This is a genomic window from Pseudomonas sp. Ant30-3 (assembly GCF_000690905.1).
GTDB lineage: Bacteria > Pseudomonadota > Gammaproteobacteria > Pseudomonadales > Pseudomonadaceae > Aquipseudomonas.
The window spans coordinates 114,388-171,382 of sequence record NZ_JMCL01000059.1; the positions used below are offsets into that span (position 1 = coordinate 114,388).

Below are 56,995 nucleotides of genomic sequence, written 5' to 3' on the forward strand. Positions count from 1 at the left end.
CCATAGAACCCCTGTGGGAGCTGGCCTGCCAGCGATGCAGACGCTACGGTTTGTTAGATACACGGAGGTGATGCAATCGCTGGCAGGCCAGCTCCCACAGGAAATTCAGCCGTACTGAAATGGACCCGCGATTAACCGGCGCCAGGCAGGTACAATGCTCACCCCTTTTTTGTTACGGCCCTGTCATGACTGACCCGATTCGTCTCTCCAAACGCCTCATCGAACTCGTCGGCTGTTCCCGTCGGGAGGCTGAGCTGTTCATCGAGGGCGGCTGGGTCACCGTGGACGGTGAAGTCATCGACGAGCCGCAATTCAAGGTCGATACGCAAAAAGTCGAGCTCGACCCTGAAGCCAAGGCCACGGCACCGGAGCCAGTGACCATCCTGTTCAACGTCCCCGCAGACATGGATGCGGAAACGGCCATGGCGTCCATCAGCGCTGAAACCCTGAGCGAGGAACACCGCTTCAGCAAACGTCCGCTCAAGGGCCACTTCCTGCGCCTGACCGCCAGCACCGACTTGCAGGCCAATGCCAGCGGCTTGCTGGTGTTCACTCAGGACTGGAAGATCCTGCGCAAGCTCACCGCCGATGCCGCGAAAATCGAGCAGGAATACGTGGTCGAAGTTGAAGGCGAGATGGTGGCTCACGGCCTCAACCGCCTGAATCACGGTCTGACGTACAAGGGCAAGGAGCTGCCGGCGGTGAAAGCCAGCTGGCAGAACGAAAACCGTCTGCGCTTTGCGATGAAGAACCCGCAACCGGGGGTCATCGCCCTGTTCTGCCAGGCCGTAGGCCTGAAGGTCGTTGCCATCCGTCGCATCCGCATCGGTGGCGTGTCCATTGGCAAAGTACCACTGGGCCAATGGCGCTACCTGTCCGGCAAAGAGAAGTTCTAAGACTTGTCACGCCGCCCCACTTTTTCGGCGTCGCTGTGTAAGCGGCGCCCACTGCTGAATATCAGGATTGCACAACATGATTCATAACGACGTACTGCGCAGCGTGCGCTACATGCTCGACATCAGCGACAAGAAAGTCATTGAGATCATCAAGCTCGGCGGCATGGACGTGAGCCTCGAAGATCTGCAGACGTACCTCGACAAGAAAGAGGAAGACGAAGAAGGCTTCGTACGTTGCCCCGACGAAGTCATGGCGCATTTCCTCGATGGTCTGGTGACCTTCAAACGCGGCAAGGACGAAAGCCGTCCGCCGCAGCCGATCGAAACGCCGGTAACCAACAACATCATCCTGAAGAAACTGCGCGTCGCCTTTGAACTCAAGGAAGACGACATGCACGCCATTCTCAAAGCTTCCGAGTTCCCGGTGTCCAAGCCAGAACTGAGCGCACTGTTCCGCAAGTTCGGCCACACCAACTATCGTCCGTGCGGCGATCAGTTGCTGCGTAACTTCCTTAAGGGCCTCACTCTGCGCGTTCGCCCGCAATAATCGCCGCAGGAGCGAGGTTGCCGACGACGGCGACTTCCAAGCGCGGTGGGAGCAAAGCTTGCTCGCGATGACATTCGTGAGATCGCTATCGCGAGCAAGCTTTGCTCCCACGAGTCGGCATTGATGGAACGCTGTATGCCCCCCCATTCCCCGCAAAAATAATGGCTCCGCTTCACGCGGCTGACGACTAGGGTGTAATTATCTTCAGCTCTCAGGATTCGCCATGCACTCATACTTTTCCCTGCAAGGCCGGACCGCACTGGTGACCGGCGGCACCCGTGGTATCGGCAAGATGATCGCCAAGGCTTATGTCGAAGCAGGTGCCACCGTCTACGTCTGTTCGCGCGATGCCGAAGCCTGCCAGCAAACGGCTGACGAACTCACTGCGCTTGGCCGATGCCACGGTGTCGCAGCCAACCTCGCTACCGAAGAAGGCGTTCAGCAACTCGCCACGCGGTTGAGCCAACAGATCACGCATCTCGACATCCTGGTCAACAACGCCGGTACCACATGGGGTGCACCCCTGGAAAGTTATCCGGTGAAGGGCTGGGAGAAGGTCATGCAGCTCAACGTGACCTCGGTGTTCAACTGCATCCAGCAGTTCCTGCCGCTGCTGCGCAAGGCCGGCTCGGCCGCGAATCCGGCGCGGATCATCAACATCGGCTCGGTGGCGGCGATCTCGTCCTTCGGCGAACAGGCTTACGCGTATGGGCCGAGCAAGGCAGCGCTGCATCAATTGTCGCGAATTCTGGCGCGGGAGCTGGTCGGTCAGCACATCAACGTCAACGTGATCGCACCGGGACGTTTCCCGAGCAAGATGACTCAGCACATTGGCAACGATGAGCAGGCGCTCGCGGAGGATTCCGCGCTGATCCCGATGAAGCGCTGGGGGCGCGAGGAAGAGATGGCGGCGCTGGCGATCAGTCTGGCGAGCACGGCCGGAGCGTATATGACCGGGAATATTATTCCGCTGGATGGTGGGTTCAGTCTGTAATCCGCGTTGCGGCCATCGCGAGCAGGCTCGCTCCCACACTGGATCTCCTTTGCACCATAGATCACCTGTGGGAGCGAGCCTGCTCGCGAAGGGGCCGGCACCGGCAGCACTGAATTCAAGTTGATCGGGTTATCATCCCCGCCCTGATTCCCGCCTCGACTCCAGACCATGACCTACAGCGTTTCCCCGATCGGCTTCGTGCGCTCCTGCTTCAAGGAGAAGTTCGCCATCCCGCGCCAGCCACAACTGGCCCCGGCCGCTCGCGGTGTCCTGGAACTGGTCGCGCCTTTCGATCAGGGCGATGCCGTGCAAGGGCTCGAGCAGGTCAGCCATGTCTGGCTGCTGTTCCTGTTTCATCAGGCGCTGGAGGAAAAGCCGCGCCTGAAAGTCCGCCCTCCTCGCCTCGGCGGCAACAAATCCATGGGCGTCTTCGCCACCCGTGCGACCCATCGGCCCAATGGTATTGGCCAATCCGTGGTCAAACTGGACAAGGTGGCTGCTGATCGGCTGTGGATATCAGGAATCGACCTGCTCGACGGCACGCCGATTCTCGACATCAAGCCGTACGTGCCCTACGCCGACATCATCGAATCGGCCACCAACACCATCGCCAGCGCAGCGCCGCAGCTGATTCCTGTGCAGTGGACGGACGCGGCGCTGATCCAGGCTCACGAGCATGCTCAGCGCCTTGACGAGCCCTTGGTAGCCCTGATTGAGCAATGCCTGGCGCAAGATCCGCGCCCTGCGTATCAAACGCCGGTGCCGGAGCGCGAATACGGCGCACAATTGTGGAATGTGGATGTGCGTTGGCATTACCCCGAGGCGGGTCTGATCCGGGTCCTGGAAGTTATTCCCGCAAAAGTCTGAACGCCGAAAACGCAAAAGCCCACGCAGCCTAATGAGGTGCGCGGGCTTTTTGTTCGTGTAGGAGCAAGCTTGCTCGCGATGGTCGTTCACGATACCGCGTGTGTATTGATTAAACGCGGCGCCTTGAAATCCATCGCTGGCAAGCCAGCTCCTACAAGTGACCTGCGGTCACTTCTCGACGAACGCTCGCTCGATCAGGTAATCACCCGGCTCGCGCATACGGGGCGAAACTTTCAGGCCGAAGCTGTTCAACACTTCGCTGGTCTCGTCGAGCATGCTCGGGCTGCCGCACAGCATGGCGCGGTCGTCCTGCGGGTTGATCGGTGGCAGACCGATGTCGCTGAACAGTTTGCCGCTGCGCATCAGGTCGGTCAGACGCCCTTCGTTCTCGAACGGCTCACGGGTCACCGTCGGGTAGTAGATCAATTTGTCACGCAGGGACTCGCCGAAGAACTCGTTCTGCGGCAGGTGCTCGGTGATGAACTCGCGGTAAGCGACTTCGTTGACGTAACGCACGCCGTGGCACAGGATCACTTTCTCGAAACGCTCGTAGGTCTCCGGGTCCTGGATGACGCTCATGAACGGCGCCAGACCGGTACCAGTGCTGAGCAGGTACAAATGTTTGCCAGGCTTCAAGTCATCCAGAACCAGCGTACCGGTAGGCTTCTTGCTGATAATGATCTCGTCGCCTTCCTTAAGATGCTGCAACTGGGAAGTCAGCGGGCCATCAGGGACCTTGATGCTGAAAAACTCGAGATGCTCTTCCCAGTTGGGGCTGGCAATCGAGTAGGCGCGCATGAGCGGCCGGCCGTTGGGCTGTTGCAGGCCGATCATCACGAACTGACCGTTCTCGAAGCGCAGGCCCGGATCGCGGGTGCACTTGAAGCTGAACAGAGTGTCGTTCCAGTGATGAACACTGAGGACACGCTCGTGGTTCATGTTGCTCATGTACGTGGGACTCCTGGGAATTTGGTCTGCGCGTGCTGGGCGCCTGCTGCTTGAAAAACAGTTGCGCGCAATTGCATCGCATTCTAATAGCAGTAACAATATCTGTTAAATGGATTATTAAGATAAGGGTTATCGGTTATATAGATATGCGATTTACTCTCCGTCAACTTCAAGTATTCGTCGCCGTCGCTCAGCAGGAAAGCGTATCCCGTGCTGCGGGCTTTCTCAACCTCTCACAATCGGCGGCGAGCACCTCGATCACCGAACTGGAGCGCCAGTCCAGCTGCCAGCTGTTTGATCGCGCCGGTAAACGGCTTAGCCTCAACGCCCTCGGTAAACAGCTGTTGCCACAAGCTGTGGCGTTACTCGATCAGGCCAAGGAGATCGAAGACCTGCTCGCCGGCAAGTCCGGTTTCGGCTCGCTGGCGGTAGGCGCCACCCTGACCATCGGCAATTACCTGGCGACCTTGTTGATTGGCAGTTTCATGCAGCGCCACCCGGAAAGCCAGGTGAAGCTGCACGTTCAGAACACGGCCAACATCGTGCAACAAGTCGCCCACTACGAAATTGATCTGGGTCTGATTGAGGGCGATTGCAGCCACCCGGACATCGAAGTGCAGAGCTGGGTCGAAGATGAGCTGGTGGTGTTCTGCGCGCCGCAACATCCGCTGGCCAAGCGCGGCGCAGCGACGATGGACGAACTTAGCCAGGAAGCGTGGATCTTGCGCGAACAGGGCTCAGGCACGCGACTGACCTTCGACCAGGCCATGCGTCATCACCGCAGCGGGTTGAATATTCGTCTCGAGCTGGAGCACACCGAAGCGATCAAACGCGCGGTGGAATCAGGCTTGGGGATTGGTTGCATATCACGACTGGCGCTACGCGACGCATTTCGCCGTGGCAGCTTGGTGCCGGTGGAAACGCCGGATCTGGACCTCGCCCGGCAGTTCTACTTCATCTGGCACAAACAGAAATACCAGACCTCGGCAATGCGCGAATTCCTCGACCTCTGCCGCGCCTTCACCGCCGGGGTGCAGCGCAGCGACGAGATCGTATTGCCTAATATTGCTTAAAGCAGAATCAATGCCCACACCAGACCGATCATGGTCAGTGCCACAAACTGCGCGGCGCTGCCCATGTCCTTGGCGTTTTTCGACAGTGGGTGTAATTCCAGCGAGATACGGTCGATCGCCGCTTCGACCGCAGAGTTGAGCAACTCCACGATCAAGGCCAGAAGACACACGGCGATCAGCAGCGCCTGCTCGACGCGGCTGACATTCAAAAAAAACGACAGCGGAATCAAAACGACGTTGAGCAACACCAATTGTCGAAAAGCAGCTTCACCGGTGAAGGCGGCGCGCAGCCCATCCAGTGAATAACCGGAGGCATTGAGGATGCGTTTCAGGCCGGTCTGGCCTTTGAAAGGAGACATAGAGTGGGCAACTGACCAAAAGAGAGTGGGAAAGCTAGATGAACCAAAGTCAAAAAAGCGTGAAGACGCCCAGCCCTAATGGCTGGAAATTGACTCAAGCTGTTGCAGCAGTAAAGCAGCCTGAGTGCGGGTCCGCACATTGAGCTTGCGAAATATCGCCGTGACGTGAGCTTTGATGGTTGCTTCGGAAACGCTCAGCTCATAAGCGATCTGCTTGTTCAGCAAGCCTTCACACACCATGGTCAGTACTCGAAACTGTTGCGGCGTCAGACTGGCAAGGCCTTCACTGGCGGCTTTTGCTTCGGCGGAAACACTGACAGCTTCAAAGGCTTGCGGTGGCCAGAACACGTCGCCATCGAGCACTGCACGCACGGCTTTTTGAATGACACTCAGGTCGCTCGACTTGGGAATGAAACCGCTGGCCCCGAACTCACGGGACTTCACCATGATCGTCGCCTCTTCCTGGGCAGAAATCATGACGACCGGAATCTGCGGATACTGCCCGCGTAACAGCACCAGCCCGGAAAAACCGTAGGCGCCGGGCATGTTCAAATCCAGCAAGACCAGATCCCAGTCGGCCTTTTCGTCCAGACGGGTCTCCAGCTCGGCAATGCTCGCCACTTCCACCAAACGAACTTCAGGGCCAAGGCCCAGGGTTAATGCCTGATGCAACGCGGAACGAAAAAGCGGATGGTCATCGGCAATCAGGATTTCGTATGTGGCCATTGTTCTAATGATCCTGTTTTTCAAACAACTGGAGGTGCAGCCACGCAACTGCACCAACAGAGCACGATCAACGCCAATCACGTCAAAAAACGGCGTTTCAAACTGCGGCCGCGCCCTAATCGGCGCCAAGCATGCCCAGCGAAGACAGGGTGGTCAAGCGACGTGCTCGGTACACACTTTTGCAGTATGGGCGACAATCAGCAGATGACGGCGCCCGAGTTTTGTACAAAGGGCTTAAGCTCGGCATGTGCCGGGGTAGACACGTCCATTTCGAGCTGATGCTTGGCATCAAGGTAATGCTGGCTGAACACATCGAAATACGCGTCCAGTGCCGATGCCGCCGCGTTGTCGCCGGCCAGATCGAGGCATAACGCGGCCACTTCCGCGGTGCACAGATGCTCGCTGCGGGTCGACCGGCGTAAACGATAGCGGGACAGTTTTTCCGGTAGCAGGCTGAGAATCGGCAATTTGTCGAAATAAGGACTCTTGCGGAAAATCTTGCGTGCTTCGGTCCAGGTCGCGTCCAGCAAAATGAACAGCGGCCGCTTGGTGTTGCACGTGTCAACACTGTGCGTCACTCGCTCCGGCTCAACGTATTCGCCGGGAAATACCAGATACGGTTGCCACTGAGGGTCGGCAAGCAACGCCAACAGCTGTGGATCGACTTCTGTCCGCGACCAGATGAACGCGTGGTTATCGCGCACCACATCGGCAATCAACCAGCCAGTGTTGCTGGGTTTGAACACTTCCTTGTTGGTCATGATCAGGCACACGCCGGCGTGGGTCTCGACCTGCGGACGCCAGGCACACAGGCAATGACTCTCGATCACACGACAGGCGCGGCATCGCGGCGCACGCCAACCACGGGCCTGAATCGGCTTGATGCCCTCTTCCTCGCGGTGGTCGCGCAGGCGGGCGACGGCGTTCGATGCAAAGGGCTGGCTCATCGCAGGCACGTCCCGCGGGGAAGGAAAATCGACACAAAACACACTCGGATGGGCAGAAGTGCCAGCAGTTTATCAGAGCAGCCGGCGCAAGCCTGTACCGTCCAGGCCCCGTCCCCTATAATTTGCCGCCACTGAACGCACAGTCATGTGAAGGGTCGAACCACCTGTCACTGAGCACCCGTCACTGAATCAGGAGAGTTTCATGCTGCGCCTTATCGTTCCCACCGCTGCCATTTTGCTGGCATCGTCTTTCAGCGCTCAGGCTGCTTCCTTGAGTGAGCAGAATCTAAACCGGGAGCTGCGAAACGTCGCCGCACAAAGCAGTGCTGGCACTCCACGGGCAATCAATGAAGACATTCTTGATCAGGGCTACACCGCCGAAGGCAACGTGCTGATCAATCACCTGAGCGTGCAGAGCAGCCATGCCGACAAGATGCGCGCCGATCCCAAGGCCGTGTACTTCCAGCTGGGCGCCTCTGTTTGCAACAACCCGTCGTTCCGCAAGCTGATGGCCAAAGGTGCGGTCATGCGTTACGACTTCACTGAGGTGAAGACCAACCGTTCGGTCGGCTCGGCCAGCTATCAGGAATCGGATTGCCCCAAGGCAACGCCCGCCAAAAAGAAGTAATTAACGCAATCGGGCATTAGCGCGTCGCTGTTCATCCTCGGCGCGCAGTTCTGCCAACAACGCCTGCAGATATCTGGAGCGCCGATCGGCGCCCTCCAGACGTCGGCAGCACTCCTCTTCAAGACTCAGGTTATTGGTCTCGGCTGATGATTTGAGCAATCGATACAGTTGCGTATCGATCTCCAGAATGACTCTGGCCATCACTTCGGCTCCCTGCTCGTCGCCCTCGCTTGAGCGAAAAATCCTTTACCCGCTTGTACTGTGCGTCCCGCAGGACCCAAAGATGTCGTGTAACGTCTTTGATTCAGTCAATGTGTAACGTCTTTGATTCAGTAAATCAGAGTGTGGGGCTGGCGGTACGCCGTCAGACGAGCGGTGAACTCCCCTTGAAAACGTCAATAAGCAGTTGCCAGGAAAGACTTTGCGGCGCAATGATCATTGCAGCGACTATCAACACGAGGTTCCGGATTTGCGCCCTAGCTGGACCGTCCAGGCGCCAGTCCGGGCTGACAGGGACACACCAGGTATTGCGGCGCCGATAACTGCCTCGTCGGAGCCAAGGGCTTTGTGCAGAAGGAGAAGTTGAATGCCTTACCAACCGAATGACCTCCTCAGCCGTCATTTCGAAGAAAGCGGCCACGACCTCATCAGCAAGGTTGAAGATCAACTCAAGCTAGTTTCACCCAACAGCCAGAACATCCCGATCTACCGCGACATGATCCTGACCGTGCTGCGCATGGCCCAGGAAGATCACAATCGCTGGAACGCCAAAATCACCCTGCAGGCCTTGCGCGAACTCGAGCAAGCATTCCGCGTGCTCGAAAAGTTTCGCGGACGACGCAAGGTCACTGTTTTTGGTTCGGCCCGAACACCGATCGAGCATCCGCTGTATGCAATGGCCCGCGAACTCGGTGCTGCACTGGCGCGCTCCGACCTGATGGTCATCACCGGTGCCGGAGGCGGCATCATGGCTGCGGCCCACGAAGGTGCCGGCCGCGAACACAGCCTTGGGTTCAATATCACGCTGCCGTTTGAGCAACACGCCAACCCTACCGTCAATGGCACCAGCAACCTGCTGCCCTTCCACTTCTTCTTCACCCGTAAGCTGTTCTTCGTGAAAGAAGCCGATGCGCTGGTGTTGTGCCCCGGCGGCTTTGGTACGCTGGATGAAGCGCTCGAAGTTCTGACGCTGATCCAAACCGGAAAAAGTCCGCTGGTGCCGGTAGTACTGCTGGATACACCTGGGGGTAATTTCTGGCAAAGCGCGCTGGATTTCATTCGCAATCAACTGGAAGAAAATCGCTACATCCTGCCGACCGACATGAAGCTTGTCAGCCTGGTTTACAGTGCCGAAGAGGCGGTCGAGCAGATCAATCAGTTTTACAGCAACTTCCACTCGAGCCGCTGGCTCAAGCATCAATTCGTCATTCGCATGAACCACAAGCTAAGCGGCGATGCGCTTGAGCAGATGCAGGCAAGTTTCGCTGACCTGTGCCTGAGCGATCATTTTCATCAGCATGCCTACGACGGTGAAGAACACGACGAGCAGCGGTTCAGTCATCTGGCGCGTTTGGCCTTCACCTTCAACGCCCGTAATCATGGACGCCTGCGCGAATTGGTGGACTTTATCAATCTGCCGGAAAACTGGGCGACGGCCCAACCCAGTGCCCAGCAGCATTCGCGGGAACCGATACACGTTTCGTGAAGCAAAAAAAAACGGCCCGCTATTCAAATAGCGGGCCGTTTTGATTAATCGTCCATCCCTCGACCGCTGAACATGCGGCTGATCATCTCCATGGAATAACCCCGATAACTGAGGAAGCAGCCTTGCTTGGCGCGTTCCCGTGCATCTATCGGTAGATGCCCGGAGAACTTGCGTCGCCAGGTATCCTCCAGTTGCTCCTGCCAGTTGATACCGCTTTCGCGGATAGCGAGTTCGATATCTGCACGCTGCAGACCGCGCTGACTCAACTCTTCGCGAATACGCGAAGGGCCGTGGCCGGAGCGGGCCCGATAGGAGACAAAGCTTTCGAGGTAACGTGATTCGGACAGCAAGCCCTCTTCCGTCAAGCGGTCAAGTGCTGCGTCGATCATCTCGGGGAGTGCGCCGCGCTGACGCAGTTTGCGCGTCAGCTCGACTCGACCGTGCTCGCGTCGCGCGAGCAGGTCCATTGCGGTCCGCCGCACTGCGACGGGTGTATCGAGTACGGCGGTCATCGGATCAATCAAACATCCACATCAACCAGGTCATCAGCTTTCACTCGGTCTGCCGCCGCTTTAACGTCCGGTGCAGGAGTCAGAAGCTTGTCGCGCAGTTGCTTCTCAAGCTTGGCGGCGATTTCCGGATTGTCTGCCAGGAACTTGGCCGAGTTGGCCTTGCCTTGACCGATCTTGGTGCCTTCATAGGCATACCAGGCACCGGACTTCTCGACGAAGCCATGAAGCACACCCAAGTCGATCATCTCGCCATTGAGGTAGATGCCCTTGCCGTAAAGAATCTGGAACTCGGCCTGACGGAATGGCGAAGCGACCTTGTTCTTCACGACCTTGACGCGGGTTTCGCTACCAACGACTTCGTCACCTTCTTTCACCGCGCCAGTACGGCGGATATCCAGACGAACCGATGCATAGAACTTCAGCGCGTTACCACCGGTGGTGGTTTCAGGGCTGCCGAACATCACGCCGATCTTCATACGGATCTGGTTGATGAAGATAACCAGGCAGTTGGCGTTCTTGATGTTGCCGGTGATTTTACGCAGCGCCTGAGACATCAGACGAGCCTGCAGGCCCACGTGCATGTCACCCATTTCGCCTTCGATTTCAGCCTTTGGCACCAGCGCTGCTACGGAGTCGACAATGATCACGTCAACCGCGTTGGAACGCACCAGCATGTCGGTGATTTCCAGGGCTTGCTCGCCAGTGTCCGGCTGAGAAACCAGCAGGTCATCAACGTTGACGCCCAGCTTGAGAGCGTATTCCGGGTCGAGGGCGTGTTCAGCATCGACGAATGCGCAGGTCGCGCCGGCTTTTTGAGCCTGGGCGATCACGGACAATGTCAGTGTGGTTTTACCGGAGGATTCTGGACCGTAGATTTCAACGATACGGCCTTTTGGCAGGCCGCCAATGCCCAGCGCAATGTCCAGACCCAGAGAGCCAGTAGAGATGGATGGGATCGCCTGACGGTCCTGATCGCCCATACGCATTACGGCACCCTTGCCGAATTGACGTTCGATCTGACCCAGGGCCGCAGCCAAGGCTTTCTTCTTGTTGTCGTCCATTAAAGTCCTCACGTAATCAATAAGGCCTGACGGCCAACACCTGTATAAGTAGACAGTATTATTCCACAGCACTTCAAGATCGCCTACCCCTGATTTGAGATTTCTCCCGTCGCGTGGCGCAGCAGCCCCTCTAGCGCGGCCTTCACCGTTTGTCGGCGAACTTCGTCACGGTTACCGGGGAAATGCTGAACCTCGCTGAACACCCGCTCGCCCACGCCCCAGGCCAGCCATACGGTGCCCACCGGTTTGTTCGGCGAGCCTCCATCCGGACCGGCGACACCGCTGACCGCAACGGCGAAATAGGCGCGACTTTTCTCCTGGGCGCCCCGCACCATGGCCTCCACCACTTCGCAACTGACCGCTCCCACCGTCGCAAACAACTCGGGCGGGACATTCAGTTGCTCGGTTTTCTGGCGATTGGAATACGTGACATAGCCGGCTTCAAACCACGCCGAACTCCCCGGGATGCGAGTGATCGCCTCCGAGATGCCGCCCCCGGTACAGGACTCCGCTGCGGTGACATGAGCATTGAGAACCTGCAGGCGTCTGCCAAGTTCAGCGGCGAGCTGAGTGATTTCTTTCACGGTCATCTCCAGAGCGAGCGGAATGCGATCTACCGTACACGAGCAAATCGCGCTTGCAAGGCACAGGGTCGATCAAAATGTTAGCGGGAAAAACCCAGGTTGCAGGAACCGCAAAAAACGGGACTTCTGACCGATCAGCCGCATCATCAGGTCTCACTTCAGCACGGCCTTCGCGCTTGGCAGGCTTTGATGCCTGCGTCACTCCGACTGCCCATGGTAACCTTGCGCCCATCGCGGAAAAGCCGGGCCGACGTCCCTCCTTTGCCCTACACCTTTCAACGAATTGCCTGATATCCGATGAATAAAGCACTCTCTTCCGACCTGTCCTCTCACACCCCAATGATGCAGCAGTATTGGCGCCTGAAGAACCAGCACCCCGACCAGCTCATGTTCTATCGCATGGGCGATTTCTACGAGATCTTCTACGAAGATGCGAAGAAAGCCGCCAAGTTACTGGACATCACCCTGACCGCCCGTGGGCAGTCGGCAGGCCAGGCGATTCCAATGTGCGGGATTCCTTACCACGCGGCGGAAGGTTATCTGGCGAAACTGGTCAAACTCGGCGAGTCGGTGGTGATCTGTGAACAGGTTGGCGATCCGGCAACCAGTAAGGGGCCGGTCGACCGACAGGTGGTGCGGATCATCACGCCGGGTACGGTCAGTGATGAGGCCTTGCTCGATGAACGCCGCGACAACCTGATTGCAGCGGTACTCGGTGACGAGCGCCTGTTCGGTCTGGCGGTGCTGGACATCACCAGTGGCAACTTCACGGTGCTGGAGATCAAGGGCTGGGAGAACCTGTTGGCGGAACTGGAGCGGGTCAATCCAGTGGAGCTGATGATCCCGGATGACTGGCCGAAAGATCTGCCCGCGGAAAAACGTCGTGGGGTTCGGCGTCGTGCGCCGTGGGATTTCGAGCGCGACTCGGCGTTGAAAAGTCTCTGCCAGCAATTCTCGACTCAGGACCTCAAAGGTTTCGGCTGCGAGAATCTGACCCTTGCGATTGGTGCCGCTGGCTGCCTGCTCAGTTACGCCAAGGAAACCCAGCGCACCGCCCTGCCCCACTTGCGCAGTCTGCGCCATGAGCGCCTGGACGACACGGTCGTGCTGGACGGTGCAAGTCGGCGCAATCTTGAGCTGGACACTAACCTGGCCGGTGGCCGCGACAACACCCTGCAATCGGTGGTCGATCGCTGCCAGACCGCCATGGGCAGCCGCTTGCTGACGCGCTGGCTGAACCGGCCGCTGCGGGATCTGACGGTGCTGCTGGCACGACAGACTTCGATCACGTGCCTGCTCGATCGCTATCGGTTCGAGAAGCTGCAACCGCAGCTCAAGGAAATCGGCGACATCGAGCGGATTCTGGCGCGGATCGGTTTGCGCAATGCCCGCCCGCGTGACCTCGCACGGCTGCGCGATGCCCTCGGCGCGCTGCCCGAGTTGCAACAGGCGATGACCGAGCTGGAAGCCCCGCACATCATTCAACTGGCGGCGACCACCAGCACTTATCCGGAACTGGCGGCGCTGCTGGAAAAAGCAATCGTCGACAACCCGCCCGCGGTGATCCGCGATGGCGGCGTGTTGAAAACCGGTTACGACAGCGAACTCGATGACCTGCAATCATTGAGCGAAAACGCCGGACAGTTCCTGATTGACCTGGAGGCGCGCGAGAAGGCACGCACTGGTCTGTCGCATTTGAAGGTCGGTTACAACCGTATTCACGGCTACTTCATCGAACTGCCGAGCAAACAGGCTGAATCCGCGCCGGCCGATTACATTCGTCGCCAAACGCTCAAAGGTGCCGAGCGCTTCATCACGCCGGAACTAAAAGCGTTCGAAGACAAGGCCCTGTCGGCGAAAAGCCGGGCGTTGGCCCGCGAGAAGATGTTGTATGAGGCGCTGCTCGAAGACCTGATTGGCCAATTGCCTCCGCTGCAGGACACCGCTGCTGCGTTGGCCGAGCTGGATGTTCTGAGCAACCTCGCCGAGCGCGCACTGAATCTAGACCTGAACTGCCCACGCTTCGTCGATGAGCCGTGCATGCGCATCAACCAGGGTCGCCACCCGGTGGTAGAGCAAGTGTTGACCACCCCGTTTGTGGCTAACGATCTGAGCCTCGACGACAACACCCGAATGCTGGTGATCACCGGTCCGAACATGGGCGGTAAATCCACCTATATGCGGCAGACCGCTTTGATCGTGCTGCTCGCGCACATCGGCAGCTTTGTCCCGGCGGCGAGTTGCGAGCTGTCGCTGGTCGACCGGATTTTCACCCGGATCGGCTCCAGTGACGACCTCGCGGGCGGGCGCTCGACGTTCATGGTCGAGATGAGCGAAACCGCGAACATTCTGCACAATGCTACCGAGCGCAGCCTGGTGCTGATGGACGAAGTCGGACGCGGCACCAGCACGTTCGACGGCCTGTCCCTGGCATGGGCAGCGGCGGAGCGTCTGGCGCATTTGCGCGCCTATACGTTGTTCGCCACCCACTATTTCGAGCTGACGGTCTTGCCGGAAGCCCAGCCGTTGGTGGCCAACGTGCACCTCAATGCGACCGAACACAACGAGCGCATTGTGTTTCTTCACCACGTGTTGCCAGGACCGGCCAGCCAGAGTTATGGCCTAGCGGTTGCGCAACTGGCCGGCGTGCCAAGCGAAGTGATCGTGCGTGCCCGTGAGCACCTCGGTCGGCTGGAAGCGACGGCGCTGCCGCATGAAGTGCCGAAGCCAGTCAAAGGCAAACCGGCCGCGCCACAGCAGAGCGACATGTTCGCCAGCCTGCCGCACCCGGTGCTGGATGACCTGGCCAAGCTGGACCTGGATGACATGACGCCGCGCCGCGCGCTGGAAATGCTCTATACACTAAAGACACGGATCTAACGCACTTGCCTGCAAGCTGTTAGAATCTCGCGCGGTTTGGGATGCTGCAGGCTACAGCCTGGCTTGCAGACTATCGCTCCCAAACCCGGCGACCCCAACGTGAAGGGGCTCCGCTGCAGCCGCCTGAGGAGAGAATTAGAAATGACCTTCGTCGTCACCGACAACTGCATCAAGTGCAAGTACACCGACTGCGTAGAAGTCTGTCCGGTGGACTGCTTTTACGAAGGCCCGAACTTCCTGGTGATTCACCCGGATGAGTGCATCGACTGCGCACTGTGCGAACCGGAATGCCCTGCCGTGGCCATCTTCTCGGAGGATGAAGTGCCTGCTGGCATGGAGAAATTCATTCAGTTGAACGTCGAGTTGGCAGAGATCTGGCCGAACATTACTGAACGTAAAGACCCATTGCCCGATTCTGCGGCATGGGATGGCAAACCAGGCAAAATTGAACACCTCGAACGCTGATTTTCCCGCGTTCCGAAAAGGCCCTCTGCGGGCCTTTTTGCTTTTCTGAAGGCAAAAAAAGGGGCGGTTTGACCCGCCCACATTTTTCCCTATTCCCTGTGTTCCTTTTCATCGTCCTGATGAATTGCTTCCGGCAATGTCCTTATCCCTCATCCCTGAAGGTTGTGTCCGTCCGTCGACACACCCCGAATACTAGAGGGTTCTTGAACAAGAGCAAACGACAGCCCGGACCGGAAATGACAGAGACATAACTAAGCCAGTCAGTTAATACTCATCTAAATCAATGACCTGACCAAAATCCCGTTGGGCGAATGGCAGTGCACCGATGAATAAAAATACCGAATACTTACGCAACAGTAAGCTAAGGCTTACACCTCGAAACTCCAGATTCCAAAATCCGTTCACGGCTATCGCAGGCAACAAAAAGCCCCAAACCAGTTGGGGCTTTGTGTTGGGCGGAGTGCGTTACTGAAACAACGACTCGCTCGACAAACCATTCTTCTCGAGAATTTCCCGAAGGCGTTTAAGCCCCTCTACCTGAATCTGTCTGACCCTCTCACGGGTCAGGCCAATTTCCAGGCCCACATCCTCAAGCGTGCTGCTTTCGTGCCCGCGCAGGCCGAAGCGGCGTACCACCACCTCACGTTGCTTATCGGTCAGTTCCGAGAGCCATTGATCAATGCTCTGCGACAGGTCGTCATCCTGCAGCAACTCGCATGGATCAGTCGGACGGTCATCGGTAAGGGTATCCAGCAAGGTTTTATCCGAGTCCGGGCCCAGCGAGACATCGACTGAAGAAACCCGCTCGTTCAGGCCCAGCATGCGCTTGACCTCTGCAACCGGTTTTTCCAGCAGGTTAGCGATTTCTTCCGGTGAGGGTTCGTGATCGAGCTTCTGCGTGAGCTCGCGCGCAGCCCGCAGGTACACGTTGAGTTCCTTGACGACATGAATAGGTAACCGGATAGTGCGGGTCTGATTCATGATCGCGCGCTCGATGGTCTGACGAATCCACCATGTCGCATAGGTAGAAAATCGGAAGCCACGTTCAGGATCGAATTTTTCCACGGCGCGAATCAGCCCGAGGTTCCCTTCCTCGATGAGATCCAGCAGCGATAATCCGCGATTGACATAGCGCCTGGCAATTTTCACCACCAGCCGCAGGTTGCTTTCAATCATGCGTTTGCGCCCGGCCGGATCACCACTTTGCGACAAACGTGCAAAGTGAACTTCTTCTTCCGGGGACAGTAGAGGGGAAAAGCCGATTTCATTGAGGTACAGCTGCGTGGCGTCGAGAGCGCGCGTGTAATCAATGTATTTGTGTTGCTTCAACGAAGTGGAGTTTTTGGATTTGGCACGAACGGAAGGTGGAGCAGCCCCTTCATCATTCGACATCGAATCCGTATCGATATCGGCCTCCATAAGGAGAACCTCATCGCCGATGTCAAACTCCGGCACTTCTTTACTGAGAGCCATTGTTATAGTCCTTTGGTGAGTTCGACCTCAAGCTCAAGCGACGCCTTGATCCTTGGCAACGCTGAGCCTGTCCCCTCTACGCGACGGAACAGGCTGGAAAGCAATCAACGACGCGGCAGGAATTGCAGCGGATCTACAGGTTTACCTTGTCGGCGAATCTCAAAATGCAGTTTCACCCGGTCTGTACCCGTTGACCCCATTTCGGCAATTGTTTGCCCGACCTTGACCTGCTGCCCCTCCCGAACCAACAGCCTGCGGTTATGTCCGTAGGCACTGACGTAGGTATCGCTGTGTTTGATGATGACTAATTCGCCGTAGCCCCTTAAGCCACTCCCGGCGTATACCACCGTCCCATCAGACGCAGCTAAAACAGGCTGTCCCAAATCTCCGGCGATATCAATTCCTTTATTCAAACTGCCGTTTGAAGAGAATTTTCCAATCAGAATGCCATTGGAAGGCCATCCCCAGCCGGTCGGGGCCGGGCCTGCAGGAGGCAATGGAGCAGCAGACGGCTTGTTTGCGACGGACGGTATAACCGCCGTACTGCCCCCGGTCGCACCTGCTGCCGGGCGGCGAAACACTGTGGTTTTACTCGACGATGAAGGCGTTGAAGTTGTTGAACTGGTCACCGTAGTTGGTGTTGAACCAGTGCGTCCATCGAAGCGAATCGTCTGGCCCGGACGGATAGTGTATGGCGCAGGAATATTGTTCCGTGCCGCCAGCGCCTTGTAGTCCCAGCCGTAGCGGAAAGCGATCGAAAACAAAGTGTCTTTTGGACGGACCACGTACTGACCCGTGGTCACTGCCGGGCGCTGCGCCGCGGCCTTGTTGCGATCAACGACGCGCACGTCGCTGGATTTGTTGCTGGAACAACCAACCAGCAAGGTGCTCAAGACAAGGCCAGTCACCAGGCGCTGAAAGCTCGTTGTACCCATTCGCTGCGCAATGACTGTGAGACTCACCCGCCGCTCCCTTTGTGGTGGCTGAAAATAGGGTTGCCGAAATTCGGCATGAAATGTCGCAAGTATACGGGCCGTGCAGCCTCTGTTTTTAATCGTGCAGGGCACACGTTTGCGCCCCGACGATCCAATCCGTTTAACTGACCGACGCCGCTGTAAGACAAAGCCGATCAAATAGAATTCAGCGTGATGCGTTAAAAGCTCAGGCCAGAGGCCCATTCAGTAAGGGAACAAATCGTACAGAGCCCAGCACTCGCCGGGAAAACCCGTGCTCTTCACGAATGATCAGCATCAGTTGCTGCACTTCCCCAGACCCTACAGGTATCACCAGACGCCCGCCTGGCGCGAGCTGATCGAGCAATGCCTGCGGCACGTCGGTCGCTACAGCCGTCACGATGATGCCGTTGTAGGGCGCGAGCGCCGGCCAGCCTTCCCAGCCATCACCCCAACGAAACACCACGTTGCGCAGGTTCAGATCGATCAGTCGTTCCTTGGCGCGGTCCTGCAAGACCTTGATTCGCTCGACCGAAAAAACCCGCTCCACCAACTGCGACAGAATCGCAGTCTGGTAGCCCGAACCGGTGCCGATCTCCATCACCTTGTCCAGCGGCCCCGCCTCTAGTAGCAGCTCGCTCATGCGCGCCACCATGTAGGGCTGGGAAATTGTCTGGTTGTTGCCGATCGGCAGCGCCGTATCTTCGTAGGCGCGATGTGCAAGCGCCTCGTCGACGAACAGATGACGCGGCGTCCGGCGGATCACTTCCAATACCTTGGCGTTGGAAATGCCTTCCTCGTATAACCGCTGGATCAGCCGTTCACGGGTTCTTTGAGAAGTCATGCCGATGCCGCGATGCAGCATGTGATCTTGTTCGCGGGCCATTATCGAAGTCCCTCCAGCCAGCCATCGAGACTTCTGAAAGCATCATTGAAGGTGCGGTCCAGCTGCAATGGCGTGATTGACACATAACCCTGCATCACTGCATGGAAATCGGTGCCCGGGCCGCCGTCTTCAGCGTCACCCGCAGCGGCGATCCAGTAGCCGGATTTGCCGCGCGGGTCGACCACCTTCAGCGGTGCCGCCGCACGGGCGCGATGGCCCAGACGGGTCAGCTGGATGCCGCGAATATGGTCCAGCGGCAGATTGGGAATGTTCACGTTCAGCACCGTACGCGGCGGCAGATCGAGGTCGGCATGAGCCTCCACGAGTTTGCGCGCAAAATAGGCGGCTGTGGAGAGGTTGTCGACTTGCCGCGAGACCAATGAAAAAGCAAACGAGGGGCGTTCGAGAAAACGCCCTTCCAGCGCCGCTGCCACGGTACCGGAATAGAGCACATCGTCGCCCAGGTTGGCGCCCAGGTTAATGCCGGAAACCACCATGTCCGGCACCACTTCCAGCAGGCCGTTGAGCCCCAGGTGCACGCAATCGGTCGGCGTGCCATTGAGGCTGATAAAGCCGTTGGCAAGGATTTGCGGGTGCAACGGACGGTCAAGCGTCAGCGAACTGCTGGCGCCACTTTTGTCCTGGTCCGGGGCGATAACCACGCACTCGGTGTAATCCGCCAGCGCAGCATGAAGCGCGGCGAGACCGGGTGCGGCTACCCCATCGTCGTTAGAAATCAGAATACGCATGGGCTGTCCGTCTGCCCCACCGGCACCAGATCGACTAGTTCGCGCACCAGTACGGTGGCAAAGCATCCGGCCGGCAGGACGAATTCCAGTTGCAGAATGTCAGGCTCGGGATAATGCCACGTCAACCCGGCAATGGGCAGTCGCAGGATGCGACGTTCGTGGCTCATACCGGCGTTGATCAACCAATCGCGAAGGTCTGCTTCGCGCGCGGCGATCGCCTGCTCCAGTTCATGGACAGCGCCCGTGGCCGGCGAGTCACCTTCGCCCCACTGCGGGCCGGTCGGGTGCAGGTCGAGAATCGCCAGGCGCGGGTCGCTGCACTCGGCTTCACCGGCCGGGAAAAAACTGCGGCTGTCGGTGAAGGCCAGCAGGTCGCCCACTTGAGCACGCTGCCAGGTGCCATCGGCAACCCGTGTGGCCAACACTTGGTTGAACAGGAAACTGCGCGCCGTGGATAGCAAACGCGAGCGTACATTGCGCTGCTCCGGCAACGCCTTGCGGGCCGCCCAGGCACGGGCATCGACGACATTACCGCCGTCGAAGCCAAAACGTTGAGCACCGAAATAATTGGGAATACCTTGTTTGGCGATCAACTGCAGACGTTCTTCGATAGTCGCTTTGTCGCCGGCAAATTGCGTCAGACGCAAGGTGAAACCATTGGCAGAATGAGCGCCGCGTTGCAATTTGCGTCTGTGCCGACCGGTCTTGAGAATTTTCAGCGTTTCGTTTTCCGCTGCCGACAGATCCGGATCCGCCTTGCCAGGCAGTTGCACACTGAACCACTGACGCGTGAGGGCCTGGCGATCCTTGAGCCCGGCATAACTGACAGTGCGCAGCGGAACGCCCGCTGCCTTGGCGATCCGCCGGGCAGCTTCCTCGGTATTGAGCCCGCGTTTTTCCACCCAGATCCACAGATGCTCGCCATCGCCACTGAGGGGGATATCGAGTACCTCATCGACCTGAAAATCTTCTGCGGTTGCTTTCAATACCGCGGTGCCGAGTGCCTCACCGTATGCGCGCGGGCCGAGCAGTTGTGCTTCATTCATGCGCGCAGCAACAAGGCAACGGCGTGCACGGCAATGCCTTCTTCGCGACCGACAAAACCAAGCTTTTCAGTAGTGGTAGCTTTCACGTTCACTTGATCCAACTCAACTTGGAGATCCACGGCAATCAGCGCGCGCATCGATTCGATGTGCGGGGCCATTTTCGGCGCCTGGGCGACGATGGTGTTGTCGACGTTGCCGATTTTCCAGCCTTTGGCGTGGATCAGCGCGACAACATGGCGTAACAGCACGCGGCTGTCGGCACCTTTGAATGTCGGGTCGGTGTCCGGAAAATGTTTGCCGATATCACCCAACGCGGCCGCGCCGAGCAAGGCATCGCTCAAGGCGTGCAGCAGGACGTCACCGTCGGAGTGAGCGAGCAGCCCGAAGCCGTGTGCGATACGCACGCCGCCCAGAGTAATGAAATCGCCTTCAGCGAAACGGTGCACATCGTAGCCGTGGCCAATACGCATAAAAAAACGCCCCGATTTTTGTCAGGGCGTGATTCTACCTGCTTTGGCGAGTATTAGGCGTTTAGAGCACGCCCGTGATGTTGCAAGTGGTCGTCGATGAAACTGGCGATGAAGAAATAACTGTGATCGTAGCCCGGTTGCACGCGCAAAGTCAGCGGGTGACCGGCCTGTTTCGCCGCTTGCTGCAAGGCTTCGGGTTTGAGCTGGGTAGCAAGGAAATCATCACGATCACCCTGGTCGACCAGCAGGGGCAGTTTCTCTTCAGCGTCGGCAATCAATGCGCAGGCATCCCACTCGCGCCACTTGGAACGGTCTTCGCCCAGATAACGGGAAAAGGCATTCTGGCCCCACGGGCAATCCATCGGATTGTTGATCGGCGAGAACGCCGACACCGACTGATAACGCCCCGGATTGCGCAACGCACAGACCAGCGCGCCGTGACCGCCCATGGAATGGCCGCTGATGCCACGCCTGGTGGATGCCGGGAAATGGGCTTCGACCAATGCCGGCAATTCCTGCACCACGTAATCATGCATCCGATAGTGCCGGGACCACGGTTCCTGCGTAGCATTCAGATAGAAACCTGCGCCGAGGCCGAAGTCCCAGGCGCCCTCCGGATCATCCGGCACGTCGGAACCGCGAGGGCTGGTGTCGGGCGCAACGATGATCAACCCGAGCTCAGCCGCCATGCGCATCGCGCCGGCCTTGTGCATAAAGTTTTCGTCGGTGCAGGTCAGGCCGGACAACCAGTACAACACCGGCAATTTGCCGCCCTGCTCTGCTTGCGGCGGCAGGTACACGGCGAACACCATGTCGCAGCCGAGCACGTCGGAACGGTGCTTGTAACGTTTATGCCAGCCGCCGAAACTTTTCTGGCAGGAGATATTTTCCAGGCTCATGACCGACCTCAGAAATGAATGACGGAACGGATGCTCTTGCCTTCATGCATCAGGTCAAACGCCTTGTTGATATCTTCCAGACCCATGGTGTGGGTGATGAAGGTATCGAGCGGGATTTCACCGGTCTCGGCCATCTCGACATAGCTTGGCAACTCGGTGCGACCACGCACGCCGCCGAACGCTGAACCACGCCAGACGCGCCCGGTGACCAACTGGAATGGGCGGGTGGCGATTTCCTGACCGGCACCGGCGACGCCGATAATCACCGATTCGCCCCAACCTTTGTGGCAGCACTCAAGTGCAGCGCGCATCAGTTGAACATTGCCGATGCACTCAAAGGAAAAATCGACGCCGCCATCGGTCATGTCGACGATGACTTCCTGGATCGGGCGATCGAAGCCCTTCGGGTTCACACAATCGGTTGCACCCAACTGCTTGGCGATTTCGAATTTGGCCGGATTGATGTCGATCGCAAAGATCCGTGCAGCCTTGGCCTTCACTGCGCCGATGACAGCCGACAGACCAATACCGCCGAGGCCGAAAATGGCCACGGTATCACCTGGTTTCACCTTGGCAGTGTTGAGCACAGCGCCGATGCCGGTGGTGACGCCGCAGCCCAGCAGGCACACTTTTTCCAGTGGCGCTTCTTTCTGAATCTTGGCGACGGAAATCTCCGGCAGCACGGTGTATTCGGAGAAAGTCGAAGTACCCATGTAGTGGAAAATCGGCTGACCCTTGTAGGAAAAGCGCGTGGTGCCGTCTGGCATCAGGCCTTTGCCCTGAGTCGAACGAATGGCCTGGCAGAGGTTGGTCTTGCCCGACAGGCAGAATTTGCACTGGCGGCATTCCGGGGTGTACAGCGGAATAACGTGATCGCCAACGGCAACCGAGGTCACACCTTCACCGATCGCTTCAACTACCGCGCCACCTTCGTGACCGAGAATCGACGGGAAGATGCCTTCCGGATCCGCGCCCGACAGCGTGTAGGCATCGGTATGGCAGACACCGGAGGCGACCACACGCAACAGCACTTCACCGGCCTTGGGCATGGCAACATCGACTTCAACGATCTCGAGCGGTTTTTTAGCCTCGAAGGCAACGGCGGCGCGCGACTTGATCATGTGTATCTCCAGTGGATATAAGCGAGAAGGAGAGTGTAATACAACGCTCAAAGGTGAATAATCCGGTCAAAAGCAAAACATTATTGCCGTACAGGGATAATCATTGATGTCAGAGAACCGCTGGGAAGGCATCGACGAGTTTGTCGCCGTGGCCGAATGCAGCCAATTCACCGCAGCCGCTGAGCGCCTTGGCGTTTCTTCCTCGCACATCAGTCGTCAGATCGTACGCCTCGAAGAGCGTCTTCAGACACGATTGCTGTACCGCAGCACCCGCCGGGTCACGCTCACTGAAGCCGGGCAGACATTTCTGCAGCACTGTCAGCGTTTGCAGGATGGTCGCGAAGAAGCCTTGCGCGCAGTCGGCGACCTGACGAGCGAACCCAAAGGCATGCTGCGCATGACCTGTGCCGTGGCGTATGGCGAGCGCTTTATCGTGCCACTGGTGACTCGGTTCATGGGGATTTATCCGCAGCTTCGCATCGATATCGAACTGAGCAACCGACAGCTGGATCTGGTGCACGAAGGCCTGGACCTGGCGATTCGCCTCGGTCGCTTGCAGGATTCAAGACTGGTCGCGACGCGTCTGGCCCCACGACGTATGTATCTGTGCGCGTCACCTTCCTACGTCGAACGGTACGGTCGGCCACACAGCTTGTCGGAATTGAGCCGGCACAATTGCCTGATCGGCAGCACCGATGTCTGGCAGCTGGAACAGAACGGCAAGGAATTTTCCCAACGAGTGCAGGGAAACTGGCGATGCAATAGTGGGCAAGCGGTACTGGAGGCGGCGCTACAAGGGGTCGGGTTGTGTCAGTTGCCGGATTACTACGTGCTGGAACATTTGCGCAGCGGTGCGCTGATTTCGCTGCTGGAGGCGCATCAGCCACCTAACACCGCGGTTTGGGCGTTGTATCCGCAGCAACGGCATCTGTCGCCGAAGGTGAGAAAGTTGGTGGATTATTTGAAGGAAGGGTTGGCGTTAAGGCCGGAGTATCGGAGCTGACAGTTGTGCTGCTTTGAGCACCGCTATCGCGAGCAGGCTCACTCCTACAGTGGATCTTTAGCAGGCACTCACTGGGTGAACACACAAAACGCTGTGGGAGTGAGCCTGCTCGCGATGACGGTATAACAGACACCTAATCAATCAAGGCCGATTAGCCCAACGCTGGCGCAGCCATTCAAGATCTTCAGGCCGCGTGACCTTGAGGTTATCCGAGCGACCTTCGATCAAGCGTGGCGCCAGACCTGCCCACTCCATCGCCGACGCCTCATCGGTAATCAGCGCATCAGCCACCAGACTGTCAGCCAGCGCCCGATGCAGCGGGCCGAGGCGAAACATCTGCGGGGTGTACGCTTGCCAGATCACGCTGCGATCCACGGTTTCAACCACGCGGCCATGTTTGTCGATGCGCTTTAAGGTATCGCGAGCCGGTACCGCCAACAGCCCGCCAACCGGATCATCAGCCAGCTCACTGAGTAGCTTGTCCAGATCATCGCGGCTCAGATTGGGCCGCGCTGCATCGTGCACCAGCACCCAGTCGTCATCGTCAGCGCCCAACGCATGTAAATGCAACAAGGCATTGAGCACTGACCCGGAACGCTCGGCGCCGCCATCTACCCGCTGAATGCGCGAATCGGAAGCACAGGGCAAACCGGGCCAGTAAGGATCATCCACCGCCAGACTCACCACCAACCCCTTCAGGGCAGGATGCTCAAGGAAACAGCCGAGGCTGTGTTCGAGAATTGTGCGCCCGCCCAATTGCAGATATTGCTTGGGACGGTCCGCAGCCATACGGGCACCGACGCCCGCGGCAGGAACTACGGCCCAGAAGGCCGGTATCGAGGAATTCATTGTGCGAGCTGGTAAAGGGTTTCACCGTCCTTGACCATGCCCAATTCATGACGAGCCCGCTCTTCCACGGTCTCCATGCCTTTTTTCAGCTCACTGACTTCGGCGTCCATCACCCGATTGCGCTCCAGCAAGCCTTCGTTCTCAGCGTGCTGCTCGGCGATTTGCTGAGTCAGCTCGGCCACTTGCGCAAGGCTGCCATTACCGACCCACAGGCGGTATTGCAGGCCCGCCAGCAGCAGGAGCAAAACGAGGAACAACCAATTGGGACTGCGCATCGAATATCGGGTATCCAGTGAAAAAAGACAGCCATGCCAAACTTTGAAGCATCTGATAGCACGAAGCCTGGAAAACCCAGGCTTGTGCTGATAAGGCATCAGATTAGTGGCAAATCCATCGCTGTCGCGATTTTTCCGACACTATCCGCTGACTTTTTAACAGTCAACGCTTAACCGCGGAACTCGCTACGGCCGTTGTACTTGGCTTTGCCGTTCAACTGCTCTTCGATACGCAGCAGTTGGTTGTACTTGGACACGCGATCCGAACGGCACAGCGAGCCTGTCTTGATCTGGCCAGCCGCAGTGCCCACTGCCAGGTCGGCAATGGTCGAGTCTTCGGTTTCGCCGGAGCGGTGCGAGATCACAGCGGTGTAACCAGCGGCCTTGGCCATCTGGATGGCTTCCAGAGTTTCGGTCAATGTGCCGATCTGGTTGAACTTGATCAGGATCGAGTTGGCGATCTTTTTATCGATGCCTTCTTTCAGGATCTTGGTGTTGGTGACGAACAGGTCGTCGCCTACCAGCTGAACCTTCTCGCCGATCTTGTCGGTGAGGATTTTCCAGCCTGCCCAGTCGGACTCGTCCAGGCCATCTTCAATGGAGATGATCGGGTAACGCTCGGTCAGGCCTTTGAGGTAATCGGCGAAACCTTCAGCGGTGAAGACCTGGCCTTCGCCGGACAGGTTGTATTTACCGTCTTCGTAGAACTCGCTGGCGGCGCAGTCCAGAGCCAGGGTCACGTCGGTGCCCAGCTTGTAACCGGCGTTGGCCACGGCTTCGGAAATGACTTTCAGGGCGTCTTCGTTGGAAGCCAGGTTCGGCGCGAAACCACCTTCGTCACCCACTGCAGTGCTCAGGCCACGGGCCTTCAGCACGGCTTTGAGGTGATGGAAAATCTCGGTGCCCATGCGCAGACCTTCCGAGAAAGACTTGGCGCCAACCGGCTGCACCATGAATTCCTGGATGTCGACGTTGTTATCGGCGTGCTCGCCACCGTTGATGATATTCATCATCGGCACCGGCATCGAGTACACACCCGGCGTGCCGTTCAGGTTGGCGATGTGAGCGTACAGCGGCAGGTCCTGGTCCTGCGCAGCTGCCTTGGCGGCGGCCAGGGAAACGGCGAGGATCGCGTTGGCGCCCAGGGTCGCTTTGTTTTCGGTACCGTCCAGCTTGATCATCGCGTGATCCAGCGCTTTCTGGTCGCTTGGATCAGTGCCCAACAGCAGGTCGCGGATCGGACCGTTGATGTTGGCGACAGCTTTCAGAACGCCCTTGCCCAGGTAACGGCTCTTGTCGCCATCACGCAGCTCGAGTGCTTCACGCGAGCCAGTGGAAGCACCGGACGGCGCGCAAGCACTGCCGATGATGCCGTTATCGAGAAGCACGTCCGCTTCCACGGTGGGATTGCCCCGGGAGTCGAGAACTTCACGACCTTTGATGTCGACTATTTTTGCCATTGTTGTAAACACTCCAAAGTTGACGAAAACGCTCTGTACCGATCGATTTATACTTTTGGATCACATAATTCTGTAGGAGCCGGCTTGCTGGCGATGGCGTGTACAAGATCGCCATCGCCGGCAAGCCGGCTCATACGGTGGGAATTCGCTGTTACGCGGTTTCTACGACCGGAAAACTCTTCACCAGTTCGTCCAGGGCTTTGAGCTGGGCCAGGAATGGCTCCAGTTTGTCCAGGCGCAACGCGCAAGGACCGTCGCACTTGGCGTTGTCCGGATCCGGATGCGCTTCAAGGAACAGACCGGCAAGCGACTGACTCATGCCGGCTTTCGCCAGATCGAGGACTTGAGCGCGACGACCGCCAGCGGAATCGGCACGACCACCCGGCATTTGCAGCGCGTGGGTCACGTCGAAAAACACCGGGTATTCGAACTGCTTCATGATGCCGAAGCCGAGCATGTCGACGACCAGGTTGTTGTAGCCGAAGCTTGAACCGCGTTCGCAGAGAATCAACTGGTCGTTACCCGCTTCAACGCATTTGCTCAGGATGTGTTTCATTTCCTGAGGAGCGAGGAACTGGGCTTTCTTGATGTTGATGACTGCGCCGGTCTTCGCCATCGCAACCACGAGATCGGTCTGGCGAGACAGGAAAGCCGGCAACTGGATGATGTCGCAGACTTCAGCAACGACCGCAGCCTGATCCGGCTCGTGGACGTCGGTGATGATCGGCACGCCGAAGGCTTGCTTGATGTCCTGGAAAATCCGCATGCCCTCTTCCAGGCCGGGGCCACGGTAAGAGGTCACTGAAGAACGGTTGGCCTTGTCGAAGCTGGCCTTGAACACGTAAGGGATACCGAGCTTTTCGGTAACCTTCACGTACTCTTCGCAAACCTGCATGGCCATGTCGCGACTTTCCAGCACGTTCATGCCACCGAACAGCACCATTGGCTTGTCGTTGGCAATTTCGATATCGCCTACACGGATGATCTTCTGCGCCATTGGAGTTACGCCTTCTTCTGGTGTTGAGCCAAAGCAGCTTTGACGAAACCGCTGAACAACGGGTGACCGTCGCGTGGCGTCGAGGTGAACTCAGGGTGGAACTGGCATGCGACGAACCATGGATGATCCGGCGCTTCAACCACTTCGACCAGCGCGCCATCACCGGAGCGACCGGAGATTTTCAGGCCGGCTTCCATGATCTGCGGCAGCAGGTTGTTGTTCACTTCGTAACGATGGCGGTGACGCTCGACGATCACGTCTTTGGCGTAGCAGTCGTGCACCAGCGAACCCGGTTCCAGCAGGCAGTCCTGTGCGCCGAGGCGCATGGTCCCGCCCAGGTCGGACGTTTCGGTACGGGTTTCAACGGCGCCGGTGGCATCTTCCCACTCGGTGATCAGACCCACGACCGGGTGACCGCTGGCGCGATCGAACTCGGTGGAGTTGGCGTCTTTCCAGCCCAGCACGTTACGCGCGAACTCGATCACGGCCACTTGCATGCCCAGGCAGATGCCGAGGTAAGGCACCTTGTTTTCGCGAGCGAACTGAACAGCAGTAATTTTGCCTTCCACGCCGCGCAGGCCGAAGCCGCCTGGTACGAGGATCGCGTCGACACCTTCCAGCAGCGCAGTGCCCTGGTTTTCGATGTCTTCGGAATCGATGTAGCGCAGGTTGACCTTGGTACGGTTGCTGATGCCGGCGTGACTCATCGCTTCGATCAACGACTTGTAAGCGTCCAGCAGCTCCATGTACTTGCCGACCATCGCGATGGTCACTTCGTGTTCAGGGTTGAGCTTGGCGTCAACCACCGCTTCCCACTCGGACAGATCGGCACCGCCACACTGCAGGCCGAAACGCTCGACCACAAAATCGTCCAGACCTTGCGAATGCAGAATGCCCGGGATCTTATAAATGGTGTCGGCGTCTTCCAGCGCGATCACCGCACGTTCTTCAACGTTGGTGAATTGTGCGATCTTGCGGCGCGAGGAAATGTCGATCGGATGATCGGAGCGGCACACCAGCACGTCAGGTTGCAGGCCGATGGAACGCAGTTCCTTGACCGAGTGCTGGGTTGGCTTGGTTTTGGTTTCGCCGGCGGTGGCGATGTACGGCACCAGCGTCAGGTGCATCAGCATCGCGCGCTTGGCGCCGACTTCGAAACGCAACTGGCGAATCGCCTCGAGGAACGGTTGCGATTCGATGTCACCCACGGTACCACCGATCTCGACCATCGCCACGTCGGCATCGCCGGCGCCCTTGATGATCCGGCGCTTGATCTCGTCGGTGATGTGCGGGATGACCTGAATGGTCGCACCCAGATAATCACCACGGCGTTCTTTGCGCAGCACGTGTTCGTAGACCCGGCCGGTGGTGAAGTTGTTGTTCTGGGTCATGGTCGTGCGGATGAACCGCTCGTAGTGACCCAGGTCCAGGTCGGTCTCGGCGCCGTCGTGGGTGACGAACACTTCACCGTGCTGGAACGGGCTCATGGTGCCCGGGTCAACGTTGATGTACGGGTCCAGCTTCAGCATGGTGACCTTAAGTCCCCGCGCCTCCAGGATGGCCGCCAATGAAGCCGAGGCAATGCCTTTCCCCAATGAAGAAACAACACCGCCCGTGACGAATATGTAGCGCGTCATGAAAAACCCTAGAAGTCTGCGTTAAAGCGGTCCGAGCCGCCGGGGAAAGCGAAGGAAGGCCGAAGCCCCCGATCACCTGCATTAATCACAGTGCAACCTTCGAAAAAACCGCCGCGTTGGGACAGACCGGAAAATGAAACACCGGTACGTTGCTCGCTACACATTTTTTGGAATCGCCCAGCAAAGACTGCTTGGTAATCGGCAACTCCTGCAATTCAGGCGAATCCACAGAAGTTGTATCAAGAAGGGAGCGTAGTCTACCGGAAAGCCCCTATCAGCTCAAACCTTGATCTTCGCTCGGCGGCTGCCAATGCAAATTCCAGCCGTGCGGCCCGCTGCCATTCAAGCCCCGCAGGTTGGCCACCGCCAGCAATTGCTCACCCTGATACAGCAGCGGCAATCTGCCACGGACGAACCCGGGAACCGCACTTTCATTGAGCAAGCGCTTGAGATCGCGATGCCCACGCCCGGGCAGATACATGACTTCGCCACCTTCACGATAGCGCACCTGCAACGGTCCATTCGGGGCGCTTCCGCTGATCGTCAGCACGCCGTTATCCGGCAACGTCAGGGCTTTTGCTGGCTCCAGCCATTGGGTTGAAGCAAGTGGATGGAGCAACCAGGCGCCGGACAGCCACCAGACTCGCCCACCAGCCCGATGCAGCTCGCCCTGCGACAGCCGCCAGATCGGTCGGGCGTCGCCTGTGGCATCGCGCAAGTTCTCCCAGCCCGACCAATGGTCGCTGTCGGGCAAGCTGGTCAATGGCGAGAGCCAGTGACTGAGCGCATTACGCTGGCGAGCGGCGGACAGCATTGCGAGCGGTGTCAGTTCCAGGGAAGGCACACCCAGCCAGTCGAATTCGCTGGCGATGTGCGCGGAGGCCAGATCAATCCGCGCCAGCTCATCGAGCAATACCTGCGCCTCACGCAGGTGCGCCGCGCTGCGGGCCATGTTCGACGCAGCTTGGGGCCAACGCTCAGTCAACGCCGGGAAGACCTGATGGCGAAGATAGTTGCGCGAGAATCGACGGTCCTCGTTTGATGGATCCTCGATCCAGCTCAGCCCGTGCTCGGTGGCATAGGCTTGCAGCTGTGCGCGCGTGACCTCCAGCAACGGACGCAGCAAATGCCCGCTGCCCAACGAACGCTGACGCGGCATTCCTGCCATCCCTCTCACCCCTGCCCCACGCAGCAAACGGAACAACAAGGTTTCCGCCTGATCGTCGCGATGTTGACCGGTGAGCAATACGTCACCGGCCTGGGTGGCTGCGTTGAAAGCGTCATACCGCGCATCTCGCGCTGCACGTTCGAGGCTGGCGCCTGGCTGAACCTGCACGCGGATCACCTGCAACGGCACGCCCAATGCGTCACAGACCGACTGACAATGTTGCGGCCACGCATCCGCCGCCGCCTGAAGACCGTGGTGAACGTGGATGGCTTCGAGTTTGGGGAGGAATGTGGTTTCTGCGAGGTGTACTAGCAAATGCAGCAGGACGGTTGAATCGAGGCCACCGGAGAAAGCGACGCGCCACGTCGTTGCTTCGCGCCACGGTTTCAGACTCATCAAAAGCCGGGAAGGCAAATCAATCGTGGGCCGATCCATATCTTTCCCTTTGCACAAATCAAATGTGGGAGCGAGCCTGCTCGCGATTGCAGTCAAACAGTCAACGATCAGTTGAATGTTGAACCGCCATCGCGAGCAGGCTCGCTCCCACATTGAAGCCGAGGTCAGATCAGAGACCGTAGCTCATCAGGCGCTCGTAACGACGGGTCAACAGCGCTTCGGTGTCGAATTCCTTGAGCATCGCCAATTGCGAGCTCAATTCCGCGCGGATCGAGGCTGCGGCAACGGCAGGATTGCGATGAGCGCCGCCCAGCGGTTCGCCGATCACTTTGTCGACGATGCCCAAACCTTTCAAACGCTCCGCGGTAATGCCCATGGCTTCTGCGGCATCCGGCGCTTTCTCGGCGGTCTTCCACAGAATCGAGGCACAGCCTTCCGGCGAAATCACCGCATAGGTCGAGTACTGCAGCATGTTCAACTGGTCGCAAACGCCGATGGCCAGCGCACCACCGGAACCACCCTCACCGATCACGGTGGCGATGATTGGGGTTTTCAGGCGAGCCATGACACGCAGGTTCCAGGCGATCGCTTCGCTCTGGTTGCGCTCTTCGGCGTCGATGCCAGGGTAAGCGCCCGGGGTGTCGATGAAGGTCAGGATCGGCATTTTGAAACGCTCGGCCATTTCCATCAGGCGGCACGCTTTGCGATAACCTTCCGGACGTGGCATGCCGAAGTTGCGACGAACCTTTTCGCGCACTTCGCGGCCCTTCTGGTGACCGATGATCATCACCGGCTGGTCGTCGAGACGGGCAACGCCGCCAACGATCGCAGCGTCGTCGGAGAAGTGGCGGTCGCCGTGCAGCTCATCGAACTCGGTGAAGATGTGTTCGATGTAGTCCAGGGTGTAAGGGCGTTTCGGGTGACGCGCCAGACGCGCGATCTGCCAGCTGGTCAGCTTGCCGAAGATGTCTTCGGTGAGCGTGCTGCTTTTTTCCTGCAGGCGGGAGATCTCATCGCCGATATTCAGCGAATTGTCGTTACCGACCAAGCGCAACTCTTCGATCTTGGCTTGCAGGTCGGCGATCGGCTGTTCGAAATCTAGAAAATTCGGGTTCATAGGCGTCCGTCTAGGGTCGACGTCCAAGAGAGCTTGGGCCGGCCGGTTGTCTATTCGCGCCCTACCTTAAGGGAGAGGCGCGTTCAGGTCGAGATTAAAAAATGTGGTCGAGATCAGCCTCCGCTCTTCATGGCAAAGAATGAAGCCTGACCGTCAACGGTATTGGAGGAAGACGTTGTCTCGCCCGAACTGGTCACGCAGGGCTTGAATCAGCGTATCCGCCGGGTCGATTCGCCAGGTCTCGCCGAACTGCAGCAAGGCCTTGGCATCGAGGCTCGTGTATTCCATGGTGATCGGGCACGCGCCGCGGTGGCGCTTGAACAGCTCACCCAACCAGCGTAGCTGATCGCCCTTGAGGTCTTTGGTCTGCAGCTTCAGACGCAGGCTTTCGGCAAGATTGGTGCGCGCGTCTTCCATGCTCATCACGCGTTTGACTCGCAGGCGCAAACCGCCGGAGAAATCATCGTTGCTGACCTCTCCTTCGACCACCACCATTGCGTCGGTCTGCAACAGCGACTGTGCCGAATGGAAAGCCTCGGCGAACAATGAGGCCTCGATCCGCCCGGAACGGTCATCAAGGGTGATGAAGCCCATCTTGTCGCCCTTTTTGTTCTTCATCACGCGCAACGCGATGATCATGCCGGCGACGGTCTGCGTGTCGCGCGCAGGCTTCAGGTCGATGATGCGCTGACGGGCAAACCGACGGATCTCACCTTCGTATTCGTCGATCGGGTGACCGGTCAGGTACAGGCCAAGGGTGTCTTTTTCGCCTTTGAGGCGTTCCTTCAACGTCAGCTCTTTCGCCTTGCGGTGATTGGCGTAGACATCCGCGTCCGCTTCGACGAACAGCCCGCCAAACAGGTCGGCGTGGCCACTGTCGTGGGTGCGCGCGGTTTGTTCGGCGGCCTTGATCGCGCCTTCCATGGCCGTCAGCAAGATGGCACGGTTCTGGTCGATGCTGGCTTGATAGGCCTTCGGCTCGTCGTGGAAGCACGGCCCGAGACGATCCAGCGCACCACTGCGGATCAGGCCATCCAGCGTTCGCTTGTTGATTCGCTTGAGGTCGACGCGCGCGCAAAAATCGAACAGGTCCTTGAACGGCCCGTCCTGGCGCGCCTCGGTAATGGCCTCGACCGGGCCTTCACCCACACCTTTGATTGCGCCGAGACCGTAAATGATCCGGCCCTCGTCGTTCACCGTGAATTTGAACTCGGAGGTATTCACATCCGGCGCGTCGAGACGCAGCTTCATGGTGCGAATTTCTTCGATCAAGGTCACGACCTTGTCGGTGTTGTGCATGTCCGCCGACAACACCGCCGCCATGAACGGCGCCGGGTAGTGGGTCTTCAGCCATGCGGTCTGATACGACACCAGCCCGTATGCGGCGGAGTGAGACTTGTTGAAGCCGTAACCGGCGAATTTTTCCACCAGGTCGAAAATGTTACCGGCCAGGTCGGCATCAATGTTGTTGGTCGCGCAACCTTCAATGAAACCGCCGCGCTGCTTGGCCATTTCTTCGGGCTTTTTCTTACCCATGGCCCGACGCAGCATGTCCGCACCGCCGAGGGTGTAACCGGCCATGACCTGGGCAATCTGCATCACCTGTTCCTGATACAGGATGATGCCGTAGGTCGGCGCCAGCACCGGCTTGAGGCCTTCGTACTGATAGTCTGAGTGCGGGTACGCCAGTTCGGCACGCCCGTGCTTACGGTTGATAAAGTCGTCAACCATGCCCGACTGCAGCGGGCCGGGACGGAACAGGGCCACCAGTGCGATCAAGTCTTCGAGGCAGTCGGGCTTGAGCTTTTTGATCAGCTCCTTCATGCCCCGCGACTCGAGCTGGAACACCGCCGTGGTTTCGGCTTTTTGCAGCAACTGATAGGTCGGTTTGTCGTCGAGCGGAATAAAAGCGATGTCGAGCGGCGGCTCATCGACCTTGGCACGGTCGCGGTTGATGGTTTTCAACGCCCAGTCGATGACTGTGAGGGTACGCAAGCCGAGGAAGTCGAATTTCACCAGGCCGGCGGCTTCAACGTCATCCTTGTCGAACTGGGTTACCAGGCCATCGCCGGCTTCGTCGCAATAGATCGGCGAGAAGTCGGTCAGCTTGGTCGGCGCGATGACCACGCCACCGGCGTGCTTGCCGACGTTACGCACCACGCCTTCGAGCTTGCGCGCCATCTCCCAGATTTCCGCAGCTTCCTCATCGACCTTGATGAAGTCGCGCAGGATCTCTTCCTGCTCGTAAGCTTTTTCCAGGGTCATGCCGACTTCGAACGGGATCATCTTCGACAGACGATCCGCCAGGCCGTAGGACTTGCCCTGCACGCGAGCCACGTCACGCACCACAGCTTTGGCCGCCATGGAACCGAAGGTGATGATCTGGCTCACCGCGTTACGGCCGTACTTTTCGGCCACGTAGTCGATCACGCGGTCACGGCCGTCCATGCAGAAGTCGACGTCGAAGTCGGGCATGGAAACCCGTTCCGGGTTAAGGAAACGTTCGAAAAGCAGGTCATATTCCAGCGGATCGAGGTCGGTGATCTTCTGCACATAGGCTACCAGCGAACCGGCACCCGACCCCCGGCCGGGACCGACCGGCACGCCATTGCTCTTGGCCCACTGGATGAAGTCCATCACGATCAGGAAGTAGCCGGGGAAGCCCATCTGGATGATGATATCCAGTTCGAAATTCAGCCGGTCGACGTATACCTGCCGCTTGGCTTCGTAGTCTTCGGTGGTGTCTTTGGGCAGCAGAACGCTCAGGCGATCTTCCAGACCGTCGAACGATACCTTGCGGAAATACTCGTCGATGGTCATGCCATCGGGAATCGGGAAGTTAGGCAGAAAGTGCTTGCCCAGCTTCACTTCGATATTGCAGCGCTTGGCGATTTCGACGGTGTTCTGCAACGCCTCGGGAATGTCGCTGAACAGCTCGGCCATTTCCTCGGCGCTTTTGAGATACTGCTGATCGCTGTAATTCTTCGACCGCCGCGGATCGTCGAGGGCGCGGCCCTCCCCGATGCAGACGCGGGTCTCGTGGGCCTCGAAATCTTCCTGTTTGATGAAGCGCACATCGTTGGTCGCCACCAGCGGCGCGCCGATTTTCTCGGCCAGGGCCACGGCAGCGTGCAATTGTTCTTCATCGTTCGGGCGGCTGGTGCGCTGGATTTCCAGATAAAAGCGGTCCGGGAAAACCGCCATCCATTCGCGCGCAAGGGTTTCCGCTTCAGCAGGATTGCCGCCGAGCAGGGCCAGGCCGATTTCGCCTTCCTTCGCCGCCGACAACATGATCAGGCCTTCGCTGGCCTCGGCCACCCACTCGCGCTCGATGATGATCGAGCCATTGCGCTGGCCGTCAATGAAGCCACGGGAGATCAGTTCAGTCAGGTTGCGATAGCCCACGGCGTTCATCGCCAGCAGGCTGATCCGGCTGAGGGCGTTGTCCGGATCCTTGTTCGACAGCCACAGGTCAGCGCCGCAGATCGGTTTGATACCCGCGCCCATGGCCGCTTTATAAAATTTGACCAGAGAACACATGTTGTTCTGGTCAGTGACCGCCACGGCGGGCATGTTCATGCCGACCAGGGTCTTGACCAGCGGTTTGATCCGCACCAGACCGTCGACCAGGGAGTATTCAGAGTGCAGGCGTAGATGAACGAATGAAGCCGGCATGGTGATCCTGTCTGTGAGCATGAAAACAACAAGGCCCGGATTGTACCGGGCCTTGGCGAAAACATCAGCCTTGCGACTAACCCTCGATCAGGATTTCCCGCGCTTCATACGCCATGCGAACAGGCGCAAACGAACGCCGGTGAATCGGGGTTGGGCCCAGACGCGCCAACGCCTCAAGATGTGCAGGGGTCGGGTAACCCTTGTGGCCGCCGATTCCGTAGCCCGGGTAAATCAGTTCGAAGGCAGCCATCTCGCGGTCGCGGCTGACCTTGGCCAGAATCGACGCCGCGGCGATGGCCGGAACCTTGCCATCGCCCTGAATCACCGCTTCGGCGCGCATGGACAACTTCGGGCAACGGTTACCGTCGATCATCGCCAGTTTAGGCTGGATGTGCAGACCTTCGATTGCGCGCTGCATGGCCAGCATGGTGGCGTGCAGGATGTTCAGCTGATCGATTTCATCGACTTCCGCTCGTGCAATGCTCCAGCTGAGCGCTTTTTCGCAAATTTCGTCATAAAGCTTTTCACGGCGGGCTTCGGTCAGTTTCTTCGAATCATTAAGGCCCAGAATCGGCCGCTTTGGATCGAGAATGACCGCCGCCGTGACGACTGCGCCACAGAGCGGGCCGCGACCGACTTCGTCGACACCGGCAACCATGTCTTCGAGCTCGGCGACCAAGGTGAAATCCAGCCCCATCTGTACGCTGTTTTTTGTCATTTTGTTTCGCCAATCAATTTCAACACCGCGTCCGCCGCCTGATTGGAGGCATCCAGACGCAACGTCCGGTGAATTTCATCGAAGCCGCGAGTCTGTTCCTCGCCACCTTCGATCAGGGGCGACAACGTCTGTGCCAGCGCCTCGACCGTTGCATCGTCCTGCAACAACTCCGGCACCAACAGACGCTGGGCCAAGAGGTTCGGCAACGACACATAGGGGCTCTTGACCATGCGCTTGAGAATCCAGAACGTCAGTGGCGCCAAACGATAGGCCACCACCATCGGCCGTTTGTACAACAACGCTTCAAGCGTAGCCGTTCCGGAGGCAATCAGCACCGCATCGCATGCGGCGAGGGCCAGATGCGATTTGCCATCCAGCAGGGTCAGCGGCAGGTCTCGACCAACCAGCAATTCTTCAAGCTGCTTGCGCCGCTCAGGGCTGGCGCACGGCATGACGAACCGGACGCCGGGACGCATAGCGCGCAAACGTTGAGCGGTATCGAGGAACAGAGCACCGAGACGCCCGACTTCACCCCCACGACTGCCGGGCATCAGGGCGACCAGCGGCCCGTCAGGCAAACCGAGCTCGGCGCGCGCGGCGGCGCGATCAGCTTGGAGCGGAATCGCGTCCGCAAGGGAGTGCCCGACAAACCGCACCGGCACGCCCTTCTCTTCATAAAATTTTGCTTCAAACGGAAACAGCGTCAGCATCAGGTCGCAGCCTTCGCGAATCTTCAGCACACGCTTCTGCCGCCATGCCCAGACGGAAGGGCTGACGTAATGCACGGTCTTGATGCCGGCCTGACGGAGTTTGAGTTCGATATTGAGGGTGAAGTCCGGAGCATCGATGCCGATGAACACATCCGGCTTCTCGGCGATCAGGTCGGCGATCAGCTTCTTGCGGCGCTTGAGCAACTCGCGCAGCCGGCCGAGCACTTCCACCAGGCCCATGACCGAAAGGCGTTCCATCGGGAAATACGAGGTCAGGCCTTCAGCCTGCATCAACGGACCGCCAACGCCGATGAACTCGACTGCCGGGTGCCGGGCCTTGAGCGCACGCATGAGACCGGCGCCCAGAATGTCACCGGAAGCCTCACCCGCCACCAGCGCAATACGCAGATTAGCCATGATTAACGCGTGATGCCGCGGGTCGAAGACTGGATGGAGTCACGAAACACCGCGACTTCCGGAAACTGTGCCGACGATTCAGCCAGCTCGCCGAGCGCCTGCTCGACCGTCAGGCCCTGGCGGTAAACCACCTTGTAGGCGCGACGCAATGCATGGATCGCTTCTTCGCTGAAACCCCGACGGCGCATGCCTTCGAAGTTCATGCTGCGCGCTTCGGCCGGGTTGCCGAATACCGTGACGTACGCCGGAACGTCCTTGCCAATGGCCGTGCCCATGCCGGAAAAGCTGTGGGCACCAATGTGGCAATACTGATGAACTAGGGTAAAACCGGACAGGATCGCCCAGTCGGCAACGTGCACATGGCCGGCCAACGCAGTGTTGTTGACCAGGATGCAGTGGTTACCGATGACGCTGTCGTGCCCGATGTGCGCGTACGCCATGATCAGGTTGTGATCGCCCAGGGTCGTTTCCGAACGATCCTGAACAGTCCCACGATGAATCGTCACGCCTTCGCGAATGACGTTGTGGTCACCGATCACCAGGCGGGTTTCTTCGCCTTTGTACTTCAGGTCCGGCGTGTCTTCGCCGATTGAAGAAAACTGGTAGATGCGGTTGTGCTTACCAATTCGCGTCGGGCCTTTGAGAATTACATGCGGCCCGATCACTGTCCCCTCGCCGATTTCCACACCTGCGCCGACGATCGACCATGGGCCGACCTCGACGTCGGCGGCCAGAACGGCCGTCGGATCGATGATTGCGCGAGGGTCAATCAAACTCATAGTTTGCGTTCCGCGCAGATGATTTCAGCGGAGCAGACTGGCTTGCCGTCGACCGAAGCCTGACATTCGAACTTCCAGATCTGACGCTTGCAGCTCAGGAACTTGGCTTCGAGGATCAACTGATCGCCCGGCAGGACCGGCTGACGGAAGCGCAGCTTGTCGGAGCCAACGAAGTAGTAAAGCGTGCCATCAGCCGGCTTCACGTCGAGCATTTTGAAACCAAGGATCCCGGCAGCCTGAGCCATCGCTTCGATGATCAATACGCCCGGCATGATCGGATGCGCAGGGAAGTGACCATTGAAGAACGGTTCGTTGATGCTGACATTCTTGTAGGCGCGAATGCGCTTGCCTTCCACATCCAGATCCACGACCCGGTCCACCAGCAGGAACGGGTAACGGTGAGGCAGGTATTCGCGAATCTCGTTGATGTCCATCATTTCGGGGGGAAGCCTATGTAAAGATTGGGAGCGCGCGACTGACGCGCGCCCCTCTAGCAAATCAAGGAGGCAGTCTAGCGGCTGTGCACACTTGATATGGAAATGGTATCAGCCATCTGATGAAGCATTACCGTCAGGGGTCACTTCCCCTACTCGCTTTTCCAGCTGTCGTAACCGTCGAGCAATGTCATCGAGCTGACGCAGTCGCGCCGCGCTTTTGCGCCATTCGGCAGCCGGCTGCATGGCCGTGCCGGAAGAATAGGAACCTGGCTCGGTAATCGAGTGGGTCACCATGGTCATCCCGGTGATGAAAACCTTGTCGCAAATCTCGATATGCCCCACCAGACCGACGCCACCGGCGAGCATGCAGTGCTTGCCGATTTTGGTGCTGCCGGAGATGCCCACACACGCAGCCATGGCGGTGTGATCACCGATCTGCACGTTATGGGCAATCTGGATCTGATTGTCGAGCTTGACGCCATTACCAATGACCGTATCCGCCAGCGCACCACGGTCGATGGCGGTATTGACGCCAATCTCCACATCGTCGCCGACCAGCACACCACCGATCTGGGCGATTTTCTGCCAGATGCCTTTCTCGTTGGCAAAGCCGAAGCCTTCACCACCGAGCACTGCACCGGACTGAATCACCACCCGCTTGCCAATGCGCACGTCGTGATACAACGTGACTCTGGGGGCGAGCCAACCACCCTCGCCTATCTGGCTGCGCGCACCGATAAAACAGTGCGCGCCAATGGTCACGCCTGCGCCGATAAGCGCTTTGCTTTCAATGACGGCAAAGGCACCAATACTGGCCGCCGGATCCACCACGGCGTCGTCAGCCACAACCGCAGTCGGGTGTATGCCGGCAGGTGCCTTGGGTTTGGGATCGAACAGATGAGAAATCCGGGCGTACGCAAGGTACGGATCGGGAACGATCAGCACATCACCTACATACCCTTCGGCATCTGCGGCCTTCAGCAACAACGCGGCGGCCCGACAGTCCACCAGGTATTTACGGTATTGAGGATTTGCCAGAAAGCTCAACTGAGCTGGGCCAGCCTCTTGCAAAGTGGCTAGCCCAGTGATTTCCTTCTCCGCGTCGCCACGCAAGGTGGCGCCGAGGAACTCGGCCAACTGGCCGAGTTTCATAGTCGCTGTCATGGATTACTTCAGCTGATTCATGCGCTCGATGACTTGGCGGGTGATGTCGTACTGAGGCTTGACATCAATCACCGCGCCACGCTCGAAAACCAGGTCGAAAGCACCTTTCTTGATCACTTCTTCCACAGCGCTGTCCAGTTTCGGCTTCAACTGCTTCAGCATCTCACGGTCGGCAACGGCTTTGGCTTCGTTCAGTTCTTTGGACTGGAACTGGAAGTCACGGGCCTTTTGCTTGAATTCAAGCTCGAGACGCTCGCGCTCGCCTTGCTGCATTTTGTCGCCGCCCGCCATCAGACGGTCCTGAATGCCTTTGGCACTGCTTTCCAGTGTCTTGAGCTTGCTCAGCTGAGGCCCGAATTTTTTCTCGGCATCCACAGCGTATTTCTTCGCCGCGTTAGATTCCAGCAGGGCCATCTGATAATTCAGGACGGCGATTTTCATGTCGGCAAAAGCCGGGCCTGCTACCAGTACGGTTGCCAGGAGAACCAATTGAGTCAACTTACGCACGATGCACTCCTACAAAATCCATTGTCGTTATCTTGGGTCAGACGCTTAGAACGTCTGGCCGAGGGAGAATTGGAACACTTGTGTTTCAGCCTCATCCGGTTTCTTGATCGGCATTGCCAACGCGAAACTCAAAGGACCCAGTGCGGTGACCCATGTCACACCCACACCGACGGAGCTGGCCATGTTGCTCAGGCTGATTTCGTTGCACTTGGTATTGGACTTCGTGCCATCGGTATTGGTGGTATCCGAGCAAGACGAGTCGAAAACGTTACCCACATCCCAGAATACCGAAGTGCGCAGGGAACGTTGATCCTTGACGAACGGCAGAGGAAACAGAAGCTCTACACCACCCTGGATCAGGACGTTACCACCAAACGGCAGCGGATCCTGGTCAGGGTCCTCCGCCGTGCCAGGGTTTGTACCCTTACTTGGCGTACTGCGCGGACCCAGCGTGCTGTCTTTGAAGCCCCGAACCGAGTTGAAACCACCGGCGTAGTAGTTCTCGTAGAAAGGCAAGCCGTCGGTCGAACCGTATCCGTCGCCGTAACCCAACTCGGTGTGCAAGCGCATTGTGTAATTTTCGGACAACGACTGGAACAACTGGCCACGGTAATCAAGCTTGAAGAACGACAGGTCGCTGCCTGGCGTCGTGGTTTCCAGCACCAGGCTCTGGGAGCGACCACGTGTGGCCAGCACACCTTTGTTCAACGTCGACTCGGACCAACCGGCCGAAGCCTTGAAGTTCAGGTACTTGTCGCCTTCCTTGTTCACGAAGTCGAAAATCTCGTCGACGGTGTAAACGCCGGTTTTGATAGTGTCCTGTTGTGCTGTCAGGCCGAAGGTCAGACGCGAGGTCTCGCTGATCGGGTAACCGACGTTGACGCCCGCACCCAGACTGTCGACAGCATAGCTGGCGATATCGGTTTCGAGATCATCGTAGTCAGTGGTGCGATAGAACGCGTTGTAACCCAGGCTCACACCGTCAACTGTCCAGTACGGGTCGACATAACCGAAGTTATAGCGGCTCTGGTATTCACTACGGGTCAGGCCGACGCTGACCTTGTTACCAGTACCGAGGAAGTTGTTCTGGGTGATCGAGCCACCAAGAATCAGACCGGCACTCTGAGCGAAACCGACGCTCGCGGTAATCGAACCGGATGCCTGCTCTTCAACGCTGTAATTCACATCAACCTGGTCATCGACGCCTGGCACCGCTGGCGTTTCGACGTTGACTTCCTTGAAGAAGCCCAGACGCTCAAGACGGGTCTTGGACTGGTCAATCAAATAGGTCGATGCCCAGCCACCTTCCATCTGACGCATTTCACGGCGCAGAACTTCGTCTTCCGACTTGGTGTTGCCACGGAAGTTGATGCGGTTGACGTAAGCACGTTTGCCCGGATCGACAGCAAAAGTGATATCGACGGTGTTGTCTTCATCATGAGGCTGAGGCACGCCGTTTACGTTGGCGAAGGTGTAGCCCTCGTTACCCAGTCGGCGGGTGATCAGTTCGGACGTAGTGGTCATCAGCTTGCGCGAGAACACCTGGCCTTTCTGCACCAGCAGCAAAGATTTGACCTGGTCCTCAGGGACTTTCAGGTCACCACTGAGCTTGACGTCACGAACGGTGTACTTCTCGCCTTCGTTGACGTTGACAGTGATGTAGACGTGTTTCTTGTCCGGGGTGATGGAAACCTGGGTCGAAGCGATATCCATGTTGATATAGCCACGGTCCAGGTAGTAGGAGCGCAGACGCTCCAAGTCACCAGACAGCTTTTCACGCGCATACTTGTCATCGTTCTTGAAGAACGACAACCAGTTGGTGGTCTTGAGTTCGAACAGATCGATCAGGTCGTCATCCGGGAAAACCGTGTTGCCCACCACGTTGATGTGCTGGATAGCGGCAACGGTGCCTTCGTTGATGTTGACCTTCAGCGCCACGCGGTTACGCGGCTGCGACACCACTTCGGTATCGACGGTCGCAGAGTAACGACCTTGAGCGACGTATTGACGCTGCAGTTCGTTACGAACACCTTCGAGCGTGGCACGCTGGAAGATCTCGCCTTCGGCCAGACCGGATTGTTTGAGACCCTTCATCAGGTCCTCAGTAGAGATCGCCTTGTTACCTTCGATCTCGATACTGGCGACGGACGGACGCTCGACAACCGTGATGACCAGGACGTTGCCATCGCGGCCCAGCTGGATATCTTGAAAGAACCCGGTTTTGAACAACGCACGAGTGGATTCCACCAGGCGACGATCATCCGCCTGTTCACCGACGTTCAACGGCAAGGCACCAAAGACGCTACCCGCGGAGACCCGCTGGAGGCCATTGACGCGAATATCAGAGATAGTGAAGGACTCGGCGTGAACTTCGGCGATCATCAATACGGTGAGAACCGCAGTTAGCAGCAGACGTTTCATGAAGTCCTTTCTTATTCCAACTGGCAATAAACAAACTGCCGCAAAATGCGGCAGATTCGCAATTCAGCGAAGCGTTACAGTCGACCCAGATCATTGACCAGAGCAAGTAACATCACCCCGACCACCAAACTGATACCGATCTGTATCCCCCAACCCTGCACCCGATCCGACAAGGGACGACCACGCGCCCATTCGATCAGATAAAACAACAAATGCCCCCCATCCAGTACTGGAATGGGCAGCAAATTCAGAACACCCAGGCTAATACTCAGATAAGCAAGGAAATTCAGGAAATCAGCGACACCCGACTGGGCAGAAGCGCCCGCCACTTTAGCAATGGTTATCGGTCCACTCAAGTTTTTTACCGAGAGCTCGCCGAACAACATTTTCTTGAGCGAATCGAGCGTCAGGATGCTCATGGTCCAGGTGCGTTTAGCTCCTTCGCCAATTGCGGCCAACGGACCGTAACTGACCTCGCGAATCATCTCCGGCGGCCAGTCGATCGCTTTGACGCCAGCGCCCAGATAACCACTCGGTGCTTTGCTCTCGCCGCGAGCGGCCAACATCACAGAAACATCGATTTGAGCACTGTCGCGCTCGACCCGCAGCATGATTTTGGTATCTGGATGCATCCGCACCGTGTCGACCACTTGCTGCCAGTCATCCACAGCCTTGCCGTCGAGCGCCAGCAAGCGATCACCGGTTTTCAGCCCAGCCGCCTGGGCCGGACCTTTCGGGTCGAGCTCAGCAAGGACCGGCGGCAATGCCGGACGCCACGGACGTATCCCCAATGAGCGAATAGGGTCAGGGTCGTCGGCGCCCTTAAGCCATTCATTCAGCACCAGCTCGCGAGGGGTGTCCGCCGTTGAGCCTTGTTCGCGTACCAGAACTTGCAGCGAACCACTCTCGCCGAGCCGGCGAACCAGTTGCAGATTGACCGCACTCCAGCCAGTGGTCGCCTCGCCGTCGATGGCAACGATTTCCTGGCCCGCGGTCAAACCCGCCTTGGCGGCGATGCTGCTGGACTCGACGGCGCCGATGACGGGACGCACCTGCTCGCTGCCGAGCATTGCCAGTACCCAGAAAAAGAACAGGGCCAGTAAAAAGTTGGCAATCGGACCGGCCGCGACAATGGCAATACGCTGTCGCACCGACTTGCGATTGAAGGATTGGTCGAGCTGATCGAGCGGGACGTCACCCTCTCGTTCGTCGAGCATTTTTACGTAGCCGCCCAGTGGAATGGCTGCGACCACGAACTCGGTGCCTTGCTTGTCGTGCCAGCGCAGCAACGGCATGCCGAAACCTACGGAGAAACGCAGCACTTTGACTCCGCAGCGACGTGCGACCCAAAAATGGCCGAACTCGTGGAAGGTAACCAGCACGCCCAAGGCTATAAGGGTGCCGACAATCATATAGAGCGCGCTCATCTACTTTCTCCGCATTCTTGTCGAGTGCTGCATGCTATCGCCCGTGGCGACTCAACCATTGTCCGGCAAGAACCCGCGCTTTCGCGTCGGCCGTAAACACTGCCTCGAGATCATCCACCGTAACCACAGGCTCGAGATTCAAGACTTCCTCGATGATACTCGCGATTTCCAGGTAGCGAACCCGCCCGTCGAGAAACGCGGCGACCGCGACCTCGTTCGCAGCATTGAGCATCGCCGGGGCACTGTCGCCCGCCTCGGCAGCCTGCCGCGCCAAACGCAAGCATGGGAAACGCTGCTCGTCCGGCGCCTGGAAATCCAGACGGGCGATGGCGAACAGATCCAGCGGCGCCACCCCCGAATCAATACGCTCCGGCCAAGCCAGCGCATTGGAAATAGGTGTGCGCATGTCGGGGTTACCCAACTGCGCCAGAACCGAGCCGTCGATATAGTCGACCAACGAATGAATCACGCTTTGCGGATGAATCACCACCTCGACCTGCGACGGCTTTGCATCGAACAGCCAGCAGGCTTCGATGAGCTCCAGACCCTTGTTCATCATGCTCGCCGAATCGACCGAAATCTTGCGGCCCATGGACCAGGTCGGATGCGCGCATGCCTGCTCGGGGGAAACATGCCCCAGTTCGGCCAACGGCGTCTGCCGGAACGGACCACCCGAGGCTGTCAGCAAAATCCGCCGAACACCTACCGCACCCAGGCCGCGGGAAAAGTCCTGCGGCATGCATTGAAAAATTGCATTGTGCTCGCTGTCGATCGGCAGCAATACCGAGCCGCTCTTGCGCACGGCCTGCATGAACAAGGCACCGGACATTACCAGCGCTTCTTTATTGGCCAGCAGGATTTTCTTACCGGCCTCGACCGCCGCCAATGTCGGACGCAAACCTGCCGCACCGACGATGGCCGCCATGACCGTATCGACTTCGGGAGCACAAGCTACCTGACACAGCCCTTCTTCCCCAACCAACACGCGAGTCGAAAGGCCGGCGGCGCGCAAATCGTCTTGGAGAGTGCGAGCAGCAGCCATCTCCGGCACCACCGCAAAGCGCGGCGCATGGCGTACGCACAACGCCAGCAGCTCACTCAGGCGAGTGAAGCCGGTCAGGGCGAACACCTGATAACGATCGGGGTGACGCGCAATGACATCGAGGGTGCTCAGACCGATCGAACCGGTCGCCCCCAGGACCGTAACCTGCTGGGGGCGACTCACGGTGCCGCCATCCACAACAACACCGCGAAGATCGGAATCGCCGCCGTCAGGCTGTCGATGCGATCCAGCACGCCGCCGTGACCGGGCAGCAGATTACTGCTGTCCTTGATGCCGGACTGACGCTTGAACATGCTTTCAGTAAGGTCGCCGACCACCGAGATGAACACGATGATGGCCGCGCCGAGCAGACCGATCAGGATCTGGCCCAAGCTCCAGTCACGAACCACACCGACGATTGCGGTCAGCACCAGGCTCAGCGCGAGGCCGCCGTACACACCTTCCCAGCTTTTGCCGGGACTGACGTGCGGTGCGAGCTTGCGTTTACCAAATTTGCGGCCGGAGAAGTACGCACCGATGTCGGCGCCCCAGACCAGAACCATCACTGCCATGATCAGCCAGTTGCCCAACGGCGCCTGCTTGATCTGGACCAGACCTTGCCAGGCCGGCAGCAGGATTAACAAGCCGATCACCAGTTTGCAGGCGGCACTCGACCAGTGCGCAGCGGAACCCGGATAAGTCAGCACCAGATACGTCGCCACCGCCCACCAGAGCACAGCTGCCCCCAGCACCCAAGGGGCAAGGCCCGGCAGGAGATGCATGAAAAACAACATCAACGCGACCACCGCAGCGTAGCCAACGCGAGCCGACTGCGCGGTGAAGCCTGCGAGGCGCGCCCACTCCCAGGCGCCGAGCGTCACGACCAGCCCGATAAACAGGGCAAACCCCGTACCCTCAAGCAGGAAAAAGCCGCACAAGGCAATCGGCAGCAGGATCAGTGCAGTGATGATTCGTTGTTTAAGCATTAAACCCGGGCTCCAGCCTCGACCTGCTCGCTCGTTTTACCGAAGCGACGCTGGCGAGATGCGAAATCGGCCAGCGCGGTGCGCATGGCGTCGTGTTTGAAGTCCGGCCAGAACAGGTCGGAGAAGTACAACTCGGCGTATGCCAGCTGCCACAGCAGGAAGTTACTGATGCGGTGTTCACCACCGGTACGGATGCACAAATCCGGCAACGGCAGATCGCCGGTTGCCAGACAGGTTTGCAGCAGTTCCGGTGTGATGTCTTCCGGACGCAGGTGGCCGGCCTGAACTTCCCGCGCCAGACGCTGTGCGGCCTGCGCGATGTCCCACTGGCCACCGTAGTTGGCGGCGATCTGCAGGACAAAGCGGTTGGAGCCCGCCGTCATGGCCTCGGCCTCCCGCATGGCGACCTGCAACTCCGGATGGAAGCGCGAACGGTCACCAATGATGCGCAGACAGATGTTGTTGTCGTTGAGGCGCTTGGCCTCCCGACGCAATGCCTTGAAGAACAGGTCCATCAGGGCGCTGACTTCATCGGCCGGACGCTGCCAGTTCTCGCTGGAGAAGGCAAACAGGGTCAACACTTCAACCTTGGCCTCGGCACACACCTCGATCACTGCACGAACGGCATCCACACCCGCTTTATGCCCGGCGACACCCGGCATAAAGCGTTTCTTCGCCCAGCGATTGTTACCATCCATGATGATCGCGACGTGGCGCGGCACCGCGGACGGCGCAGCCTGCTTGGTCTTTTCCATGTAAACGCGACCCTTATACGGCCATCAGGTCCGCTTCTTTTTGCTTGGTCGCCGCGTCGATATCGGCCTCAGCCTTATCGGTGAGCTTCTGGATATCGGCAGCAGCACGACGCTCTTCGTCTTCGCTGATTTCCTTGTCCTTGACCAATTTTTTCAGATCACCCAATGCATCGCGACGGATGTTGCGCACGGCAACCCGGGCGTCTTCGGCGGCGCTACGAGCCTGCTTGGTGAAGCCCTTGCGGGTTTCTTCTGTCAGGGCGGGCATGGAGATCAGCAACAACTCACCCAGGTTGGTCGGGTTGAGGTTCAAACCAGCGCTCTGGATCGCCTTGTCGACGGCAGCCAGCATATTGCGCTCGAACGCCACGACCTGAAGGGTGCGGGAGTCTTTTACTGTGACGTTGGCAACGCCGCTCAACGGAGTGTCCGCGCCATAGTAAGGCACCATTACGCTACCCAGGATGCTCGGGTGAGCCTTGCCGGTGCGGATCTGGCCAAACGCGTGGGACAGAGATTCCAGGGATTTTTGCATGCGCTCTTGAGCGTCTTTCTTGATTTCGTTGATCATTGTTGGCCTTCCTCGATCAGGGTCCCTTCAGCGCCGCCATGTACGATGTTCAGCAGGGCGCCGGGCTTGTTCATGTTAAATACGCGCAATGGCATCTTGTGATCGCGGCACAGGCAAATGGCCGTTAGATCCATCACGCCCAGCTTGCGATCCAGCACTTCATCATAAGTCAGATGATCGAACTTCTCGGCATGCGGGTCTTTGAATGGGTCAGCGGTGTAGACGCCATCGACCTTGGTCGCCTTGAGCACGACATCGGCGTCGATTTCGATTGCACGCAGGCAGGCTGCCGAATCCGTAGTAAAGAACGGATTACCGGTACCGGCTGCGAAAATCACGACTTCCTTGGCGTTCAGATGACGCATGGCTTTGCGACGATCGTAATGATCAGTCACGCCGACCATGGAAATGGCCGACATCACGATGGCCGAGATATTGGCACGTTCCAGCGCATCGCGCATGGCCAGGGCGTTCATCACAGTGGCCAGCATGCCCATGTGATCCCCGGTCACCCGATCCATGCCGGCTGCACTCAGCGCGGCACCGCGGAACAGGTTGCCGCCGCCAATCACCAGACCCACCTGAACGCCGATGCCGACCAGTTGGCCAACTTCCAGCGCCATGCGATCCAGGACTTTCGGGTCGATCCCGAACTCTTCCGAGCCCATCAGGGCCTCGCCGCTAAGCTTGAGTAGAATGCGTTTATAGCGAGCCTGATAACCACTGCCCTGCTGAGCCATTGCGAATCTCTCCTGCGGCGTATTTTAAAAATTCTTTGCGAGCTGTTTACAGCTGGCGTTCACTCTAGCTTGGCGCTGCTTCAGCGCCATCGGAACATGGCTTTGTAAGCCAGTTCCTCAAGGAAACCAATACAAAATTGGCACCCCATTTGAAAAGAGGCTGCGCGCGTTAGCGGGCAGCCTCTTCAGGGCGACAGTTGAAAACTGTCTTATTGCTTGGCGGCAGCCAGCTGGGCAGCAACTTCTTCAGCGAAGTTGTCGACCGGCTTCTCGATGCCTTCGCCTACTTTGAAGTAGGTGAAGGAAACGATTTCAGCACCGGCTTTCTTGGCCAGTTCACCGACCTTGATTTCAGGGTTCTTGACGAACGCCTGCTCAACCAGGCTCGCTTCAGCCAGGAACTTGCTGATACGGCCTTTGACCATGTTTTCAACGATGTTCTCTGGCTTGCCAGCGATCTTGTCAGCGTTGAGGGTCAGGAACACGCCTTTCTCGCGCTCTACTGCTTCAGCGGAAACTTCCGATGGCAGCAGGAATTCCGGGTTGGTAGCCGCTACGTGCATAGCGATGTCTTTGGCCAGCTCAACGTCGCCGCCCTTCAGAACAACCGCAACACCGATCTTGTTGCCGTGCAGGTAACCACCAACAACATCACCTTCTACGCGAGCCAGACGACGGATGTTGACGTTTTCGCCAACCTTGCCGACCAGTACCAGGCGATCAGCTTCTTGAGCTTCGATCAGCGGAGCGACGTCAGTCAGCTTGTCAGCGAAGGCTTTTTCAACGCTGGAAGCGACGAATGCCTTGAAGTCGTCCTGCAGAGCCAGGAAGTCGGTCTGCGAGTTCACTTCCAGCAGAACAGCGGACTTGCCGTCTTCTTTAAGAGCGATTGCGCCTTCAGCAGCAACGTTGCCTGCTTTCTTGGCAGCCTTGATGGCGCCCGAAGCACGCATGTCATCAATGGCTTTTTCGATGTCGCCGCCAGCCTTGGTCAAGGCCTTTTTGCAATCCATCATGCCTTCGCCAGTACGCTCGCGCAGTTCTTTGACCAACGCTGCAGTAATCTCTGCCATTTCAAAATCCTCTTGGATAGGTTTTCAACCATTCCACCCGATCGATCGGGCGATCAATTCTTCCCCAACCACCCTTGTTAGCAGCTGCAAGTTACAAATGCTGTAATTGCGCCACCGGACAAATGGTTTTCGAGGTGGCAAAAAGGGGGCCAAGCCCCCTTTTTGCTTACTGAGTCAACGCCAGGGCGTCAATTACTCAGCTGCAGCTGCCGGAGCTTCTTCAACGAACTGCTCGGTGCCGCCAGCAACGTGGTTGCGACCGCGGATAACTGCGTCAGCCATCGAACCCATGTACAACTGGATAGCGCGGATTGCGTCATCGTTGCCTGGAATGATGTAGTCAACGCCTTCCGGGCTGCTGTTGGTATCGACAACGCCGATTACCGGGATGCCCAGCTTGTTGGCTTCGGTGATCGCGATGCGCTCGTGATCAACGTCGATAACGAACAAAGCGTCTGGCAGACCGCCCATGTCCTTGATACCACCCAGGGAACGATCGAGCTTCTCAAGATCGCGAGTGCGCATCAGCGCTTCTTTCTTGGTCAGCTTGGCGAAAGTACCGTCTTCGGCTTGCACTTCAAGGTCACGCAGACGCTTGATGGAAGCACGGATGGTTTTGAAGTTGGTCAGCATGCCGCCCAACCAGCGGTGATCGACGTACGGCGAACCGCAACGTGCTGCTTCTTCAGCAACGATCTTGCCAGCGGAACGCTTGGTGCCGACGAACAGAATCTTGTTTTTGCCCTGGGCCAGACGCTCTACGAAAGTCAGAGCTTCGTTGAACATTGGCAGGGTTTTTTCAAGGTTGATAATGTGGATCTTGTTGCGCGCGCCGAAAATGTACTTGCCCATTTTCGGGTTCCAGTAACGGGTCTGGTGACCGAAGTGCACACCGGCCTTCAGCATATCGCGCATGTTGACTTGGGACATGATAGTTCCTTAATAAGTCGGGTTTGGCCTCCACGTATCCCAATGACCAACCAGCAGCATCAGCTGAAGGCACCCAGGTCATCGTGTCGACACGTGTGTGGATTTAAGCCTTCCGAGGTATCCCCGGAAAGCGGCGCATTTTATATCACAGGGCTGTAAAAAACGGAACCCGGATTCTCGATTCCCGATGCGCGTGTTCGCAGGCGCCCTTGGAATCGCTCAAGAATGCGCCTATCTATAAGAAGAAGCGACGTACAGAGGCTCAGATTTGCCCTTGTCGTCTGTTAGAATCGCGTTTTTCCGGGCGGCGAGGATCAATCGCATTTTGCCCGCTTCGTTTTAGCAAGCGCCCTCGAGCGCAGAGAGAGCCTGTATGACCGTCACCCTCAAAACCCCGGAGGACATCGCAAAAATGCGTGTCGCCGGCAAACTGGCCGCCGATGTGCTGGAAATGATTGCCGAACATGTCAAACCCGGTGTCACCACCGAAGAACTGGACCGCATCTGCCATGACTACATTGTCAACAAGCAGAAAGCCATCCCTGCCCCGCTCAACTACAAGGGCTACCCGAAGTCGATCTGCACCTCGATCAATCACGTGGTTTGCCACGGCATTCCCAACGAGAAGCCGTTGAAAGATGGCGACACGCTGAACATTGATGTCACCGTAATCAAAGACGGTTACCACGGCGACACCAGCCGCATGTTCCACGTCGGTACGGTTCCGGTCTGGGCCGAGCGCTTGTCGCAGGTCACACAGGAATGCATGTACAAGGCGATCGAACTGGTCAAACCCGGCTGCCGCTTGGGCGATATCGGTGAAGTGATCCAGAAACACGCGGAAAAGAACGGCTTTTCGGTGGTCCGCGAATTCTGCGGCCACGGCATCGGCAAGGTGTTTCACGAAGAACCGCAGATCCTGCACTACGGCCGCGCGGGCACCGGCATGGAACTGCAAGCCGGCATGACCTTCACCATCGAGCCGATGATCAACCAGGGCAAGGCCGACACCAAGGTATTGGGCGACGGCTGGACCGCGATTACCAAGGACCGCAAACTGTCGGCACAGTGGGAACACACCCTGCTGGTCACCGAAACCGGTTACGAGATCTTCACTTTGCGGGCCGACGACACCATTGCGCGCCTCTCGGCCTGATACAGTTTCACTGCTCCCAGCCTTATAGACAGGAAAGCCAATCAATGCCGCAGGTGGATCCCGAACTCTTCGACCGTGGCCAGTTTCAGGCTGAACTGGCCCTGAAGGCCAGCCCGATCGCGGCTTTCAAGAAAGCGATCCGCCAGGCCCGCGAGGTTCTCGATGAGCGCTTTCGCAGCGGCCGGGACATTCGCCGGCTGATCGAGGATCGCGCCTGGTTCGTCGACAACATCCTGCAAAAGGCCTGGGAGCAGTTCGATTGGAGCGAGGACGCCGACATCGCGCTGGTCGCGGTCGGTGGCTACGGTCGCGGCGAGTTGCACCCTTACTCCGATATTGACTTGCTGATCCTGCTGGACAGCGCCGACCACGAGATTTTTCGTGACTCTATCGAGCGTTTTCTGACGCTGTTGTGGGACATCGGCCTGGAAGTCGGTCAGAGCGTTCGCTCGGTGGACGAATGTGCGATTGAAGCCCGCGCCGACCTGACGGTGATCACCAACCTGATGGAAAGCCGCACCATTGCCGGGCCCGAGCGTTTGCGCCAGCGCATGCTGGATGTCACCAGTACCGCGCAGATGTGGCCGAGCAAGGAATTCTTTCTGGCCAAACGCGCCGAGCAGAAGGCCCGTCACCACAAGTACAACGACACTGAATACAACCTGGAACCCAACGTCAAAGGCTCGCCCGGCGGCCTGCGGGATATTCAGACGATTCTGTGGGTGGCACGTCGCCAATACGGCACCCTGAACTTGCGCGCACTGGCTGGCGAAGGTTTTCTGGTCGAGAGCGAAAACGCCCTGCTGGCCTCGTCCCAGGAATTCCTGTGGAAGGTGCGTTACGCCCTGCACATGCTCGCCGGTCGCTCCGAAGACCGTTTGCTGTTCGATCATCAGCGCTCCATTGCCGGGCTGCTCGGATTCGAAGGCGACGACGCGAAGCAAGCCATCGAAAACTTCATGCAACAGTATTACCGGGTAGTGATGAGCATTGCCCAGCTCAGCGACCTGATCATCCAGCACTTTGAAGAAGTGATCCTCGCACCGGAGGACGAAGCGCCGCCAACGCCGATCAACTCGCGTTTCCAGCTGCATGACGGCTACATCGAGGCGCGCAACGACAACGTGTTCCGCCGCACGCCGTTCGCCATGCTCGAGATCTTCGTGCTGATGGCCCAGCAGCCGGAGATCAAAGGCGTGCGCGCTGACACCATTCGCCTGCTGCGGGAAAATCGTCATCTGATCGACGACGACTTCCGCAACGACATTCGCAACACCAGCCTGTTCATCGAACTGTTCAAATGCAAGATCGGCATCCACCGCAATCTGCGCCGGATGAACCGTTACGGCATCCTCGGGCGTTATCTGCCGGAGTTCGGTTTTATCGTCGGACAGATGCAGCATGACCTGTTCCACATTTATACCGTCGATGCGCACACGCTGAATCTGATCAAACATTTGCGTAAGTTGCAGTACACCCAGGTGTCGGAGAAATTCCCGCTGGCCAGCAAGCTCATGGCCAAGCTGCCAAAACCGGAGCTGATTTACCTCGCCGGGCTTTATCACGACATCGGCAAGGGCCGGCACGGTGATCACTCGGAAATCGGCGCGGTGGACGCAGAAGCTTTTTGCCAGCGCCATCAGTTGCCGGTGTGGGACAGCCGCCTGATTGTCTGGCTGGTGCAAAACCATCTGGTGATGTCGACCACCGCACAGCGCAAGGACTTGTCCGACCCACAAGTGATTCACGATTTTGCGCAGATCGTCGGCGACGAAACTCACCTGGATTATCTGTACGTGCTGACCGTCGCCGATATCAATGCGACCAACCCGACACTGTGGAACTCCTGGCGTGCGAGCCTGTTGCGCCAGCTGTATACCGAGACCAAGCGAGCCTTGCGCCGCGGTCTGGAAAACCCCGTGGATCGGGAAATGCAGATCCGTCAGACGCAGAGCGCCGCGCTGGACATTCTGGTGCGCGGCGGCACGGATCCAGACGACGTCGAACAGTTGTGGTCGCAACTGGGCGATGACTATTTCCTGCGCCACACGGCCGGCGATGTCGCCTGGCATACCGACGCCATCCTGCAGCAGCCGGCCGATGGCGGCCCGCTGGTGCTGATCAAGGAAACCACTCAGCGCGAATTCGAGGGCGGCACGCAGATCTTCATCTATGCGCCGGACCAGCACGACTTCTTCGCGGTGACGGTGGCCGCCATGGATCAGCTCAACCTGAACATTCACGACGCGCGCGTCATCACCTCGAGCAGCCAGTTCACCCTCGACACCTATATCGTGCTCGACACGGACGGCGACTCGATCGGCGACAATCCGACGCGAGTCAAACAGATCCGCGAAGGGCTGACCGAGGCCCTGCGCAACCCGGACGATTACCCGACGATCATCCAGCGTCGAGTGCCGCGTCAGCTCAAGCATTTCGCGTTTGCGCCGCAGGTGACCATTCACAACGACGCCCAACGCCCGGTGACCGTGCTGGAACTCAGCGCGCCGGATCGCCCGGGCCTGCTCGCGCGGATCGGGACGATTTTCCTCGAGTTCGACCTGTCACTGCAAAATGCCAAGATCGCCACGCTGGGCGAGCGCGTGGAAGACGTGTTCTTCATCACCGACGCCAACAATCAGCAGCTGTCCGACCCATTGCTGTGCAGCCGTTTGCAGGATGCGATCGTTGAACAGCTGACGGTCAACCAAGAGTCCGAAATCAATTTGTCGCGGATCAGTATTTGAACCTGTGAAGACTCGCATTCTGTAGGAGCCGGCTTGCTGGCGAACGCTTCCCCCCGGTGCATCTGACACACCGCAGCGATTCCATCGCCAGCAAGCCGGCTCCTACAGGATCTCCACTCCGAACGAGATTAACGATGAACAACGCTTTAAACCAGTTGCAGCCCTACCCGTTCGAGAAGCTCCGCGCCCTGCTCGGCAGTGTCACGCCTAACCCGGACAAGCGCCCGATCGCGCTGTCCATCGGCGAGCCCAAGCATCGTTCGCCAAGCTTCGTCGCTGAAGCGTTGGCGAACAATCTGGATCAGATGGCCGTCTACCCGACCACACTCGGCGTTCCGGCTTTGCGTGAAGCTATCGCTGCGTGGTGCGAACGTCGCTTCGATGTCCCAACCGGCTGGCTCGATCCGGCGCGCAATGTGCTGCCGGTCAACGGCACACGTGAGGCGCTGTTCGCCTTCACTCAAACCGTGGTCAACCGTGGCGACGACGCGCTGGTGGTCAGCCCGAATCCGTTCTACCAGATCTACGAAGGTGCCGCGTTCCTGGCCGGGGCCAAGCCGCACTACCTGCCGTGCCTGGATGAAAACGGCTTCAACCCGGATTTCGACGCCGTTTCACCAGACATCTGGAAACGTTGCCAGATCCTGTTCCTGTGCTCGCCCGGCAACCCGACAGGCGCGCTGATTCCGGTCGACACACTGAAAAAACTCATCGCGCTGGCTGACGAATATGACTTCGTGATCGCCGCCGACGAATGCTATAGCGAGCTGTACTTCGACGAACAAACGCCGCCGCCGGGCCTGCTCAGCGCCTGCGTGGAACTGGGTCGCAAGGACTTCAAGCGTTGCGTGGTGTTTCACAGCCTGTCCAAGCGCTCCAACCTGCCGGGCCTGCGCTCAGGCTTTGTTGCAGGCGATGCCGACATTCTCAAAGGCTTCCTGCTCTACCGCACATATCACGGCTGTGCGATGCCGGTGCAGACACAGCTGGCCAGCGTGGCCGCGTGGAATGACGAAGTACACGTGCGCGCCAATCGCGACCTGTATCGCGAAAAATACGATGCCGTGCTGGAAATTCTCAGCCCGGTGATGGACGTGCAGCGACCGGACGGCGGGTTCTATCTGTGGCCGAATGTAAATGGCGATGACGAAGCGTTCTGCCGTGATCTGTTTGTTGAAGAACACGTGACCGTGGTGCCGGGGTCTTATCTGTCCCGTGACGTCGACGGCTTTAATCCCGGTGCCGGCCGCGTGCGCCTGGCGTTGGTTGCACCATTGGCGGAATGTGTGGAAGCTGCCGGACGTATTCGCGCGTTTATTACCCGCAAGCACTAAATCCAGAAAACCGTGCCAGTCTATCTGGCACGACTACTTGTATAGTCCGATTCTGACTCAACACAACTAACCCTGCTCTGGAATAAGGCACAAAAGTTGATACGAAGCCATGGACTTGTCGAGCCCAACACTTGCCGACTCTAACAAGACCAGCAACACATCCCGAAAGTTTTCCGCTTTACTAAAATGCCCACCAACAATAAATTCTACTTCCACAGAAAACATCCACACCCTAATAAAACTAGGAAGTTGAATCATGAATTTCACCGTAACTTTGTATATAACTACGCCCGATGAATTTGAAGCTCGCTGCAACGTTGCAACTACAGCGCACACCTCCGCTCGGATTTTCCCAGGAGTTGCACCGTAATGTGGGCCAAAAAAAATCCTTCCAAACTCTGGACTCCCGGGCAAACGCTTCGTATCGCCTTTCTCAATGGCACCCCGGAATTCAAGGCCGCGACTATCTCTGCAGCCAACAATTGGCTGCCGCACATTAATTTGAAATTCGAATTCGTCGAAGGTGAAGAAGGCGACATTCGCATACTTGGCAAGGTAGGAACGTTCTCATCAAACGTCGGCACAGATGCGCTGTTAACTACAGACGAGCCGACAATGGTGCTATGGCCACACTCTCCCATTCACGCGCGTTATTTTGCAGCCAATGTAATACATGAATTCGGCCATATGCTCGGGGCAGAGCATGAGCAAACCAACCCTACAGCAAATATCCCTTGGAACAAGCCAGCCATTTATGCGCAACACGGAATAACTGATGACCCTGAAGAAGACGACTACCAAGCCAGTGTAACGCGAGAAAGATTGCACCAAGAGTATCTGGATCGCGCAGACCCCGACGCAAGCATATATTCAGAGTACGACCGAAAGTCGATCATGCATTACGTCGTACACCAATCCTGGACCGAAGGCGACTTCCAGATTTTCCATAACCTTAATCTTAGTGAAAAAGACAAGGCCTTCATGGCGAAGGCATACCCCTACCCGGTAGAAAACGAATAATCCTCTGGAGTAGTTATCAGACTTGCCAAGGTTCATTTTTCGTTTTGATCAAGTTGCCCACTACTTTCCGCAGCACGTCATCACCGATCGGGTGATGACGTTCAAACGGCATAGCTTCGAACGTCGCGCCCTCTAGTAGCTCTCCGAACTAGTAGCTCTCCGAACACCCGTTGCCAGACTTCGATCAACTCGTTGAACACCCCCGACTGATATCGAGTCTCGAAAATGATCCGCACCTTGAGTTAGCCGCCAGCCACATCGGCCCGCGTGCTTGACGCGCGGCTTTCCAGACAATTGACAGCATTGAAGTGCAATATTTGACACTTACACTGCGAGCGGGACGTGTGCTAAATGCCGCATGCAACATGCGGATCGCCATGAGCAACGGACAAATCCGACCACGACCGACGCGAAACCGTCCGGTCATGGCATAATCCTTCACCTTTTTTTTCAGCACCTGCAGAGGGGGCAATTCCTTGACCGTTTCAAGCAAAACGTTGCTCCTTTTCGGCATCAAAGCTTGCGACACCATGAAAAAGGCGCGCACCTGGCTCGATGAACACGCTGTCAGCTATGACTTTCATGATTACAAAACGGCCGGAATCGACCGTCAACACTTGATCCAATGGTGCAACGAGCACGGCTGGCAAGTGGTGTTGAACCGTGCAGGCACGACCTTTCGCAAGCTCGAAGAC

Annotated in this window: 55 protein-coding genes (1 of these 55 cut by a window edge); 15 read left to right on the forward strand and 40 right to left on the reverse strand. The window is 58.1% G+C overall.

The features are described from left to right. Window positions 1-185: 185 nt before the first annotated feature. The 4 genes from DU29_RS0115675 (at window position 186) to tsaA (ending at window position 3,304) form a co-directional block, all read left to right on the forward strand. Window positions 186-896 carry an rRNA pseudouridine synthase gene (locus DU29_RS0115675; protein WP_028622512.1) on the forward strand — a complete coding sequence of 237 codons (711 nt, stop codon included), beginning with the start codon at window positions 186-188 and terminating at the stop codon, window positions 894-896. Window positions 897-972: 76 nt separating this feature from the next. Continuing rightward, entirely contained in the window at window positions 973-1,443 is a 471-nt protein-coding gene (locus DU29_RS0115680) for a DUF1456 family protein (RefSeq protein WP_028622513.1), read from the forward strand. Between the two features lie 223 nt (window positions 1,444-1,666). Then, window positions 1,667-2,437: an SDR family oxidoreductase gene (locus tag DU29_RS0115685; RefSeq protein WP_028622514.1), complete on the forward strand. Its 771-nt coding sequence runs from the start codon at window positions 1,667-1,669 to the stop codon at window positions 2,435-2,437. 168 nt (window positions 2,438-2,605) lie between these two features. Then, window positions 2,606-3,304 (forward strand): tRNA (N6-threonylcarbamoyladenosine(37)-N6)-methyltransferase TrmO, encoded by a 699-nt coding sequence (tsaA, locus tag DU29_RS0115690; RefSeq protein WP_028622515.1) that lies wholly within the window; start codon window positions 2,606-2,608, stop codon window positions 3,302-3,304. Window positions 3,305-3,472: 168 nt separating this feature from the next. Here the strand turns inward: tsaA and fpr are convergent, their stop codons facing one another. Next, on the reverse strand, window positions 3,473-4,252 hold the full coding sequence (fpr, locus tag DU29_RS0115695) for a ferredoxin-NADP reductase (protein ID WP_007947184.1): 780 nt from the start codon (window positions 4,250-4,252) through the stop codon (window positions 3,473-3,475). 146 nt (window positions 4,253-4,398) lie between these two features. On the opposite strand from fpr, the gene DU29_RS0115700 reads away from it, so the two are divergent. Continuing rightward, entirely contained in the window at window positions 4,399-5,325 is a 927-nt protein-coding gene (locus tag DU29_RS0115700) for a LysR family transcriptional regulator (RefSeq protein ID WP_028622516.1), read from the forward strand. On the opposite strand, the gene DU29_RS0115705 is transcribed toward DU29_RS0115700, so the two are convergent. The 3 genes from DU29_RS0115705 to DU29_RS0115715 form a co-directional block, all read right to left on the reverse strand. Beyond that, a complete protein-coding gene (locus DU29_RS0115705) occupies window positions 5,322-5,684 on the reverse strand; it encodes a diacylglycerol kinase (RefSeq protein ID WP_028622517.1) in 363 nt (120 codons plus the stop codon). The genes DU29_RS0115700 and DU29_RS0115705 overlap by 4 nt on opposite strands. A 75-nt stretch (window positions 5,685-5,759) precedes the next feature. Continuing rightward, window positions 5,760-6,410 carry a response regulator transcription factor ErdR gene (erdR, locus tag DU29_RS0115710; protein WP_028622518.1) on the reverse strand — a complete coding sequence of 217 codons (651 nt, stop codon included), beginning with the start codon at window positions 6,408-6,410 and terminating at the stop codon, window positions 5,760-5,762. 197 nt (window positions 6,411-6,607) lie between these two features. After that, complete coding sequence (locus tag DU29_RS0115715; protein ID WP_028622519.1) at window positions 6,608-7,357, reverse strand: tRNA-uridine aminocarboxypropyltransferase; 750 nt, start codon at window positions 7,355-7,357, stop codon at window positions 6,608-6,610. 202 nt (window positions 7,358-7,559) lie between these two features. Here DU29_RS0115715 and DU29_RS0115720 point away from each other — a divergent pair, with 202 nt between their 5' ends. Next, complete coding sequence (locus DU29_RS0115720) at window positions 7,560-7,985, forward strand: PA3611 family quorum-sensing-regulated virulence factor (protein ID WP_028622520.1); 426 nt, start codon at window positions 7,560-7,562, stop codon at window positions 7,983-7,985. On the opposite strand, the gene DU29_RS0115725 is transcribed toward DU29_RS0115720, so the two are convergent. After that, complete coding sequence (locus DU29_RS0115725) at window positions 7,986-8,186, reverse strand: hypothetical protein (protein ID WP_028622521.1); 201 nt, start codon at window positions 8,184-8,186, stop codon at window positions 7,986-7,988. A 385-nt stretch (window positions 8,187-8,571) separates the two neighbouring features. Between DU29_RS0115725 and DU29_RS0115730 the strand changes: the two genes are divergently transcribed. Next, window positions 8,572-9,690: an LOG family protein gene (locus DU29_RS0115730; protein ID WP_028622522.1), complete on the forward strand. Its 1,119-nt coding sequence runs from the start codon at window positions 8,572-8,574 to the stop codon at window positions 9,688-9,690. A 44-nt stretch (window positions 9,691-9,734) separates the two neighbouring features. On the opposite strand, the gene recX is transcribed toward DU29_RS0115730, so the two are convergent. The 3 genes from recX to DU29_RS0115745 all read right to left on the reverse strand — a co-directional run bounded on the left by recX (window position 9,735) and on the right by DU29_RS0115745 (window position 11,847). Beyond that, window positions 9,735-10,202 carry a recombination regulator RecX gene (recX, locus tag DU29_RS0115735; protein ID WP_028622523.1) on the reverse strand — a complete coding sequence of 156 codons (468 nt, stop codon included), beginning with the start codon at window positions 10,200-10,202 and terminating at the stop codon, window positions 9,735-9,737. Window positions 10,203-10,210: 8 nt separating this feature from the next. Further along, complete coding sequence (gene recA, locus DU29_RS0115740) at window positions 10,211-11,263, reverse strand: recombinase RecA (RefSeq protein WP_028622524.1); 1,053 nt, start codon at window positions 11,261-11,263, stop codon at window positions 10,211-10,213. Between the two features lie 83 nt (window positions 11,264-11,346). Next, window positions 11,347-11,847: a CinA family protein gene (locus tag DU29_RS0115745; RefSeq protein WP_028622525.1), complete on the reverse strand. Its 501-nt coding sequence runs from the start codon at window positions 11,845-11,847 to the stop codon at window positions 11,347-11,349. Window positions 11,848-12,144: 297 nt separating this feature from the next. On the opposite strand from DU29_RS0115745, the gene mutS reads away from it, so the two are divergent. Together mutS and fdxA are read left to right on the forward strand one after the other, a co-directional pair. Further along, window positions 12,145-14,727, forward strand: coding sequence for a DNA mismatch repair protein MutS (gene mutS / locus DU29_RS0115750; RefSeq protein WP_028622526.1), 2,583 nt, complete (start codon window positions 12,145-12,147; stop codon window positions 14,725-14,727). A 141-nt stretch (window positions 14,728-14,868) separates the two neighbouring features. Next, window positions 14,869-15,192 (forward strand): ferredoxin FdxA, encoded by a 324-nt coding sequence (gene fdxA / locus DU29_RS0115755; RefSeq protein WP_028622527.1) that lies wholly within the window; start codon window positions 14,869-14,871, stop codon window positions 15,190-15,192. Window positions 15,193-15,657: 465 nt separating this feature from the next. On the opposite strand, the gene rpoS is transcribed toward fdxA, so the two are convergent. The 8 genes from rpoS to DU29_RS0115795 form a co-directional block, all read right to left on the reverse strand. Then, window positions 15,658-16,665: an RNA polymerase sigma factor RpoS gene (gene rpoS / locus DU29_RS0115760; protein WP_028622528.1), complete on the reverse strand. Its 1,008-nt coding sequence runs from the start codon at window positions 16,663-16,665 to the stop codon at window positions 15,658-15,660. A gap of 104 nt (window positions 16,666-16,769) precedes the next feature. Next, window positions 16,770-17,627, reverse strand: coding sequence for a peptidoglycan DD-metalloendopeptidase family protein (locus tag DU29_RS1000000131580; RefSeq protein WP_028622529.1), 858 nt, complete (start codon window positions 17,625-17,627; stop codon window positions 16,770-16,772). A 199-nt stretch (window positions 17,628-17,826) separates the two neighbouring features. Then, window positions 17,827-18,462, reverse strand: a complete 636-nt coding sequence (locus tag DU29_RS0115770) for a protein-L-isoaspartate(D-aspartate) O-methyltransferase (RefSeq protein ID WP_177326966.1) — start codon at window positions 18,460-18,462, stop codon at window positions 17,827-17,829. 41 nt (window positions 18,463-18,503) lie between these two features. Further along, the gene (surE, locus tag DU29_RS0115775) at window positions 18,504-19,253 is read right to left on the reverse strand and encodes a 5'/3'-nucleotidase SurE (RefSeq protein WP_028622531.1); all 750 of its coding nucleotides are present in this window, start codon (window positions 19,251-19,253) and stop codon (window positions 18,504-18,506) included. Further along, window positions 19,241-20,299 (reverse strand): tRNA pseudouridine(13) synthase TruD, encoded by a 1,059-nt coding sequence (truD, locus tag DU29_RS0115780; RefSeq protein ID WP_028622532.1) that lies wholly within the window; start codon window positions 20,297-20,299, stop codon window positions 19,241-19,243. Before truD ends, surE begins: the two co-directional genes overlap by 13 nt. After that, window positions 20,296-20,769: a 2-C-methyl-D-erythritol 2,4-cyclodiphosphate synthase gene (gene ispF, locus DU29_RS0115785; protein ID WP_028622533.1), complete on the reverse strand. Its 474-nt coding sequence runs from the start codon at window positions 20,767-20,769 to the stop codon at window positions 20,296-20,298. Before ispF ends, truD begins: the two co-directional genes overlap by 4 nt. Before the next feature lie 53 nt (window positions 20,770-20,822). Continuing rightward, complete coding sequence (fghA, locus tag DU29_RS0115790) at window positions 20,823-21,668, reverse strand: S-formylglutathione hydrolase (protein WP_028622534.1); 846 nt, start codon at window positions 21,666-21,668, stop codon at window positions 20,823-20,825. A gap of 8 nt (window positions 21,669-21,676) precedes the next feature. After that, entirely contained in the window at window positions 21,677-22,789 is a 1,113-nt protein-coding gene (locus DU29_RS0115795; RefSeq protein WP_028622535.1) for an S-(hydroxymethyl)glutathione dehydrogenase/class III alcohol dehydrogenase, read from the reverse strand. 106 nt (window positions 22,790-22,895) lie between these two features. Here DU29_RS0115795 and DU29_RS0115800 point away from each other — a divergent pair, with 106 nt between their 5' ends. After that, window positions 22,896-23,792: a LysR substrate-binding domain-containing protein gene (locus DU29_RS0115800; RefSeq protein ID WP_028622536.1), complete on the forward strand. Its 897-nt coding sequence runs from the start codon at window positions 22,896-22,898 to the stop codon at window positions 23,790-23,792. Between the two features lie 141 nt (window positions 23,793-23,933). Here the strand turns inward: DU29_RS0115800 and ispD are convergent, their stop codons facing one another. From ispD to rpsB, 23 genes are all read right to left on the reverse strand, one after another. Then, window positions 23,934-24,641, reverse strand: coding sequence for a 2-C-methyl-D-erythritol 4-phosphate cytidylyltransferase (ispD, locus tag DU29_RS0115805; RefSeq protein ID WP_028622537.1), 708 nt, complete (start codon window positions 24,639-24,641; stop codon window positions 23,934-23,936). Then, a complete protein-coding gene (gene ftsB / locus DU29_RS0115810; protein ID WP_028622538.1) occupies window positions 24,638-24,916 on the reverse strand; it encodes a cell division protein FtsB in 279 nt (92 codons plus the stop codon). Before ftsB ends, ispD begins: the two co-directional genes overlap by 4 nt. A gap of 170 nt (window positions 24,917-25,086) precedes the next feature. After that, complete coding sequence (gene eno, locus DU29_RS0115815; protein ID WP_028622539.1) at window positions 25,087-26,376, reverse strand: phosphopyruvate hydratase; 1,290 nt, start codon at window positions 26,374-26,376, stop codon at window positions 25,087-25,089. 151 nt (window positions 26,377-26,527) lie between these two features. Beyond that, the gene (gene kdsA, locus DU29_RS0115820; RefSeq protein ID WP_028622540.1) at window positions 26,528-27,373 is read right to left on the reverse strand and encodes a 3-deoxy-8-phosphooctulonate synthase; all 846 of its coding nucleotides are present in this window, start codon (window positions 27,371-27,373) and stop codon (window positions 26,528-26,530) included. A 5-nt stretch (window positions 27,374-27,378) separates the two neighbouring features. Beyond that, a complete protein-coding gene (locus DU29_RS0115825) occupies window positions 27,379-29,010 on the reverse strand; it encodes a CTP synthase (RefSeq protein ID WP_028622541.1) in 1,632 nt (543 codons plus the stop codon). A gap of 274 nt (window positions 29,011-29,284) precedes the next feature. Continuing rightward, complete coding sequence (tilS, locus tag DU29_RS0115835) at window positions 29,285-30,613, reverse strand: tRNA lysidine(34) synthetase TilS (protein WP_028622542.1); 1,329 nt, start codon at window positions 30,611-30,613, stop codon at window positions 29,285-29,287. A 130-nt stretch (window positions 30,614-30,743) separates the two neighbouring features. Beyond that, complete coding sequence (locus DU29_RS0115840; protein WP_028622543.1) at window positions 30,744-31,691, reverse strand: acetyl-CoA carboxylase carboxyltransferase subunit alpha; 948 nt, start codon at window positions 31,689-31,691, stop codon at window positions 30,744-30,746. 153 nt (window positions 31,692-31,844) lie between these two features. Continuing rightward, window positions 31,845-35,366 carry a DNA polymerase III subunit alpha gene (gene dnaE, locus DU29_RS0115845; protein WP_028622544.1) on the reverse strand — a complete coding sequence of 1,174 codons (3,522 nt, stop codon included), beginning with the start codon at window positions 35,364-35,366 and terminating at the stop codon, window positions 31,845-31,847. A 76-nt stretch (window positions 35,367-35,442) separates the two neighbouring features. Continuing rightward, window positions 35,443-36,084 carry a ribonuclease HII gene (gene rnhB, locus DU29_RS0115850; protein ID WP_028622545.1) on the reverse strand — a complete coding sequence of 214 codons (642 nt, stop codon included), beginning with the start codon at window positions 36,082-36,084 and terminating at the stop codon, window positions 35,443-35,445. Then, window positions 36,081-37,211, reverse strand: a complete 1,131-nt coding sequence (lpxB, locus tag DU29_RS0115855; RefSeq protein ID WP_028622546.1) for a lipid-A-disaccharide synthase — start codon at window positions 37,209-37,211, stop codon at window positions 36,081-36,083. Before lpxB ends, rnhB begins: the two co-directional genes overlap by 4 nt. 2 nt (window positions 37,212-37,213) lie before the next feature. Next, on the reverse strand, window positions 37,214-37,990 hold the full coding sequence (gene lpxA, locus DU29_RS0115860) for an acyl-ACP--UDP-N-acetylglucosamine O-acyltransferase (protein WP_028622547.1): 777 nt from the start codon (window positions 37,988-37,990) through the stop codon (window positions 37,214-37,216). Further along, window positions 37,987-38,427 (reverse strand): 3-hydroxyacyl-ACP dehydratase FabZ, encoded by a 441-nt coding sequence (fabZ, locus tag DU29_RS0115865; RefSeq protein WP_007907157.1) that lies wholly within the window; start codon window positions 38,425-38,427, stop codon window positions 37,987-37,989. Before fabZ ends, lpxA begins: the two co-directional genes overlap by 4 nt. A 108-nt stretch (window positions 38,428-38,535) precedes the next feature. After that, window positions 38,536-39,591 (reverse strand): UDP-3-O-(3-hydroxymyristoyl)glucosamine N-acyltransferase, encoded by a 1,056-nt coding sequence (lpxD, locus tag DU29_RS0115870; RefSeq protein WP_028622548.1) that lies wholly within the window; start codon window positions 39,589-39,591, stop codon window positions 38,536-38,538. A gap of 3 nt (window positions 39,592-39,594) precedes the next feature. After that, on the reverse strand, window positions 39,595-40,098 hold the full coding sequence (locus DU29_RS0115875) for an OmpH family outer membrane protein (RefSeq protein WP_028622549.1): 504 nt from the start codon (window positions 40,096-40,098) through the stop codon (window positions 39,595-39,597). A gap of 45 nt (window positions 40,099-40,143) precedes the next feature. Beyond that, window positions 40,144-42,519, reverse strand: a complete 2,376-nt coding sequence (gene bamA / locus DU29_RS0115880) for an outer membrane protein assembly factor BamA (RefSeq protein WP_028622550.1) — start codon at window positions 42,517-42,519, stop codon at window positions 40,144-40,146. 74 nt (window positions 42,520-42,593) lie between these two features. Continuing rightward, window positions 42,594-43,946, reverse strand: a complete 1,353-nt coding sequence (rseP, locus tag DU29_RS0115885) for a sigma E protease regulator RseP (RefSeq protein WP_028622551.1) — start codon at window positions 43,944-43,946, stop codon at window positions 42,594-42,596. A 34-nt stretch (window positions 43,947-43,980) separates the two neighbouring features. Beyond that, a complete protein-coding gene (ispC, locus tag DU29_RS0115890; RefSeq protein WP_028622552.1) occupies window positions 43,981-45,171 on the reverse strand; it encodes a 1-deoxy-D-xylulose-5-phosphate reductoisomerase in 1,191 nt (396 codons plus the stop codon). Beyond that, window positions 45,168-45,974 (reverse strand): phosphatidate cytidylyltransferase, encoded by an 807-nt coding sequence (locus DU29_RS0115895; RefSeq protein WP_028622553.1) that lies wholly within the window; start codon window positions 45,972-45,974, stop codon window positions 45,168-45,170. Before DU29_RS0115895 ends, ispC begins: the two co-directional genes overlap by 4 nt. Continuing rightward, window positions 45,974-46,729 (reverse strand): polyprenyl diphosphate synthase, encoded by a 756-nt coding sequence (gene uppS / locus DU29_RS0115900; RefSeq protein WP_028622554.1) that lies wholly within the window; start codon window positions 46,727-46,729, stop codon window positions 45,974-45,976. The genes DU29_RS0115895 and uppS overlap by 1 nt, the downstream gene beginning before the upstream one ends. Window positions 46,730-46,742: 13 nt before the next feature. Further along, window positions 46,743-47,300: a ribosome recycling factor gene (gene frr / locus DU29_RS0115905; protein ID WP_028622555.1), complete on the reverse strand. Its 558-nt coding sequence runs from the start codon at window positions 47,298-47,300 to the stop codon at window positions 46,743-46,745. Beyond that, window positions 47,297-48,040, reverse strand: coding sequence for a UMP kinase (gene pyrH, locus DU29_RS0115910; protein ID WP_003172271.1), 744 nt, complete (start codon window positions 48,038-48,040; stop codon window positions 47,297-47,299). Before pyrH ends, frr begins: the two co-directional genes overlap by 4 nt. Window positions 48,041-48,249: 209 nt before the next feature. Continuing rightward, window positions 48,250-49,113, reverse strand: coding sequence for a translation elongation factor Ts (tsf, locus tag DU29_RS0115915; protein WP_028622556.1), 864 nt, complete (start codon window positions 49,111-49,113; stop codon window positions 48,250-48,252). Window positions 49,114-49,305: 192 nt separating this feature from the next. After that, window positions 49,306-50,043, reverse strand: a complete 738-nt coding sequence (rpsB, locus tag DU29_RS0115920) for a 30S ribosomal protein S2 (protein ID WP_007907989.1) — start codon at window positions 50,041-50,043, stop codon at window positions 49,306-49,308. Window positions 50,044-50,416: 373 nt separating this feature from the next. Here rpsB and map point away from each other — a divergent pair, with 373 nt between their 5' ends. From map to dapC, 3 genes are all read left to right on the forward strand, one after another. Continuing rightward, on the forward strand, window positions 50,417-51,199 hold the full coding sequence (gene map / locus DU29_RS0115925) for a type I methionyl aminopeptidase (RefSeq protein ID WP_028622557.1): 783 nt from the start codon (window positions 50,417-50,419) through the stop codon (window positions 51,197-51,199). A 44-nt stretch (window positions 51,200-51,243) separates the two neighbouring features. Further along, a complete protein-coding gene (locus tag DU29_RS0115930; RefSeq protein WP_028622558.1) occupies window positions 51,244-53,946 on the forward strand; it encodes a [protein-PII] uridylyltransferase in 2,703 nt (900 codons plus the stop codon). Window positions 53,947-54,080: 134 nt separating this feature from the next. Continuing rightward, complete coding sequence (gene dapC / locus DU29_RS0115935; RefSeq protein ID WP_028622559.1) at window positions 54,081-55,280, forward strand: succinyldiaminopimelate transaminase; 1,200 nt, start codon at window positions 54,081-54,083, stop codon at window positions 55,278-55,280. A gap of 66 nt (window positions 55,281-55,346) precedes the next feature. Here dapC and DU29_RS0115940 read toward each other — a convergent pair whose 3' ends face one another. After that, a complete protein-coding gene (locus DU29_RS0115940; protein ID WP_028622560.1) occupies window positions 55,347-55,538 on the reverse strand; it encodes a hypothetical protein in 192 nt (63 codons plus the stop codon). Window positions 55,539-55,649: 111 nt separating this feature from the next. On the opposite strand from DU29_RS0115940, the gene DU29_RS0115945 reads away from it, so the two are divergent. Beyond that, on the forward strand, window positions 55,650-56,300 hold the full coding sequence (locus DU29_RS0115945; RefSeq protein ID WP_028622561.1) for a hypothetical protein: 651 nt from the start codon (window positions 55,650-55,652) through the stop codon (window positions 56,298-56,300). 530 nt (window positions 56,301-56,830) lie between these two features. Beyond that, window positions 56,831-56,995, forward strand: partial view of an arsenate reductase gene (locus DU29_RS0115955; RefSeq protein WP_236645616.1) — the 5' portion only. The gene runs 144 nt beyond the window's last position; 165 of the gene's 309 nt are visible here — the first part of the coding sequence; it begins with the start codon at window positions 56,831-56,833; its stop codon lies beyond the right edge, outside the window.

What these genes read in the sequence shown, in the direction of transcription:
- DU29_RS0115705 (WP_028622517.1), bottom strand. Translation starts at nt 5,684, where the DNA reads ATGTCTCCTTTCAAAGGCCAGACCGGCCTGAAACGCATCCTCAATGCC.
- dapC (WP_028622559.1), top strand. Translation starts at nt 54,081, where the DNA reads ATGAACAACGCTTTAAACCAGTTGCAGCCCTACCCGTTCGAGAAGCTC.
- DU29_RS0115700 (WP_028622516.1), top strand. Translation starts at nt 4,399, where the DNA reads ATGCGATTTACTCTCCGTCAACTTCAAGTATTCGTCGCCGTCGCTCAG.
- DU29_RS0115825 (WP_028622541.1), bottom strand. Translation starts at nt 29,010, where the DNA reads ATGACGCGCTACATATTCGTCACGGGCGGTGTTGTTTCTTCATTGGGG.
- surE (WP_028622531.1), bottom strand. Translation starts at nt 19,253, where the DNA reads ATGCGTATTCTGATTTCTAACGACGATGGGGTAGCCGCACCCGGTCTC.
- DU29_RS0115730 (WP_028622522.1), top strand. Translation starts at nt 8,572, where the DNA reads ATGCCTTACCAACCGAATGACCTCCTCAGCCGTCATTTCGAAGAAAGC.
- DU29_RS0115840 (WP_028622543.1), bottom strand. Translation starts at nt 31,691, where the DNA reads ATGAACCCGAATTTTCTAGATTTCGAACAGCCGATCGCCGACCTGCAA.
- uppS (WP_028622554.1), bottom strand. Translation starts at nt 46,729, where the DNA reads ATGGAAAAGACCAAGCAGGCTGCGCCGTCCGCGGTGCCGCGCCACGTC.
- DU29_RS0115725 (WP_028622521.1), bottom strand. Translation starts at nt 8,186, where the DNA reads ATGGCCAGAGTCATTCTGGAGATCGATACGCAACTGTATCGATTGCTC.
- ispD (WP_028622537.1), bottom strand. Translation starts at nt 24,641, where the DNA reads ATGAATTCCTCGATACCGGCCTTCTGGGCCGTAGTTCCTGCCGCGGGC.
- mutS (WP_028622526.1), top strand. Translation starts at nt 12,145, where the DNA reads ATGAATAAAGCACTCTCTTCCGACCTGTCCTCTCACACCCCAATGATG.
- ispF (WP_028622533.1), bottom strand. Translation starts at nt 20,769, where the DNA reads ATGCGTATTGGCCACGGCTACGATGTGCACCGTTTCGCTGAAGGCGAT.
- DU29_RS0115675 (WP_028622512.1), top strand. Translation starts at nt 186, where the DNA reads ATGACTGACCCGATTCGTCTCTCCAAACGCCTCATCGAACTCGTCGGC.
- DU29_RS0115770 (WP_177326966.1), bottom strand. Translation starts at nt 18,462, where the DNA reads ATGACTTCTCAAAGAACCCGTGAACGGCTGATCCAGCGGTTATACGAG.
- lpxA (WP_028622547.1), bottom strand. Translation starts at nt 37,990, where the DNA reads ATGAGTTTGATTGACCCTCGCGCAATCATCGATCCGACGGCCGTTCTG.
- tsaA (WP_028622515.1), top strand. Translation starts at nt 2,606, where the DNA reads ATGACCTACAGCGTTTCCCCGATCGGCTTCGTGCGCTCCTGCTTCAAG.
- rpsB (WP_007907989.1), bottom strand. Translation starts at nt 50,043, where the DNA reads ATGTCCCAAGTCAACATGCGCGATATGCTGAAGGCCGGTGTGCACTTC.
- dnaE (WP_028622544.1), bottom strand. Translation starts at nt 35,366, where the DNA reads ATGCCGGCTTCATTCGTTCATCTACGCCTGCACTCTGAATACTCCCTG.
- recX (WP_028622523.1), bottom strand. Translation starts at nt 10,202, where the DNA reads ATGACCGCCGTACTCGATACACCCGTCGCAGTGCGGCGGACCGCAATG.
- frr (WP_028622555.1), bottom strand. Translation starts at nt 47,300, where the DNA reads ATGATCAACGAAATCAAGAAAGACGCTCAAGAGCGCATGCAAAAATCC.
- tsf (WP_028622556.1), bottom strand. Translation starts at nt 49,113, where the DNA reads ATGGCAGAGATTACTGCAGCGTTGGTCAAAGAACTGCGCGAGCGTACT.
- fabZ (WP_007907157.1), bottom strand. Translation starts at nt 38,427, where the DNA reads ATGATGGACATCAACGAGATTCGCGAATACCTGCCTCACCGTTACCCG.
- fdxA (WP_028622527.1), top strand. Translation starts at nt 14,869, where the DNA reads ATGACCTTCGTCGTCACCGACAACTGCATCAAGTGCAAGTACACCGAC.
- tilS (WP_028622542.1), bottom strand. Translation starts at nt 30,613, where the DNA reads ATGGATCGGCCCACGATTGATTTGCCTTCCCGGCTTTTGATGAGTCTG.
- fghA (WP_028622534.1), bottom strand. Translation starts at nt 21,668, where the DNA reads ATGAGCCTGGAAAATATCTCCTGCCAGAAAAGTTTCGGCGGCTGGCAT.
- pyrH (WP_003172271.1), bottom strand. Translation starts at nt 48,040, where the DNA reads ATGGCTCAGCAGGGCAGTGGTTATCAGGCTCGCTATAAACGCATTCTA.
- DU29_RS0115930 (WP_028622558.1), top strand. Translation starts at nt 51,244, where the DNA reads ATGCCGCAGGTGGATCCCGAACTCTTCGACCGTGGCCAGTTTCAGGCT.
- kdsA (WP_028622540.1), bottom strand. Translation starts at nt 27,373, where the DNA reads ATGGCGCAGAAGATCATCCGTGTAGGCGATATCGAAATTGCCAACGAC.
- fpr (WP_007947184.1), bottom strand. Translation starts at nt 4,252, where the DNA reads ATGAGCAACATGAACCACGAGCGTGTCCTCAGTGTTCATCACTGGAAC.
- recA (WP_028622524.1), bottom strand. Translation starts at nt 11,263, where the DNA reads ATGGACGACAACAAGAAGAAAGCCTTGGCTGCGGCCCTGGGTCAGATC.
- DU29_RS0115940 (WP_028622560.1), bottom strand. Translation starts at nt 55,538, where the DNA reads ATGATTCAACTTCCTAGTTTTATTAGGGTGTGGATGTTTTCTGTGGAA.
- DU29_RS0115715 (WP_028622519.1), bottom strand. Translation starts at nt 7,357, where the DNA reads ATGAGCCAGCCCTTTGCATCGAACGCCGTCGCCCGCCTGCGCGACCAC.
- truD (WP_028622532.1), bottom strand. Translation starts at nt 20,299, where the DNA reads ATGAATGAAGCACAACTGCTCGGCCCGCGCGCATACGGTGAGGCACTC.
- rseP (WP_028622551.1), bottom strand. Translation starts at nt 43,946, where the DNA reads ATGAGCGCGCTCTATATGATTGTCGGCACCCTTATAGCCTTGGGCGTG.
- DU29_RS0115795 (WP_028622535.1), bottom strand. Translation starts at nt 22,789, where the DNA reads ATGATCAAGTCGCGCGCCGCCGTTGCCTTCGAGGCTAAAAAACCGCTC.
- DU29_RS0115945 (WP_028622561.1), top strand. Translation starts at nt 55,650, where the DNA reads ATGTGGGCCAAAAAAAATCCTTCCAAACTCTGGACTCCCGGGCAAACG.
- erdR (WP_028622518.1), bottom strand. Translation starts at nt 6,410, where the DNA reads ATGGCCACATACGAAATCCTGATTGCCGATGACCATCCGCTTTTTCGT.
- DU29_RS0115720 (WP_028622520.1), top strand. Translation starts at nt 7,560, where the DNA reads ATGCTGCGCCTTATCGTTCCCACCGCTGCCATTTTGCTGGCATCGTCT.
- rpoS (WP_028622528.1), bottom strand. Translation starts at nt 16,665, where the DNA reads ATGGCTCTCAGTAAAGAAGTGCCGGAGTTTGACATCGGCGATGAGGTT.
- lpxD (WP_028622548.1), bottom strand. Translation starts at nt 39,591, where the DNA reads ATGACAGCGACTATGAAACTCGGCCAGTTGGCCGAGTTCCTCGGCGCC.
- lpxB (WP_028622546.1), bottom strand. Translation starts at nt 37,211, where the DNA reads ATGGCTAATCTGCGTATTGCGCTGGTGGCGGGTGAGGCTTCCGGTGAC.
- DU29_RS0115680 (WP_028622513.1), top strand. Translation starts at nt 973, where the DNA reads ATGATTCATAACGACGTACTGCGCAGCGTGCGCTACATGCTCGACATC.
- rnhB (WP_028622545.1), bottom strand. Translation starts at nt 36,084, where the DNA reads ATGACAAAAAACAGCGTACAGATGGGGCTGGATTTCACCTTGGTCGCC.
- eno (WP_028622539.1), bottom strand. Translation starts at nt 26,376, where the DNA reads ATGGCAAAAATAGTCGACATCAAAGGTCGTGAAGTTCTCGACTCCCGG.
- DU29_RS0115685 (WP_028622514.1), top strand. Translation starts at nt 1,667, where the DNA reads ATGCACTCATACTTTTCCCTGCAAGGCCGGACCGCACTGGTGACCGGC.
- DU29_RS0115895 (WP_028622553.1), bottom strand. Translation starts at nt 45,974, where the DNA reads ATGCTTAAACAACGAATCATCACTGCACTGATCCTGCTGCCGATTGCC.
- map (WP_028622557.1), top strand. Translation starts at nt 50,417, where the DNA reads ATGACCGTCACCCTCAAAACCCCGGAGGACATCGCAAAAATGCGTGTC.
- ftsB (WP_028622538.1), bottom strand. Translation starts at nt 24,916, where the DNA reads ATGCGCAGTCCCAATTGGTTGTTCCTCGTTTTGCTCCTGCTGCTGGCG.
- DU29_RS0115800 (WP_028622536.1), top strand. Translation starts at nt 22,896, where the DNA reads ATGTCAGAGAACCGCTGGGAAGGCATCGACGAGTTTGTCGCCGTGGCC.
- bamA (WP_028622550.1), bottom strand. Translation starts at nt 42,519, where the DNA reads ATGAAACGTCTGCTGCTAACTGCGGTTCTCACCGTATTGATGATCGCC.